Origin of the sequence: Roseobacter sp. FCG-D35 (assembly GCF_033436665.1) — a bacterium.
Classification (GTDB): domain Bacteria; phylum Pseudomonadota; class Alphaproteobacteria; order Rhodobacterales; family Rhodobacteraceae; genus JAWQFO01.
Genome location: NZ_JAWQFO010000010.1, coordinates 15,001 through 70,524 on the forward strand (window position 1 = coordinate 15,001; position 55,524 = coordinate 70,524).

Annotated in this window: 54 protein-coding genes and 1 tRNA gene (2 of these 55 cut by a window edge); 28 read left to right on the top strand and 27 right to left on the bottom strand. The window is 65.9% G+C overall.

The genetic code is table 11. The annotated features are described in order from the left end of the window. Window positions 1–550, bottom strand: the 5' portion of a protein-coding gene (msrP, locus tag R5H30_RS18925) for a protein-methionine-sulfoxide reductase catalytic subunit MsrP (RefSeq protein WP_318330191.1). The gene continues 359 nt to the left of window position 1, outside the view; only the first 550 of its 909 coding nucleotides appear in the window; it begins with the start codon at window positions 548–550; its stop codon lies beyond the left edge, outside the window. Window positions 551–827: 277 nt separating this feature from the next. Here msrP and R5H30_RS18930 point away from each other — a divergent pair, with 277 nt between their 5' ends. Together R5H30_RS18930 and R5H30_RS18935 are read left to right on the top strand one after the other, a co-directional pair. Next, window positions 828–1,310, top strand: a complete 483-nt coding sequence (locus tag R5H30_RS18930; RefSeq protein WP_318330193.1) for a fasciclin domain-containing protein — start codon at window positions 828–830, stop codon at window positions 1,308–1,310. Between the two features lie 182 nt (window positions 1,311–1,492). Then, window positions 1,493–2,221 carry a VPLPA-CTERM sorting domain-containing protein gene (locus tag R5H30_RS18935; protein WP_318330194.1) on the top strand — a complete coding sequence of 243 codons (729 nt, stop codon included), beginning with the start codon at window positions 1,493–1,495 and terminating at the stop codon, window positions 2,219–2,221. An 89-nt stretch (window positions 2,222–2,310) separates the two neighbouring features. On the opposite strand, the gene clpB is transcribed toward R5H30_RS18935, so the two are convergent. Then, window positions 2,311–4,929: an ATP-dependent chaperone ClpB gene (gene clpB, locus R5H30_RS18940; RefSeq protein ID WP_318330195.1), complete on the bottom strand. Its 2,619-nt coding sequence runs from the start codon at window positions 4,927–4,929 to the stop codon at window positions 2,311–2,313. Between the two features lie 585 nt (window positions 4,930–5,514). On the opposite strand from clpB, the gene pyrF reads away from it, so the two are divergent. Next, complete coding sequence (pyrF, locus tag R5H30_RS18945; protein ID WP_318330196.1) at window positions 5,515–6,231, top strand: orotidine-5'-phosphate decarboxylase; 717 nt, start codon at window positions 5,515–5,517, stop codon at window positions 6,229–6,231. Between the two features lie 213 nt (window positions 6,232–6,444). Here the strand turns inward: pyrF and R5H30_RS18950 are convergent, their stop codons facing one another. Further along, window positions 6,445–6,909, bottom strand: coding sequence for an NUDIX hydrolase (locus R5H30_RS18950; protein WP_318330197.1), 465 nt, complete (start codon window positions 6,907–6,909; stop codon window positions 6,445–6,447). Window positions 6,910–6,937: 28 nt separating this feature from the next. On the opposite strand from R5H30_RS18950, the gene R5H30_RS18955 reads away from it, so the two are divergent. Further along, window positions 6,938–8,191, top strand: a complete 1,254-nt coding sequence (locus R5H30_RS18955) for a DNA polymerase IV (protein ID WP_318330198.1) — start codon at window positions 6,938–6,940, stop codon at window positions 8,189–8,191. A 4-nt stretch (window positions 8,192–8,195) separates the two neighbouring features. On the opposite strand, the gene R5H30_RS18960 is transcribed toward R5H30_RS18955, so the two are convergent. After that, the gene (locus tag R5H30_RS18960; protein ID WP_318330199.1) at window positions 8,196–9,056 is read right to left on the bottom strand and encodes an N-formylglutamate amidohydrolase; all 861 of its coding nucleotides are present in this window, start codon (window positions 9,054–9,056) and stop codon (window positions 8,196–8,198) included. A gap of 152 nt (window positions 9,057–9,208) precedes the next feature. On the opposite strand from R5H30_RS18960, the gene R5H30_RS18965 reads away from it, so the two are divergent. The 6 genes from R5H30_RS18965 (at window position 9,209) to yghX (ending at window position 13,089) form a co-directional block, all read left to right on the top strand. Continuing rightward, window positions 9,209–9,283 (top strand) — tRNA-Val (locus R5H30_RS18965). Between the two features lie 84 nt (window positions 9,284–9,367). Next, window positions 9,368–9,493, top strand: a complete 126-nt coding sequence (gene ykgO / locus R5H30_RS18970; RefSeq protein ID WP_005850168.1) for a type B 50S ribosomal protein L36 — start codon at window positions 9,368–9,370, stop codon at window positions 9,491–9,493. 171 nt (window positions 9,494–9,664) lie between these two features. Then, a complete protein-coding gene (locus R5H30_RS18975; RefSeq protein ID WP_318330200.1) occupies window positions 9,665–9,907 on the top strand; it encodes a hypothetical protein in 243 nt (80 codons plus the stop codon). A gap of 95 nt (window positions 9,908–10,002) precedes the next feature. Beyond that, the gene (yghU, locus tag R5H30_RS18980) at window positions 10,003–10,899 is read left to right on the top strand and encodes a glutathione-dependent disulfide-bond oxidoreductase (RefSeq protein ID WP_318330201.1); all 897 of its coding nucleotides are present in this window, start codon (window positions 10,003–10,005) and stop codon (window positions 10,897–10,899) included. A gap of 165 nt (window positions 10,900–11,064) precedes the next feature. Beyond that, complete coding sequence (locus tag R5H30_RS18985; protein WP_318330202.1) at window positions 11,065–12,078, top strand: Fe(3+) ABC transporter substrate-binding protein; 1,014 nt, start codon at window positions 11,065–11,067, stop codon at window positions 12,076–12,078. A gap of 111 nt (window positions 12,079–12,189) precedes the next feature. Continuing rightward, window positions 12,190–13,089: a YghX family hydrolase gene (yghX, locus tag R5H30_RS18990; RefSeq protein WP_318330203.1), complete on the top strand. Its 900-nt coding sequence runs from the start codon at window positions 12,190–12,192 to the stop codon at window positions 13,087–13,089. 15 nt (window positions 13,090–13,104) lie between these two features. On the opposite strand, the gene R5H30_RS18995 is transcribed toward yghX, so the two are convergent. Continuing rightward, the gene (locus R5H30_RS18995) at window positions 13,105–14,784 is read right to left on the bottom strand and encodes an ABC transporter permease (protein WP_318330204.1); all 1,680 of its coding nucleotides are present in this window, start codon (window positions 14,782–14,784) and stop codon (window positions 13,105–13,107) included. An 89-nt stretch (window positions 14,785–14,873) separates the two neighbouring features. On the opposite strand from R5H30_RS18995, the gene R5H30_RS19000 reads away from it, so the two are divergent. Continuing rightward, window positions 14,874–15,626 (top strand): MauE/DoxX family redox-associated membrane protein, encoded by a 753-nt coding sequence (locus R5H30_RS19000; RefSeq protein ID WP_318330205.1) that lies wholly within the window; start codon window positions 14,874–14,876, stop codon window positions 15,624–15,626. Here R5H30_RS19000 and R5H30_RS19005 read toward each other — a convergent pair. From R5H30_RS19005 to R5H30_RS19045, 9 genes are all read right to left on the bottom strand, one after another. Next, the gene (locus R5H30_RS19005; protein WP_318330206.1) at window positions 15,623–16,843 is read right to left on the bottom strand and encodes a phenylacetate--CoA ligase family protein; all 1,221 of its coding nucleotides are present in this window, start codon (window positions 16,841–16,843) and stop codon (window positions 15,623–15,625) included. The genes R5H30_RS19000 and R5H30_RS19005 overlap by 4 nt on opposite strands. Before the next feature lie 26 nt (window positions 16,844–16,869). After that, window positions 16,870–17,706: an ABC transporter ATP-binding protein gene (locus R5H30_RS19010; RefSeq protein WP_318330207.1), complete on the bottom strand. Its 837-nt coding sequence runs from the start codon at window positions 17,704–17,706 to the stop codon at window positions 16,870–16,872. Between the two features lie 88 nt (window positions 17,707–17,794). Further along, window positions 17,795–19,075 carry an ABC transporter substrate-binding protein gene (locus tag R5H30_RS19015; RefSeq protein WP_318330208.1) on the bottom strand — a complete coding sequence of 427 codons (1,281 nt, stop codon included), beginning with the start codon at window positions 19,073–19,075 and terminating at the stop codon, window positions 17,795–17,797. 95 nt (window positions 19,076–19,170) lie between these two features. Further along, window positions 19,171–19,299 (bottom strand): hypothetical protein, encoded by a 129-nt coding sequence (locus R5H30_RS19020; RefSeq protein WP_412105153.1) that lies wholly within the window; start codon window positions 19,297–19,299, stop codon window positions 19,171–19,173. Then, window positions 19,278–20,354, bottom strand: coding sequence for a branched-chain amino acid ABC transporter permease (locus R5H30_RS19025; protein WP_318330209.1), 1,077 nt, complete (start codon window positions 20,352–20,354; stop codon window positions 19,278–19,280). Before R5H30_RS19025 ends, R5H30_RS19020 begins: the two co-directional genes overlap by 22 nt. A 4-nt stretch (window positions 20,355–20,358) precedes the next feature. Then, complete coding sequence (locus R5H30_RS19030) at window positions 20,359–20,595, bottom strand: hypothetical protein (protein WP_318330210.1); 237 nt, start codon at window positions 20,593–20,595, stop codon at window positions 20,359–20,361. Continuing rightward, on the bottom strand, window positions 20,595–20,969 hold the full coding sequence (locus R5H30_RS19035; RefSeq protein ID WP_318330211.1) for a VOC family protein: 375 nt from the start codon (window positions 20,967–20,969) through the stop codon (window positions 20,595–20,597). Before R5H30_RS19035 ends, R5H30_RS19030 begins: the two co-directional genes overlap by 1 nt. After that, window positions 20,969–21,958, bottom strand: a complete 990-nt coding sequence (locus R5H30_RS19040) for a branched-chain amino acid ABC transporter permease (protein WP_318330212.1) — start codon at window positions 21,956–21,958, stop codon at window positions 20,969–20,971. The genes R5H30_RS19035 and R5H30_RS19040 overlap by 1 nt, the downstream gene beginning before the upstream one ends. A gap of 27 nt (window positions 21,959–21,985) precedes the next feature. Then, on the bottom strand, window positions 21,986–22,744 hold the full coding sequence (locus R5H30_RS19045; protein WP_412105155.1) for an ABC transporter ATP-binding protein: 759 nt from the start codon (window positions 22,742–22,744) through the stop codon (window positions 21,986–21,988). Between the two features lie 163 nt (window positions 22,745–22,907). Between R5H30_RS19045 and R5H30_RS19050 the strand changes: the two genes are divergently transcribed. Further along, on the top strand, window positions 22,908–23,096 hold the full coding sequence (locus R5H30_RS19050) for a hypothetical protein (RefSeq protein ID WP_318330214.1): 189 nt from the start codon (window positions 22,908–22,910) through the stop codon (window positions 23,094–23,096). On the opposite strand, the gene R5H30_RS19055 is transcribed toward R5H30_RS19050, so the two are convergent. Further along, a complete protein-coding gene (locus tag R5H30_RS19055) occupies window positions 23,075–25,045 on the bottom strand; it encodes an AMP-binding protein (protein ID WP_318330216.1) in 1,971 nt (656 codons plus the stop codon). The two genes, R5H30_RS19050 and R5H30_RS19055, sit on opposite strands and share 22 nt — an antisense overlap. 266 nt (window positions 25,046–25,311) lie before the next feature. Here R5H30_RS19055 and R5H30_RS19060 point away from each other — a divergent pair, with 266 nt between their 5' ends. The 3 genes from R5H30_RS19060 to R5H30_RS19070 are packed head-to-tail and all read left to right on the top strand — an operon-like array spanning window position 25,312 to window position 28,387. Next, on the top strand, window positions 25,312–27,222 hold the full coding sequence (locus R5H30_RS19060; protein ID WP_318330218.1) for a PAS-domain containing protein: 1,911 nt from the start codon (window positions 25,312–25,314) through the stop codon (window positions 27,220–27,222). Next, on the top strand, window positions 27,219–27,920 hold the full coding sequence (locus tag R5H30_RS19065) for a response regulator transcription factor (protein WP_318330219.1): 702 nt from the start codon (window positions 27,219–27,221) through the stop codon (window positions 27,918–27,920). Before R5H30_RS19060 ends, R5H30_RS19065 begins: the two co-directional genes overlap by 4 nt. Further along, window positions 27,917–28,387, top strand: a complete 471-nt coding sequence (locus tag R5H30_RS19070; RefSeq protein ID WP_318330220.1) for a GNAT family N-acetyltransferase — start codon at window positions 27,917–27,919, stop codon at window positions 28,385–28,387. Before R5H30_RS19065 ends, R5H30_RS19070 begins: the two co-directional genes overlap by 4 nt. 17 nt (window positions 28,388–28,404) lie before the next feature. On the opposite strand, the gene R5H30_RS19075 is transcribed toward R5H30_RS19070, so the two are convergent. From R5H30_RS19075 to fdhF, 3 genes are all read right to left on the bottom strand, one after another. Next, window positions 28,405–29,601 carry a Zn-dependent hydrolase gene (locus R5H30_RS19075; protein WP_318330221.1) on the bottom strand — a complete coding sequence of 399 codons (1,197 nt, stop codon included), beginning with the start codon at window positions 29,599–29,601 and terminating at the stop codon, window positions 28,405–28,407. Between the two features lie 51 nt (window positions 29,602–29,652). Continuing rightward, a complete protein-coding gene (locus R5H30_RS19080; protein ID WP_318330223.1) occupies window positions 29,653–30,282 on the bottom strand; it encodes a LysE family translocator in 630 nt (209 codons plus the stop codon). A 69-nt stretch (window positions 30,283–30,351) separates the two neighbouring features. Then, window positions 30,352–33,123 carry a formate dehydrogenase subunit alpha gene (fdhF, locus tag R5H30_RS19085; protein WP_318330225.1) on the bottom strand — a complete coding sequence of 924 codons (2,772 nt, stop codon included), beginning with the start codon at window positions 33,121–33,123 and terminating at the stop codon, window positions 30,352–30,354. Window positions 33,124–33,339: 216 nt separating this feature from the next. Here fdhF and R5H30_RS19090 point away from each other — a divergent pair, with 216 nt between their 5' ends. From R5H30_RS19090 to R5H30_RS19100, 3 genes are read left to right on the top strand one after another with little or no spacing between them, the layout of a single operon-like run. Further along, window positions 33,340–33,993 (top strand): histidine phosphatase family protein, encoded by a 654-nt coding sequence (locus R5H30_RS19090; protein ID WP_318330227.1) that lies wholly within the window; start codon window positions 33,340–33,342, stop codon window positions 33,991–33,993. A gap of 11 nt (window positions 33,994–34,004) precedes the next feature. Continuing rightward, the gene (locus tag R5H30_RS19095; RefSeq protein ID WP_318330228.1) at window positions 34,005–34,622 is read left to right on the top strand and encodes a glutathione S-transferase family protein; all 618 of its coding nucleotides are present in this window, start codon (window positions 34,005–34,007) and stop codon (window positions 34,620–34,622) included. Beyond that, entirely contained in the window at window positions 34,619–35,677 is a 1,059-nt protein-coding gene (locus R5H30_RS19100) for a saccharopine dehydrogenase (RefSeq protein ID WP_318330229.1), read from the top strand. Before R5H30_RS19095 ends, R5H30_RS19100 begins: the two co-directional genes overlap by 4 nt. A 72-nt stretch (window positions 35,678–35,749) precedes the next feature. On the opposite strand, the gene R5H30_RS19105 is transcribed toward R5H30_RS19100, so the two are convergent. From R5H30_RS19105 to R5H30_RS19120, 4 genes are read right to left on the bottom strand one after another with little or no spacing between them, the layout of a single operon-like run. Further along, complete coding sequence (locus R5H30_RS19105; RefSeq protein ID WP_318330231.1) at window positions 35,750–36,481, bottom strand: SDR family NAD(P)-dependent oxidoreductase; 732 nt, start codon at window positions 36,479–36,481, stop codon at window positions 35,750–35,752. Beyond that, window positions 36,478–37,683: an MFS transporter gene (locus tag R5H30_RS19110; protein WP_412105154.1), complete on the bottom strand. Its 1,206-nt coding sequence runs from the start codon at window positions 37,681–37,683 to the stop codon at window positions 36,478–36,480. Before R5H30_RS19110 ends, R5H30_RS19105 begins: the two co-directional genes overlap by 4 nt. Continuing rightward, window positions 37,680–38,438 carry a DUF1365 domain-containing protein gene (locus R5H30_RS19115; protein WP_318330232.1) on the bottom strand — a complete coding sequence of 253 codons (759 nt, stop codon included), beginning with the start codon at window positions 38,436–38,438 and terminating at the stop codon, window positions 37,680–37,682. The genes R5H30_RS19110 and R5H30_RS19115 overlap by 4 nt, the downstream gene beginning before the upstream one ends. Beyond that, window positions 38,435–39,760, bottom strand: coding sequence for an NAD(P)/FAD-dependent oxidoreductase (locus R5H30_RS19120; RefSeq protein ID WP_318330234.1), 1,326 nt, complete (start codon window positions 39,758–39,760; stop codon window positions 38,435–38,437). The genes R5H30_RS19115 and R5H30_RS19120 overlap by 4 nt, the downstream gene beginning before the upstream one ends. 250 nt (window positions 39,761–40,010) lie before the next feature. Here R5H30_RS19120 and R5H30_RS19125 point away from each other — a divergent pair, with 250 nt between their 5' ends. From R5H30_RS19125 to R5H30_RS19150, 6 genes are all read left to right on the top strand, one after another. After that, window positions 40,011–40,532: a sigma-70 family RNA polymerase sigma factor gene (locus R5H30_RS19125; protein ID WP_318330325.1), complete on the top strand. Its 522-nt coding sequence runs from the start codon at window positions 40,011–40,013 to the stop codon at window positions 40,530–40,532. A 16-nt stretch (window positions 40,533–40,548) separates the two neighbouring features. Further along, complete coding sequence (locus R5H30_RS19130) at window positions 40,549–41,205, top strand: ChrR family anti-sigma-E factor (RefSeq protein ID WP_318330235.1); 657 nt, start codon at window positions 40,549–40,551, stop codon at window positions 41,203–41,205. A 157-nt stretch (window positions 41,206–41,362) separates the two neighbouring features. After that, window positions 41,363–41,959 (top strand): L,D-transpeptidase, encoded by a 597-nt coding sequence (locus R5H30_RS19135; RefSeq protein ID WP_318330236.1) that lies wholly within the window; start codon window positions 41,363–41,365, stop codon window positions 41,957–41,959. Between the two features lie 94 nt (window positions 41,960–42,053). After that, on the top strand, window positions 42,054–42,953 hold the full coding sequence (locus R5H30_RS19140; RefSeq protein ID WP_318330237.1) for an NAD-dependent epimerase/dehydratase family protein: 900 nt from the start codon (window positions 42,054–42,056) through the stop codon (window positions 42,951–42,953). Between the two features lie 71 nt (window positions 42,954–43,024). Then, window positions 43,025–43,498 carry a DUF4188 domain-containing protein gene (locus R5H30_RS19145; RefSeq protein ID WP_318330238.1) on the top strand — a complete coding sequence of 158 codons (474 nt, stop codon included), beginning with the start codon at window positions 43,025–43,027 and terminating at the stop codon, window positions 43,496–43,498. 87 nt (window positions 43,499–43,585) lie between these two features. Then, a complete protein-coding gene (locus R5H30_RS19150) occupies window positions 43,586–43,801 on the top strand; it encodes a hypothetical protein (RefSeq protein ID WP_318330239.1) in 216 nt (71 codons plus the stop codon). 5 nt (window positions 43,802–43,806) lie between these two features. Here the strand turns inward: R5H30_RS19150 and R5H30_RS19155 are convergent, their stop codons facing one another. The 3 genes from R5H30_RS19155 to R5H30_RS19165 form a co-directional block, all read right to left on the bottom strand. Next, window positions 43,807–45,042, bottom strand: a complete 1,236-nt coding sequence (locus tag R5H30_RS19155; protein WP_318330240.1) for a DNA recombination protein RmuC — start codon at window positions 45,040–45,042, stop codon at window positions 43,807–43,809. Next, complete coding sequence (gene mutL / locus R5H30_RS19160) at window positions 45,039–46,865, bottom strand: DNA mismatch repair endonuclease MutL (protein ID WP_318330241.1); 1,827 nt, start codon at window positions 46,863–46,865, stop codon at window positions 45,039–45,041. The genes R5H30_RS19155 and mutL overlap by 4 nt, the downstream gene beginning before the upstream one ends. Window positions 46,866–46,941: 76 nt before the next feature. Continuing rightward, window positions 46,942–48,600: an NAD+ synthase gene (locus R5H30_RS19165; protein WP_318330242.1), complete on the bottom strand. Its 1,659-nt coding sequence runs from the start codon at window positions 48,598–48,600 to the stop codon at window positions 46,942–46,944. A 204-nt stretch (window positions 48,601–48,804) separates the two neighbouring features. Between R5H30_RS19165 and R5H30_RS19170 the strand changes: the two genes are divergently transcribed. Then, entirely contained in the window at window positions 48,805–50,208 is a 1,404-nt protein-coding gene (locus R5H30_RS19170) for an MORN repeat-containing protein (protein WP_318330243.1), read from the top strand. Between the two features lie 91 nt (window positions 50,209–50,299). Beyond that, the gene (locus tag R5H30_RS19175; RefSeq protein ID WP_318330245.1) at window positions 50,300–51,058 is read left to right on the top strand and encodes a gamma-glutamylcyclotransferase; all 759 of its coding nucleotides are present in this window, start codon (window positions 50,300–50,302) and stop codon (window positions 51,056–51,058) included. A 2-nt stretch (window positions 51,059–51,060) separates the two neighbouring features. On the opposite strand, the gene R5H30_RS19180 is transcribed toward R5H30_RS19175, so the two are convergent. Next, on the bottom strand, window positions 51,061–52,587 hold the full coding sequence (locus R5H30_RS19180) for a cryptochrome/photolyase family protein (protein WP_318330246.1): 1,527 nt from the start codon (window positions 52,585–52,587) through the stop codon (window positions 51,061–51,063). After that, window positions 52,584–53,249 (bottom strand): SDR family NAD(P)-dependent oxidoreductase, encoded by a 666-nt coding sequence (locus R5H30_RS19185; protein WP_318330247.1) that lies wholly within the window; start codon window positions 53,247–53,249, stop codon window positions 52,584–52,586. The genes R5H30_RS19180 and R5H30_RS19185 overlap by 4 nt, the downstream gene beginning before the upstream one ends. 281 nt (window positions 53,250–53,530) lie before the next feature. Between R5H30_RS19185 and R5H30_RS19190 the strand changes: the two genes are divergently transcribed. Both R5H30_RS19190 and R5H30_RS19195 read left to right on the top strand, forming a co-directional pair. Further along, window positions 53,531–55,099 (top strand): 2-isopropylmalate synthase, encoded by a 1,569-nt coding sequence (locus tag R5H30_RS19190; RefSeq protein WP_318330248.1) that lies wholly within the window; start codon window positions 53,531–53,533, stop codon window positions 55,097–55,099. Window positions 55,100–55,285: 186 nt separating this feature from the next. Next, window positions 55,286–55,524, top strand: the 5' end (the start) of a protein-coding gene (locus R5H30_RS19195) for a rod shape-determining protein (protein WP_318330249.1). It continues 808 nt past the right edge of the window; the window shows 239 of its 1,047 coding nt (coding positions 1–239); the start codon lies at window positions 55,286–55,288; its stop codon lies beyond the right edge, outside the window.

The following is a 55,524-nucleotide window of genomic DNA, read 5'->3' on the forward strand; positions in this document are numbered from 1 at the left end:
TCGCTTCATCGAGGCGAAGACCCTCGACATAGGGCCATTCCAGAACCGGGTAGCGCACGCCGGGCATCTCCTCGGGTCGGTAGAGCGTTTCGAAGGCGACGTAGCGCGCCGCCGACTGCACCCCGGCAAGCTCGAGCAGGTCGGCAAGTTCGAACCCATTCCACGGCACGACCATCGACCAGGCCTCGACGCAGCGCAGGCGGTAGATGCGTTCTTCGACAGTCATCTTTGCCATGATGTCTTCGAACGCGTAGTCCGCCGGACGGTCCACCAATCCGTCGATCTTCACCGTCCATGGTTCGGTGGTCATCTGCCCCGCGTATTTCTGCGGATCGCGCTTGTCGGTGCCGAACTCATAAAAATTGTTGTACTCGGTGATGTCTTCCCACGGGTTCGGCTCGAGCCCTTCGGGCATGGCGCGCGCATGGCCTCCGATACCCGCCAGCCCCGCTCCTGCAACGGCACCCGCGATCAGTTTGCGCCTGTTCAGATATACGCTCTCCGGTGTCGCGTCGCGCTCGCGCAATCTGTTCTTCCAGCGGTTGGCCATGTCACGCTCCCTTCCTTGCTGCGCAAAACGTAAGACTGGCAGCCCCGACGGCAAAACGCTTTCGGGTCACGTTTGCGGCAGGGTGCTGAAATCATCGCGCACGCCTCACATGAATTCACGACCAATTCACTGGAAACCCGCGGGGCCGCACGCTTAGCGCGCGACCGTCCCTCATCAATGACCCAATTGCGGTTTTCGGCAGTGAACCGACCGCGCCACAGCGCCGTAAGAAGCACGATGCCAAACGAGCATCCCTATCCAACCAAAGGAGATACCGATGCTGAGACGCACTTTCATGAGCCTCGCCGCCGCAACTTCCATCACCGCTGGTGCCGCCTACGCCCAAGACAGCAAGGATGTCGTTGATACCGCGGTCGACGCAGGCAGCTTCACGACGCTCGTCGCCGCGGTCGAGGCCGCCGGGCTGGTCGAGACGCTGAAGGGCGAAGGCCCGTTCACGGTGTTCGCACCCACTGACGAAGCCTTTGCCGCGCTGCCCGAGGGCACCGTCGACACATTGCTCCAGCCCGAGAACAAGGACCAGCTCGTGTCGATCCTCACCTACCACGTCGTTCCGGGCAAGGTCATGTCGACCGACCTCAGCGACGGCATGGCCGCCACTACCGTTCAGGGCGGCGATCTGAACGTCGATCTGAGCGATGGCGTGAAGATCAACGATGCCACGGTCACCCAGCCGGACATCGAAGCCTCGAACGGCGTGATCCACGTGGTCGACACCGTCATCCTCCCCGAAGGCTGATCAACCACATCATTTAGCGGCCCGACCCCGCGGTCGGGCCGTTTTTCTTTTCGCCTGATATCAGGCGCTTGGCCGTTAATTGTCGCCAAATCGACAACAGAGCCTGTCCAACACGAAACTTACCCAACGTCAGCCCGTGACTCCTCCAGCCTCATTTCAGGGGCAGCAACGGGAGAGTAACGATGAAGACATCAATTTCCGCGCTCGCGACGATTGTAGCGCTGGGCGCCGCGCCCGCGATGGCCGCACATCTTGATTACTACACTGCCGACCTTGCCGCGCTCAACGGATCCGGCGTTTCCGGCACCGTATTTCTTACTTACGACGGTCCGGAAGATGACGGTTTGCGCAAGCTTACAGTGCAGGTCGCTGCACGTGGGTTGGAACCCGGTGCCCACGCTGCCCACATTCACGGGTTCCCGATCGCAGACCGAGAAGCCAGCGTAGCACCTACGGACGACGTGTTCATGCCCAACGTGGCCGGCCCCGGTAACGACGGCGACGGGTTCACTGAACTTCTCGAGGGCGCTGATTTTTACGGCGGGATCCTCGAGACACTGACGGGCCTGACGGCGGATGGTGCCGGACGTGTATTCTACAGCACGATCTTCGACGTCACTGCTGGCGGCGAGCTGGACGATGATGTGTTCTCGCTCGACAATCGCGAGATTGTCCTGCACGGCATGACTGTCGATGTGGCGCCCGACGGGCCCGGAGGGGTCGACGGCTTCACGCCGGCACCTGCCAACTTCAACGCCTTTTTGCCAATCGCGACCGCCAAGTTCGAGCGCGCCACGCTGGACGACCGGCCGGACATGACCCCGGTGCCGCTGCCGGCGGCTGGGTGGTTCCTGATCATGGGCATGGGCGGCCTCGGCGCGATGCGCCGGTTCGGTCGCAAGACTGCCTGACCAGACACCACAAGGCAGAGCCAGGCAGGCAAGAAAAGACCCCGCCGGAGCGATCCGGCGGGGTCAATCGTTAACGAAAACACCAAGTATCAGTGAAGGACCGCATCGTCCGGTTTCGGACGGTTCGTAGCCGCAACGCGGTCGCCGATGATCAGCCCGTCGCTTCCGGCCTGAACTGTTACCGTGTCGCCGTCCGCGACGTCACCGGCGAGGATCATCTCCGCCAGCGGGTCCTGCAACGCACGCTGGATCACCCGCTTGAGTGGCCGCGCCCCGAACACCGGGTCGTACCCCTCGTCGGCCAGCCACTTGCGCGCACCGTCGTCGAGGGTGAGCGTGATCTTCCGCGCCGCGAGGCGTTTGAGCAGCCGGCCAAGCTGGATCGTGACGATCCCATCCATGTCCGCGCGACCCAGCCGGTCGAAGATGATCGTCTCATCGAGACGGTTGAGGAACTCGGGCCGGAAATGCGCCCGGACAGCATCCATGACATGCCGCTTGGCCTCGCCGGCATCCGCACCGTCGGGAAGCTGGCTGAGCGCCTGCGCCCCGAGATTCGAGGTCAGCACGATCAGCGTCTGCTTGAAATCGACCGTCCGGCCCTGACCATCGGTCAGAACACCGTCGTCGAGCACCTGCAGCAGCACGTTGAACACGTCCGGGTGCGCCTTCTCGACCTCGTCGAACAGCACGACCTGGTAGGGCCTGCGCCGGACAGCCTCGGTCAGAACGCCGCCTTCGTCGTAGCCGACATAACCCGGAGGCGCCCCGATCAGGCGGGCGACAGCGTGCTTCTCCATGAACTCAGACATGTCGATGCGGACCATCGCGCTGTCGTCGTCGAACAGGAACTCGGCAACCGCCTTGGTCAGCTCGGTCTTGCCGACACCGGTCGGCCCGAGGAACAGGAATGACCCCAGCGGGCGGTTCTCGTCATTGAGCCCGGCCCGCGCCCGACGCACGGCGTTGGAAACCGCACGCACGGCGGCATCCTGACCAATCACCCGGCTGTGCAGCTTGTCTTCCATCTGCAGCAGCTTGTCGCGCTCGCCCTCGAGCATCTTGCCGGCCGGGATCCCGGTCCAGCGCTCGACCACGCTTGCGATCTGCTCAGGCCGCACGGCCTCCTCGACCATGACGTCGGCGTCTTCGGCGTCCTCGGCCGCCTGGAGCTGCTTCTCGAGCTGCGGAATCACGCCGTAGGACAGCTCGCCCGCCTTGGCGAGGTTGCCCTCGCGCTTGGCGATCTCGAGCTCCGCCCGGGCATGGTCCAGCCGTTCCTTGAGGTCGCGCGCACCAGCCAGCCGATCGCGTTCGGCCTGCCATTGCGCGGTCAGCTCGGCACTGCGCTCCTGAAGTTCGGACAATTCCTTTTCCAGCGTTTCGAGCCGGTCCTTGCTCGCCCGGTCGTCCTCGAGCCGCAGCGCCTCGGCCTCGATCTGCATCTGCAGGATCTGCCGGTCGAGCGCGTCGAGTTCCTCGGGCTTGCTGTCGACTTCCATGCGCAGGCGCGATGCCGCCTCGTCCACGAGGTCGATCGCCTTGTCCGGCAGGAAGCGGTCGGTGATGTAGCGGTGGCTGAGCGTCGCAGCCGACACCAGGGCCGAGTCCGAGATACGCACACCGTGGTGCAGCTCGTACTTTTCCTTGATCCCGCGCAAAATCGACACGGTATCCTCGACCGTCGGCTCCTGCACGAAAACCGGCTGGAACCTCCGTGCCAGTGCTGCGTCCTTTTCGACGTACTTGCGGTACTCGTCGAGCGTCGTGGCACCGATACAGTGCAACTCTCCCCGCGCCAGAGCAGGCTTGATCAGGTTGGCCGCATCCATCGCGCCATCCGCCTTTCCGGCCCCGACCAGCGTGTGCATCTCGTCGATGAACAAGACGATCTCGCCGGCGGCATCGGTGACCTCGTTCAGGACCGCCTTGAGCCGCTCTTCGAACTCGCCACGGTATTTCGCACCGGCGATCAGCGCACCCATGTCGAGCGCCAGGAGCTTCTTGTTGCGCAGCGATTCCGGGACGTCGCCGTTGACGATCCGCAGCGCAAGCCCTTCGGCGATTGCAGTCTTGCCGACCCCGGGCTCGCCGATCAGAACCGGGTTGTTCTTGGTCCGGCGCGACAGCACCTGCATCGAGCGGCGAATTTCCTCGTCGCGCCCGATGATCGGGTCGATCTTGCCCTCGCGTGCCGCCTCGGTGAGATCGCGCGCGTACTTTTTCAGCGCGTCGTACCCCTCCTCGGCACTTGCGGTGTCCGCGGTGCGGCCCTTGCGCACCTCGTTGATGGCCCCGTTCAGCCCCTGTGCTGTCACCCTGCCCGCATCCAGCGCATCCTTCGCGCCCGAGCGGACCATGCACAGCGCCATCAGCACCCGCTCGACCGGCACAAAGCTGTCGCCGGCCTTCTTGGCCAGCGCCTCGGCCTCGGCGAGAACCTTCTGTGTCGTGTTGTCGAGGTACACCTGCGCGGCATCCCCGGTGACTTTCGGCATCTTCGCCAGCGCCACCTCGAGGGCCTGCACGACCTGTGCAGGCTGCCCGCCGGCGGCTGAGATCAGGTTGCTTGCCAGCCCCTGCTCGTCGTCCATCAATGCCTTGAGAAGATGTTCGGGTGCGAGCCTCTGATGGCTTTCCCGGATCGCAATCGTCTGCGCCGCCTGGATGAATCCGCGCGAGCGCTCCGTGAACTTGTTCAAGTCCATGGTCGTCTCCTTTTCCAAAGCGCCCGTTATTGCTGCGCCCGACTTGGCGGCGCGACAGCTGGTGGGCCTCGGGGAAAGATTTGGGCACTGCGCCGGTACCGTTCAAGCCTCGGGCCTCGGCGAATGCCGGATTTTCGGGCGAAGTTTACGGGATCGGGTGGCATGTCCCGGTTTTTCGCACTTGCAGCATTGCCGTCCTGCACCGCGTGATGTTCTGTATTCCCCAGGCAGGTTCGGCGCGCGGGGCGTTCGGTCGCGACCTGTCATGTTGTCGTAGCATTCCGGCTCTAGGTCCGGACTTGGCTACCCGGGACCGGAACGGTGACAAGTCCGGCCCAATGTAAAGATTCGGCACGGTTCGCCGAACGTACGTTTACCAGTCTTCAGGTTCACGTTCACTGCAAGTTCTTGGCCGGGCCGGCACCACCGACCCTCCCCCGGTGACCGGGCCCGGCATCTTGCGGAAAACCGCGCGACACCGTTGCCCCACGAGATCCCCAAAGCTCAGATGCGCCCGACGGCATGGACACCGCAAGGCCCTTCGACTAGTCAGGTCGGAACGCGAACCCCGGGGAAGATGTCCGAATGGCCGATGACCGCCTGATCGTTGCGCTCGACGTTCCGGACGCGCTGTCCGGTCACGAGCTTGCCAAGAGCCTCGGTGACGCGGTCGGCTTCTACAAGATCGGTCTCGGCATGCTGACAGGCGGCGGGCTGGCCCTGGCCAACGAGCTCAAGCAGGAGCACGGCAAGCGCATCTTCCTCGACATGAAGCTCTTCGACATCTCCGCCACCATCGAGGCGGCGGTCCGGGGGCTGGCGCAGTTCGACCTCGATTTCCTCACCGTGCATGGTGATCCGCATGTCGTTGATGCCGCGAAACAGGGCGCGGCCGGGTCCGACCTCAAGATCCTCGCCGTGACGGTGCTGACGTCGCTCGACCGCTCGGACCTCGACGATTGCCTGCTGCGCGATGGCAGTGTTGCGGATCTTGTCGTGGAACGCGCCGGGCGGGCCTTCGAAGCCGGCGCTGACGGGGTCATCGCCTCGCCGCAGGAGGCAACGCGGATCCGCGCGCTTCCGAACTCCGCCGGACGGCTGATCGTGACGCCCGGCGTGCGGCCCGGCGGCAGCGATCCCGGAGACCAGAAACGCACGGCGACGCCGGCCGTCGCGCTGTCCAGTGGCGCGGATCACATCGTCGTCGGCAGGCCGATCTGGAAATCGCCTAATCCGCAGGCAGCAGCGGAAGCCATCCTCGCGGAACTCCCGTCGCCCGGGCGGAAAACCTCAAGCAACTGATTCCTTGGTTGTTTTGCCGGTTATCCACATCTCGGCAAAGGTCAAGACACCGACTTTAGTCATAGCCGACTGTGGCACCCAAGGCACAAAACGCGCAATCCGGCCCTTGCGGCGCTTTCCCGGCTAGGGCGCTTCTCCCGCAGGTGGTAAGTTGACCCTAGGTGATACTCCCCAACGGACCGCGTCTTCCTGAGGTTCGTTACCTCCCCCCGCTTAAAGCAGCGGGGGGTTTTTCGGTGGAGGTCGCGAGTCCACGTAGGCCCGCAGGCGATCCTGAAACTGCGGCACCGCGCGCGGATGTTCCAGGAAAGATCGTTCGTCCATCAGCCTCCATCCCTGACCCTCGTCTCCGAAGCTGACCTTTCGGGCGGCGCTGATGGGCAGTCCGGCCACGAAAAACCATTTGCGCTTGGCACCCTCGCGGAACGACCGGCCCCAGACCAGCGCCTCGATCGGCACGTCCAGACCCAGTTCCTCTCGGGTTTCACGCAGCGCGCAGGCGACCGGGCTTTCATCGCCTTCGCGCCCGCCGCCCGGCAGGTCCCAATGTCCGGGAAACGGGATCGTCTCGACCATGTCGCGCAGGATCACGACGAGGCGCGGGCCGAGGTAGAGCGCCAGTTTGGCCCCGTCGAACGGCATGTTCATTTCCTCGGCGCTGGCATAGAATCGGGACATGGCGCGACACTAGCCGATTTTCCTGACCATGCCCGCCCTTTGCCGAGACTGCCTGAAAGAGTTCGACGCGCCGCGCCGCTGCCCCGGCTGCGGCAGCCCGCGCGTGGTCAGACACCCCGAGCTTTTCGCGCTCGCCATCGCCCACATGGATTGCGATGCCTTCTACGCCTCCGTGGAAAAGCGTGACGACCCGAGCCTCGAAGGCAAGCCCGTCATCATCGGCGGTGGGCGCCGGGGCGTGGTCTCGACGGCGTGCTACATCGCCCGGATCCGCGGCGTGCGCTCGGCCATGCCGATGTTCAAGGCGCTCAAACTCTGCCCCGAGGCGGTCGTCGTCAGGCCGCGGTTCGATGCCTATGTCGAGGCCTCGCGGGCCATACGCGCGATGATGGATGAACTGACCCCGGTGGTGGAACCGCTCTCTCTCGACGAGGCGTTCATGGACCTCACGGGGACCGAGCGTCTGCACGGCGCGCCGCCCGCCGTCATGCTGGCGCGCCTGACGCGCCGCATGAAGACCGAACTGGGCCTGACCGGCTCGATCGGGCTCAGCCACAACAAGTTTCTTGCCAAGGTCGCCTCGGATCTCGACAAGCCGCGCGGGTTCTCGGTGATCGGCGCGGCCGAGACCGCCGATTTCCTGCGCGACCGGCCCGTGCGGCTGATCTGGGGAGTGGGCGAGGCCGCGCAGGCGGCGCTCGACAAGGCCGGCATCCGCACCTTCGCCGACCTTCTGCGCTGGGACCGCGAGGATCTCGCCGCCCGGTTCGGGTCGATGGGCGACCGGCTGTGGCATCTGGCGCGTGGGCAGGACCGGCGCCGGGTCTCGGCCAACGCGCCGATGAAAAGCGTGTCGAACGAAACCACCTTCGGCGAGGACACCTCGGATCCCGACATCCTCGACGGTCACCTCTGGCGCATGGCAGAGAAGGTCTCGGACCGCGCCAAGGCCAAGGGGCTTGCGGGGCGCGTGGTGACACTCAAGCTGAAGCGATCGGACTTTTCCCTGATCACGCGGCGTGTGTCGCTGCGCGATGCGACACAGCTTGCCGACACGATCTACCGCACCGCGCGGGGGCTCTTCGACCAGGTCGGCGATGCCGGACCCTACCGCCTGCTCGGCTGCGGCATTTCCGACCTGCGCAGCGCCGACGAGGCGGACCTGTCCGGAGACCTGCTGGATCCGGGTGCAACACGGCGTGGCGCCGCCGAGCGCGCAACCGACCGGATTCGCGACCGTTTCGGCCCCGATGCCATCCTGAAGGGGCGCGCGCTTCGGTGAGCTGTCATTCGGCGGCGAGTGGAACCCGCCCCTGGCCGATCTGGGCGATCTCGGCAATGGCCCCGCGCAGGGCATCGCGCACGGCCTGGAAATTCTCGGACGGCCGCACCCGGCGCTCGTCCATGTAGAGCGACCGGTCGATCTCGACCTGCACCGCGTGCTGACCGCGCGACGGCCGACCGTAGGCCTGGGTGATGTAGGCCCCGGCGAAAGGCGCGTTGCGGGTCACCGTGAAGCCCGCCGCGATCAGCGCGGCCTCGACCCGGTCGACGACCTCGCCACCGGCAGCGGCGCCGAACCGGTCGCCCAGCACGACGTCCGGCCGGCGCAGGCCCGAGCGCGCGACCCCGTCCATCGCCTCATGCGGCATCGAGTGGCAGTCGATCAGGACCGCCTGCCCGTGATGCTGAAGCGCCCGGCCCAGCAGACTGTGCAGCATCACGTGATAGGGTTTCCAGTAGGTGTCGATCCGATACTGCGCCTCGCCGAGGCTCATCTTGCCGCGATAGATCGCGCGCCCATTGGCGACGACGCGGGGAATCACCCCCAAACCGGAGGCGACCCGCGGATTGTGGCCTTGCCGCATGACGCCCTGGATCACCGAAGGATCGAGCTCGTCCGGAGACCGGTTGAGATCGACGAAAGCGCGCGGCGCGCCCGCCAGAAGCAGCGGCGCCCCGAAAACCGGCGCGCAGTCGAACAGGACATCGACATAAGCATCTTCGGAGGACCGCACCGAATGGGCGTCAAGGACCGTCTCGCTAAGGAATGTGCGCGGGTAGTCGCGCCCCGAATGCGGCGAGGCGAAGACCACGCAGGAACGCGGGTCTTCCGGGTAATGGACGTCATACGCGGGCTTCGGCATCGCAACTCCTCACTGCGCGAGAATAGACCGATAATTTGCCATGCCGAAAGGCCTTGATCCCCCCGTCGACTCCTTTTATAGACCCGGCACCGGCGCGGAACCTTCGCGCCCCATTTTTGTTTGGGGCTCCGAAATCCACGCAACGACATAGTGGGTGATTAGCTCAGCGGTAGAGCACTTCGTTGACATCGAAGGGGTCACTGGTTCGATCCCAGTATCGCCCACCACGTTCTGATTGGCCTGGTATGGATGAGCCTCCAGGTCACCCGCAACCCCGGCGCTGGCCCGCGCCACGGCATAGGAGACTGACCATGAAGGTCCGCAATTCGCTCCGCTCGCTCAAGAACCGGCACCGCGACTGCCGGGTTGTGCGTCGCAAAGGCCGCGTCTACGTGATCAACAAGACGCAACGGCGCTTCAAGGCCCGCCAGGGCTGAGCCTGCAAGTCATCGACAGAGTTCAAGGCCGCCCCTTCCGGGGCGGCCTTTTTCTTTGGCGCTCCTGCCATGGGGCCGGGTGAGCGTTTGCCATCACGTGCCGGACATGCATTATCGGCCCTCGACAAGATGCGTCGCGCAAGGGACGCCGAGCAGGGAGAACGGGCAGACATGGGCAGGCTCATCCTATTCGTCACGGGTGCGTGCGTTCTTTCGGGCTGCAGCCTCGATCCGAAAGCCTGGGAGACGGCCCCGGTGACGGTGCAGACCGCACAGGGTCCGGTGGTCTGCCAGCTTTACTCCGAGAACATCCAGACCTGGGACCGGGCGATCAGCCGGCCCGAGACCATGTCCGTCGAACAGGGCGACGCGATCTGCCTCGCAGAGGGACGCCGCCGCGACGCCGCTGGCTGATCCGCGGACCAGTGCCCGCCATTTTCCGCTTTCACTTGTTTCGCGGACACGACAGCTTAGGTCGAACCCGAATTCAGCAGAAAAGCGAGTGTTCCATGACCGACGAACCAAAACCGTCCCTTCCAGAAGGCTACACCCCGCCCAAGGTCTGGACATGGGACCGTGAGAGCGGCGGCCAGTTCGCCAGCATCAACCGGCCCATTGCCGGCGCGACCCACGACAAGGAGCTGCCTGTCGGCAAACACCCGCTGCAGCTTTACTCGCTGGCGACGCCGAATGGCGTGAAGGTCACTGTAATGCTCGAGGAACTGCTGGCGGCCGGTGTGTCGGATGCCGAGTATGACGCCTGGCTGATCAAGATTGGGGACGGCGACCAGTTCGGCAGCGGCTTCGTCGAGGCAAATCCGAACTCGAAGATCCCGGCGCTGGTCGACCGGTCCGGCGACACGCCGCAGCGTGTCTTCGAATCGGGCGCGATCCTGCTTTACCTCGCCGAGAAGTTCGGGAAGTTCCTGCCGACTGTCCCCGCCCAGCGGACCGAGGCGCTGTCCTGGCTCTTCTGGCAGATGGGATCCGCGCCCTATCTCGGCGGCGGCTTCGGGCATTTCTACGCCTATGCCCCGATCAACATCGAATACGCCATCGACCGCTTCGCGATGGAAACCAAGCGCCAGCTCGACGTGCTCGACCGGCACCTGAAGGACAACGAGTTCATGTCCGGCGAATACAGCATCGCGGATATGGCGATCTGGCCGTGGTACGGGCAGTTGTCGCTGGGCCGCAACTACGGCGCAGGGGAATTCCTCGACGTCGACACCTACGCAAACGTGCAGCGCTGGGCCCGCGCCATCGACGCGCGCGCGCCTGTACAGCGCGGGCGTATGGTGAACCGGACTCACGGCGAGCCCGAGCTTCAACTGCATGAGCGCCACGACGCATCGGATTTCGAGACCAGGACGCAGGACAAGATCGCGCCGAAAGAAGACGCCTGAGGACGATTGACCGCCGAGGTCAGGGCCGCCCCGCATCCGGTGATGCAGGGCGGCCTTTCTTTTTTCTGATTTATTTTGTCGGGAATGCCTTGCGCGCCTTGGCACCATATGTAACTGATCTTTTCAGTCGGGAATTACCCGGAAACGACGAAAAGGATGTATCCCATGACCTTCAAACGCTCGGGCCTGTCTGTACTGGCCCTGCTTGTCGCGACGCCGGCCTTGGCAAACGGCGAGGTGAACCTCTACTCGTCACGCCACTACGACACCGACGAGCGGCTGTATTCGGACTTCACCGAAGCGACCGGCATCACGGTGAACCGCATCGAGGGCGACGCCGACGAATTGATCGCGCGGATGCAGGCCGAGGGCGCGAACAGCCCCGCCGACGTTCTTCTGACCGTCGACACCTCGCGGCTGGCGCGGGCAAAAGACGCCGGCGTGCTCCAGTCCGTCGACAGCGAAGTGCTGGAATCGCGTGTGCCATCGAACCTGCAGGACGCCGAGAACCAGTGGTTCGGCCTGTCGCAGCGCAGCCGGATCATCTTCTACGACAAGGCCGGGCTGGATAACCCGCCGCAGACCTACGAGGATCTCGCCGATCCGGCCTACAAGGGCCAGATCTGCATCCGGTCCTCGACCAACACCTACAACCAGACCCTTTTGGCCGCCATCGTCACACACCTCGGCGAAGACGCCGCGACGGACTGGGCGAAAGGCGTGGTCGACAACATGGCGCGCGACCCGCAGGGCGGCGACACCGACCAGCTGCGTGCGCTGGTCTCGGGTGAATGCGACATTGCCGTGTCGAACACCTACTATTTCGCCCGCGCCCTCGCCGGGCCGGTCGACGGCGTCAGCGAAGGCATCGAGCAGATCGGCTGGGTCTTCCCGAACCAGGAAACGACCGGCGCGCACATGAACCTTTCGGGCGGCGGCGTGGCGGCAAATGCGCCGAACCGCGACAACGCGATTGCCTTCCTCGAGTATCTCGCCTCGGACAGCGCGCAGAAGTATTTCGCGGCTGGCAACAACGAATACCCCGTCGTTGCCAGCGTCGAGACCACCGAAGCCGTCAACAAGCTCGGCGCCTTTGAGGCCGACACTGTCGATCTTTCGGAAGTCGCCAAGAACATTCCCGTGGCGCAGAAGATCTTCAACGAGGTTGGCTGGGAATAATTTCTCTCCCAGCATCGTGAACCGGTCCCCGCGACCGATCGGGTCAGGCCGCATCGACACGAATCGTCGGGCGGCCTACTCTTTTTCCGGATCATGGCAACGGAGGCTGCAATGTCCGGAACTCAGCGCAAAACCGCACGCGACTTTCACCCCAGGCTGCTCGAGATCTTCGACGGCTACGTTCACGGCACGATCTCGAAACGTCAGTTCCTCAGCCAGGCCGGGCAGTATGCAGCGGCGGGGGTGACCGGTGCCATGCTGCTCGAACAGCTCAAGCCGAATTACGCCCTCGCCCAGCAGGTCGATCCGGACGATCCCGACATCGAGACGATGCAGGTCAGCTACGAAAGCCCGGAAGGGCATGGCACCATCAACGGGCTGATGGCGCGCCCGGCCGGCGCGGAAGCGCCGCTGCCGGCCGTACTCGTGATCCATGAGAACCGCGGCCTGAATCCCTACATCGAGGATGTCGTGCGGCGCTGCGCCAAGGCGGGCTACCTCGCGCTGGGGCCCGACGGGCTGAGCCCGCTCGGCGGCTATCCCGGGACCGACGAGGAGGGCCGCGAGATGCAGCGCAGTCTCGACGGTGCCAAGCTGTTGGCGGATTTCTTCGCCGGGTACGAACACCTGCGCGATCACGAGGGGTCGACCGGAAAGGTCGGCGCGGTGGGCTTCTGCTATGGCGGCGGCGTCTGCAACGCGCTTGCCGTGGCCTATTCCGATCTGTCGGCGTCCGTGCCCTTCTACGGACGCCAGGCCGATGCCGAGGACGTGCCGGCAATCGAGGCGCCGTTGTTGCTGCATTACGCGGAACTCGACGAGCGCATCAACGCCGGCTGGCCGGACTACCAGACAGCGCTGGACGCCAACGGCAAGGAATACACCGCCCACATCTACGAAGGCGCGAACCACGGTTTTCACAACGACACGACGCCGCGCTATGACCCGGAGGCCGCGCAGCTGGCCTGGGATCGCACGCTGGCCTTCTTCGCCGAACACCTGAGCGGCTAGGCGATCAACCGCAAACTAAGTCTGCCGGCCGACCTGCCGGCAAATCAGGATGACCGGCAGCAGCCCCATCGCCACGATGACGAGACTCGGCACCGCCGCCCCATCGAGCCGTTCGTCCGAGGCCAGGCGATAGGCCTGCACCGCCAGCGTGTCGAAGTTGAACGGGCGCATGATCAGGGTGGCCGGAAGTTCCTTCATCACGTCCACGAAAACGATCAGCAGCGCGGTCAGCAGGCTCGGAGCGAGAATCGGCAGGTGTACCCGGCGCAGCGTCCCGACCGGTCCTTGCCCCAGCGAGCGTGCGGCGGCGTCCATGTTGGCCGCGACCATCGACTGGCCGCCCTCGTATGCGCCAAGCGCGGCGGCGAGAAAGCGCACCATGTAGGCCAGCACCAGCAGCCAGATCGAGCCCGTGACCAGAAGCCCGGTGCGGATGCCGAACCGGGCCTGCATCCAGGCGTCGAGTGCGTTGTCGAAGGCGGCGAAAGGCACGATGAGCCCGACGGCGATCACCCCGCCCGGAACAGCATACCCCAGCCGCGCGATGTAGGCAGCGCCGCGCGCCGGCTGGCCGGGGCGCAGCCGGCGGTAGAAGCCGACACAGATCGCCGCCGCCAGCGTCACCGCCGCCGCGACCGAGGCCAGCGTGAGCGAGTTGGTGATGAACCCCAGGTAGCGCGGGCTGAGCAGGTCTTGTTGCGAACCGATTCCCATCGAGAACAGCACGACGATCGGCACCAGCGCACCAAAGACCACCGGCACGCTGCACAGGAAAATCGCGAGACCTGCCGCCGGCCCGTGCAGCCGCGCAGGGTCCATGCGCTGCTGCCGCCGGGACGCGTCGTGGTACTGCGCCCGCCCGCGCTGGGCCCGTTCGAGGAAGGCCAGCAGCAGTGCGAAGCTGAGCAGGCAGAGCGCCAGCTGCGCGGCACCCGCCCGGTCGGCCATCGCGAACCAGCTTGTGTAGATGCCTGTGGCGAAGGTCTGGACACCGAAATAGGCCACGGTGCCGAAATCCGCGATGGTCTCCATCACCGTCAGCAGCACGCCCGCGGCGATTGCGGGTCGCGCCAGCGGCAGGCTGACCCGGAAAAACGCGCGCCATGCGCTCGAGCCAAGCGCGCGCGCGGCAAGGAAGGTCGTGGCGCTTTGTTGCAGGAAGGCCGCGCGCGCCAGCAGGTAGACATAAGGGTAAAGTACCAGCACCAGCATCGTCGCGGCCCCGCCGAGCGACCGGATCTCGGGGAACCAGTAGTCGCGCGGCCCCCAGCCGGTCACGTCCCGAAGCGTGCTCTGCACGATGCCCGGATGGTCGAGCACCGAGGTATAGGCATAGGCCAGCACGTAGGCCGGGAAGGCGAGCGGCAGGACCAGTGCGACCTCGAACAGCTTCACGCCGGGAAAGCGCGTCATCGTCACCAGCCAGGCCGCGCCAACACCGATGGCGAAGGTGCCCAGAGACACCAGCCCGACAAGCGCTGCCGTGGTGGCGGTGTAGCGCGGCAGGACCGTCTGGGCGAGGTGGGTGACGGTGTCGGTCCCGCCCAGCACCGCCGCCAGCGCCACGGCCAGCATCGGCAGAGCGCAGGCCGCGGCCACGAGGCAGGCCAGCATGCCGACGGCCCATGCGCCGTCCTTGCGGCGCAGGCCCGGTCTGCCGGGCCCGAGAGACAGTGTATCGACGCGGTCGGTCATGCCTCTTTCTCCACGGTTTTTGTCGGATATTCCAGAGGCGATGAAACGGGTTGTCACACCTATGCGTTGACCCGGCAGGAGGACGCGCGATGGCGGACGCACAAGGCAAGACGGCGAAACTCTACCGGATGGTGATGGAGGACCACCTCTGCCCCTACGGGCTGAAGACCAAGGACCTGCTGGAGCGGCAGGGCTACGCGGTCGAGGACCACAAGCTGACGACGCGGACCGAAACCGACGCCTTCAAGAAAGAGCACGGGGTCAAGACCACGCCACAGGTCTTCACCGAAAGCCGCCGGATCGGCGGGCTGGAGGATCTGCGCAGGCATCTGGGCCAGACCGTGCGGGAGGATTCGGAGACCACCTACATGCCGGTCATCGCGCTCTTCGGCATGGCGTTCGCGATGGCACTTGCGGTCGCAATTCTGGTGACCGGTTCGCTTTTCACCTGGCGCGTCGTGGAATGGTTCATCGCCATTTCCATGTGTCTCCTGGCGCTGCAGAAGCTCAAGGACGTCGAAAGCTTCTCGACCATGTTCCTGAACTACGACCTGCTGGCCCGGCGATGGGTGCGCTACGGGTATGTCTATCCCTTCGCGGAAGGCATCGCCGGTGTGCTGATGCTGGCCGGCATCCTGATCTGGCTCGCCGCCCCGCTGGCGCTCGTCATCGGAGCCATCGGCGCAGTTTCGGTCTTCAAGGCGGTCTACATCGACAAACGCGAGCTCAAATGCGCCTGCGTCGGCGGCGACAGCAACGTGCCGCTCGGGTTCGTCTCGCTGACCGAGAACCTGATGATGGTGGGCATGGCGCTCTGGATGCTGGCGCGCATGGCCGTCTAGTCGTAGCTGCGCTGATCCTCGATCACGAGTCCATCCTTGGGCAGGCTGCCCGGCGGCACGATCTCGACCGCGCCTTTCAGCTTCAGTGTCGCGACGACGCTCGCGGCATAGGCATCGGCATCGCCGCCGGGGCTTTCCATCTGCACCGTCATCGCGTCCTGCTCGCCCTGACGCGTAGCGATGACCCGGGCCTTGGCGACCTCATCGTGGCGCGCGACAAGGGCCGCGACCTGTTCGGGGCGCACGAACATGCCCTTGATCTTGGTGGTCTGGTCGGCGCGGCCCATCCAGCCCTTGATGCGCATGTTGGTGCGTCCACAGGGGCTGGCCCCGGACAACACGGCGCTGAGGTCGCCGGTCGCAAAGCGGATCAGCGGATAGTCCGGGTTCAGCGTCGTCACGACCACCTCGCCGACCTCGCCTTCGGCCACCGGATCGCCGGTCCCCGGTGTCACGATCTCGACGATCACGCCCTCGTCGACGATCATGCCCTCCAGCGCGCCGCTCTCGTAAGCGATGTTGCCGAGGTCCGCCGTGGCGTAGCATTGCAGACAGGTGATGCCGCGCTCGGCGTAATGCTGGCGCAGCGACGGGAACAGCGCCCCGCCGCCGACCGCTGCCTTGGTGATGGCCAGGGTCACGCCCATCTCGTCGGCCTTGTCGAGGATTATCTTCAGATAATCCGGCGTACCGGCATAGGCGGTCGTTCCGACATCGCGTGCCGCGGTCACCTGCAGCTCTGTCTGGCCGGTCCCGGCCGGCAGCACTGCGGCACCGACGGCCCTTGCGCCGCTCTCGAAGATCATGCCGGCAGGCGTCAGGTGATAGCCAAAGCAGTTCTGCACGATGTCGCCCTTGCCGATGCCGCAGGCGTGCAGGAAGCGGCCCATGCGCCACCAGTCGGGATCGTTGCTGGAGGGCTCGTAGATCGGGCCGGGCGACTGGAAGACGTGGCTGAACTCGGTCGCGGGTTTCGTCGTGAACCCCCCGAAAGGCGCGTGGGCCGCCTGCGCCTTGCCCAGGTCGGACTTGCGCAGCACCGGCAGCCTCGCCAGCGCCGCGCGATCCCTGATCGCCGCCGCCTCTACGCCGTCCAGCGCGCCGGCATATCCCGGCAAGGCTTTCGCCCGCGCGACCTGTTCCGGCAGCGCCGTGGCGATGGCATCCGCCCGCGCGTCGTCACTGCGCGTTTCCAGCGCATCGAAATATCCGCTCACGTCACGATCTCCTCGCCCTGTATCGCCTAGCTGAGCCAGCGCTTGCGGCGCCGGTAGCTGCGCACGTCGCGGAAGGACTTCCGTCCTTCGTCCGACATGCCGAGATAGAATTCCTTCACGTCCTGATTCTCGCGCAGTTCCGCGGCCGGACCGTCCATGACGACCCGGCCCGACTCGAGAATGTAGCCGTAATGCGCAAAGCGCAGCGCCACGTTGGTGTTCTGCTCGGCCAGAAGGAAGGTCACGCCTTCGTTCTCGTTGACCGATTTCACTATCTCGAAGATCTGTTCGACCAGTTGCGGCGCCAGCCCCATCGACGGCTCGTCCAGAAGGATCGTCTCGGGGCGGGACATCAGCGCGCGCCCGATGGCGCACATTTGCTGCTCGCCGCCCGAGGTATAGCCCGCCTGGCTCTTGCGGCGCTCCTTGAGACGAGGGAAATACTCGTAGACCATCTCGAGATCGGCCTGGATCGCGGCGTTGCCATCGCCGCGCGTGTAAGCGCCGGTCAAAAGGTTCTCTTCGACCGTCAGGTGCTCGAAGCAGTGCCGCCCTTCCATGACCTGCACCACGCCGCGCTTCACGGTCTCCGCCGGATCGGCATGGTTCAGGCTGTCGCCGCGATAGCGGATCGCGCCCTTGGTGATCTCGCCGCGTTCCGAGGCGAGAAGCCCCGAGATCGCCTTGAGCGTCGTGGTCTTGCCCGCGCCATTCCCGCCGAGCAGGGCGGTGATCCCGCCTTTCGGAACCTTGAGGCTCACGCCTTTCAGAACGAGGATGACGTGGTTGTAGATCACCTCGATGTTGCTCACTTCGAGCAGGGTGTCGCTTGTCACGTCGTCGGTCTTGGCAGCGTCCAGCATCGCGTCTCTTTCCCGAAGATCACCGCCCGGACCGGCCCGGGCGGCGCTGGTTTCAAAGCCCCGGCCGCAGTTGCGGCCGGGCAAGGGCTCAGCAGCCCGGTTCGATGCCGCTTTCGGATGCGAAGGCCGCCGCGTCCTCGTCGATCAGCGGCTCGATGACCTCCTGGTCGGACTGGAAGAACTCGGTGATCATCTTCCACTCGTCGGCGGCCGCATCCCACTGCGCCACGGCACCGTAACCGTCACCGCCGTGGTTCTCGCAGCTGACCGAGAAGGTCGGACCGAAGTTCGGCAGGCCGAGGGCGGCCATCTTCTCTTCGGTGATCTCCAGCGCCTCCATGCCGTCACGCATCTGCGCCGGTGTCAGCGCCTGGGTGCCGTGGATCTCCTGCGCGGTCCGCGCCGCCTCGGCGGCCAGCATCGCCGCGTACATGCCGCGATTGTAAAGCGCGGTGCCAAGCTGATCGCCCGCACCCGCCGCCTTGCCGGCATCAACGACGTATTGCTTGAGATCGTCGTAGATCGGGTAATCGTCGCCGAGGTTGTGGAAGGTCAGCGCCTTGTAGCCGTCGGCCGCCTCACCCGCCGGGCGCACGTCGTTCTCCGACCCGGACCACCAGATGCCGATGAAGTTCTCCATCGGGAAGCGGATGTTCGCGGCTTCCTGCACGGCGACCTGGTTCATCACGCCCCAGCCGTACATGATCACGTAGTCCGGACGCTCGCGCCGGATCTGCAGCCACTGCGACTTCTGCTCCTGGCCGGGATGGTCGATCGGCAGCAGGCTGAGTTCGTAGCCATGCTTCTCGGACAGTTCCTCGAGCGTGCGGATCGGCTCCTTGCCATAGGCGGAATTGTGATAGACCAGCGCCACCTTCTTGCCGCTGAGATCATCGCCGTTGATGTCGAGCAGGTGCGAGATCGCCACCGACGCGCCGTCCCAGTAATTGGCCGGGTAGTTGAACACGTTGCGGAACACCGAGCCGTCCTTGGCCGAGGTGCGCCCGTAGCCCATCGTGTGCATCGGAATGCCGTCCGCAGTCACTTTCGGGATCAGCTGATAGGTGATGCCGGTCGAGAGCGGCTGGTAGACCAGCGAGCCTTCGCCCTTGGTCGCCTCGTAGCACTCGACTCCCTTCTCGGTGTTGTAGCCGGTTTCGCACTCGACCACGCGCACCGGCTCGCCGCCGATGCCGCCGTCGCGCTCGTTGAGCAGGGTGAAGTAGTCCTCATAGCCGTCGGCGAAGGGAATGCCGTTCGCGGCATAGGGGCCGGTGCGGTAGCTGAGCGAGGGGAACACGAGTTCCGCCATCGCAGGGCTGCCAGCCATCAGCGCTGTAACGGCGACTGTCGTAAGCTTCGTCTTCATCGGTGGTACCTCCCTTGGTTCTTGTCCGATGCCGCCGGGTGGCCCGGCGTGGTTGTCGCGGGCGGCATGTGTGCCGCGCGGGGTTCGCGACCGCCCTAGTAGGGGAACGGCCACAGTCTGAGTTTCTCCTTGGCAACGCGCCACAGCTGCGCCAGCCCGTGCGGTTCTGCGATCAGGAAAAGCACGATCAGCCCGCCGACGATCACCAGCTGCAGGTGCGCCACGATGNTTTCTCCTTGGCAACGCGCCACAGCTGCGCCAGCCCGTGCGGTTCTGCGATCAGGAAAAGCACGATCAGCCCGCCGACGATCACCAGCTGCAGGTGCGCCACGATGTCTGTGGCCCAGCCCAGCATGTCGACGCCGATGACCTTGAGCGCGACAGGAAGCACGACGAGGAAGGCCGCCCCGGCGAAGCTGCCGAAGATCGAGCCGAGCCCGCCGATGATGATCATGAAGAGCACCAGGAACGACTTGGTGATCCCGAAGACCTCGCCGACCTCGACCGCGCCGAGGTAGACCGCGAAGAACAGCGCCCCCGAAATGCCCACGAAGAAGGACGAGACGGCGAAGGCCGTCAGCTTCGAGCGCAGCGGGTTCACACCGATGATCTCGGCGGCGATATCCATGTCACGGATCGCCATCCATTGCCGGCCCATGGCGCCACGGGTCAGGTTCCGCGCGACGATGGCCGAAAAAACGGTGAAGATCAGGCAGAAGAGATAGGCCGCCCATGCCTCGGTGTTGGGGCCGGTAATCAGGATGCCGAAGGTGTCGCGCTCAGGCGCGTTGATCTGGCCGGAAGCCGAGTAGTTGTAGAACCACGGCACGCGATTGAAGAGCCAGACCAGGAAGAATTGCGCGGCCAGCGTCGCCACGGCGAGGTAGAACCCCTTGATGCGCAGGCTTGGCAGACCAAAAAGCACCCCGACGACGGCCGTGATCCCTCCGGCCAGCAGCACGTGGATGAACATGCTGACGTCCGGAAAGGCCGTCATCAGCTTGTAGCAGGCATAGGCCCCCACGGCCATGAAGCCCCCCGTGCCCAGCGAGACCTGCCCGCAATAGCCCACGAGGATGTTCAACCCGATCGCGGCGATCGAGTAGATCAGGAAGGGCACGAGGATCGAGTTAGCCCAGTAGTCGTTGATCAGAAACGGCACCACGAAGATCGCCACGAACAGCACCGCGTAATAGCGGTAGCGGTCGAAGCGGATCGGGAAAGTCTGCCCGTCCTGCTGGTAGCTGGTGTGGAAATCGCCTGCCTCGCGGTAGAGCATTCTCTCAGGTCTCCTCGAACGTCGGTTCGGCGCGGTTCGGGCGCTTGGCGTAGCCGCTTTGTTCCGAATATTTCACCAGCCGCAGGTAGGCGAAAAGCCCCAGCGCGGCGCCCAGGGCGGCCAGGATCGTCGCCGTCACCACCTGTCCGCGCTCGCTTACGTCGGCGCTGAGCGCGAGGTAGCCGAAGGCCCAGAAGCCCGACCAGGCCACGACGTTCAGGATCGCCATGAACTGCCGCATCAGACGAACTCCTTCGCGTCGCCGGGAAAGTCGTCACCCTGCGGCCCCACGAGGCAGAACCGGTGGCCGGTCGGCGCTTCCATCACGATCCAGGTCTTGACCCGCGCGATCTCCCTGGCGCCCAGCGCCTTGAGCCGTTCGCACTCGGCATCCCTGTCGTCGGTCTCGATGTCGAGATGTACACGCGGTTCGTGATCGACCGCCTGCAACAGCACCTTGGGATATCCGGCATGATCGTCGAAGGCGGCGTACTTGCCCTCCGCGTCGACCTCGCCCTCCATGCCAAGCATGTCCGACCAGAAGCGCACGGCGTCGCTCAGATCCTCTGTCTTGCAGTCGATGCAAACCACGCCGATGCGGGACTTGTGCGTCATCACACCCTCTCGATGATCTTTTCGCCGAAAAGTCCCTGCGGACGGAAGACGAGGAACAGCAGCGCCAGCATGTAGGCAAACCAGTTCTCTGTCGCGCCGCCGAGGAAAGGCGCGCCGATCAGGAACTCGAAGAGCTTCTCGCCCACGCCGATGATCAGCCCGCCGACGATGGCGCCCGGGATCGAGGTGAAGCCGCCCAGCATCAGCACCGGCAACGCCTTGAGCGCGATCAGCGACAGCGAGAACTGCACGCCCGACTTAGCGCCCCACATGGTGCCGGCGACCAGCGCCACGAAACCGGCGAGCGACCAGACGAGGATCCAGATGAAGTTGAGCGACACGCCGACCGAGAGTGCGGCCTGGTGATCATCGGCCACGGCGCGCATCGCCCGGCCCTGCTTGGTGAATTGCGCGAACAGTACCAGCCCGATCACGAGAACCGCCGCTACCACCGAGGCCACGATGTCGAGATTGTCGATGAAGAACCCGTAGCCGAAAGCCTCGAAGGTGATCTGGTCGATAGTCTCGTTGATGCCCTGCGGCAGGCCCACATCCAGCGTTTTGATATCCGACCCCCACATCAGGTCGCCGACGCCTTCGAGGAAATAGGCAAGGCCGATGGTGGCCATGAAAAGGATGATCGGCTCCTGCCCGACGAGGTGCCGGAAAACGAAGCGCTGCACCGCCCAGGCCAGTACAACCATCACCGCGATGGTCAGCACGATCGACACGAAGGCGGGGACATGCCAGCCGAAGTGATGCACGTCCGTGCCGAAAACGGCGTTGATCAGGTGCGCGAAGGGCACCTGCCCGTCCATGATCCCCACCAGCGTCAGCGCGGCGAAGAGCGCCATCACCCCTTGGGCATAGTTGAAGATGCCGCTGGCCTTGTAGATCAGCACGAAACCAAGGGCCACGAGCGCATAAAGCACGCCGGCCATCAGCCCGTTGATGAAGACCTCGATGGTGAAAAGAAGCTGGTCGGACATCACGCGGGTCCTCCGGTCGTTGCGGGCTCAGTCATGCGACACCCCGAGATAGGCGTCGATGACGTCCGGGTTCGCGCGCACCTCGTCGGGCGTGCCGTCGCCGATCTTCTTGCCGTAGTCCATCACCACGACCCGGTCGCTGAGATCCATCACCACACCCATGTCGTGCTCGATCAGCGCGATCGTGGTGCCGAACTCGTCGTTCACGTCGAGCACGAAGCGGCACATGTCCTCCTTCTCCTCAACGTTCATCCCGGCCATCGGTTCGTCCAGCAGCAGGATCGTGGGCTCCGCGGCCAGCGCCCGGGCCAGTTCGACGCGCTTCTTGAGCCCATAGGGCAGGCGCGCCACCGGCGTCTTGCGGATCGCCTGGATCTCGAGGAAGTCGATGATGCGCTCGGCCACCTCGCGGTTTGCGACCTCTTCGCGCTCGGCCGCGCCTTTCCAGAGCGCCTGGTTGAACAGCCCGGTCTTCATGTGGGTCAGACGCCCGGTCATCACGTTGTCGAGCACACTCATGCCCTCGAAAAGCGCGATGTTCTGGAACGTGCGCGCGATGCCCTGCCGCGCGACCTGGTAGGGCTTCATCGGCGGGCGCACCGCGCCGCGATACCAGACCTCGCCTTCCTGCGGGATGTAGAAGCCAGAAATCACGTTCAGCATCGACGATTTGCCGGCGCCGTTCGGTCCGATGATGGCGCGGATCTCGCCTTCGCGGATGTCGAAGGAGATGTCCTTGATCGCCTCGACGCCACCGAAACGCAGGGTGATGTTTTTCATCTCCATCACAACGCCGCCGATCCTGCGGCCGTCCTCGGTCGTCGTGACCGTGTCCGAAGAATCAAGCACGCGCCACCTCCCTGCCTTCTGCGCCCGCACGTCCTGATTGCGGGAAATTAACCCTTCTGTGCGCAGACTTGTGCCCAGGAGCAGCAGAAGGAGCCATGCAATGTTCATGGATATCGAGCGCAGCTACCTCGTTGCGCGGGCCCGCGACTGCAAGCGGCGCGGCCTCACCCAGATCGAAGCCTACGACACCATCCAGGCCGACCTGCGCGGCTTCAGCGCCAGCGAACGAATCCGCTGCGCGGTTGCGGCGGTATTTCGGTGCGGGGGTCATTCGGCTGCCATCTTCTGAGTGGCGGGCCAGGTCTTGGCCTCGCGGATCTCCAGCGTGGCCGAGATCGAGCCCTTGCGCCCGTCCTCGTAGGTCACTTCCGTGACCGTGTGCACCGAGTTCGAGCCGTCATAGAGCGCACGGATGATGTCGTCGTACTTGTCGCCGATGATGTTGCGCCGGACCTTGCGGGTCCGGGTCAGTTCGCCGTCGTCGGCGTCGAGTTCCTTGTGCAGCACCACGAAGCGATGCACCTGGCAGCCCGATAGCATCTCGTCCTCGGCCACGCTCCGGTTCACTTCCTCGACATGGCTCTGGATCATGTCCATGACCTTCGGATGCCGCGCGAGCTCCTGGTAGGAGGCGTAGCCGATGTTGTTGCGCTCGGCCCAGTTGCCGACAGCCATCAGGTCAATGTTGATGAAGGCCGTACACTCGCTCCGCCCGTTCCCGAACACCACCGCCTCGAGAATATTGGGGAAGAATTTAAGCTTGTTCTCGACATATTTCGGCGCGAAGAGCGAGCCGTCCGCCATCTGGCCCACGTCCTTGGCCCGGTCGATGATCCGCAGATGCCCGGTGTCCTCTTCGATGAAGCCCGCGTCGCCGGTCGCGACCCAGCCTTCGGCATCCTTGGTCGAGGCGGTGCTTTCGGGGTTCTTGTAGTACTCCACGAAAACGCCGGGCGAGCGGTAGTAGACCTCGCCGCTATCGCCGATCTTCAGCTCGACCCCGGGACAGCAAACGCCGACCGTGTCCGAGCGTACCTCGCCGTCGGGCTGGGCGGTGATGAACACCGTCGCCTCGGTCTGTCCGTAGAGCTGCTTGAGGTTGATGCCGAGCGAGCGGTAGAAATCGAAGATCTCCGGTCCGATCGCCTCGCCCGCAGTATAGCCGACGCGCACCCGCGAGAAGCCCAGCGTGTTCTTGAGCGGGCCGTAGATCGCAAGCTCGCCGAGGCGGTACTTGATGCGGTCCCACAGCCCAACAGGTTTGCCGTCGAGCAGGCGCGGCCCGACCTCGCGCGCATGGGCCATGAAGTGATCGAAGAGCCAGCGCTTGAGCTTGCCTGAATCCTCCATCCGGATCATCACGTTGGTCAGCTGGTTCTCGAACACCCGCGGCGGCGCGAAATAGTAGGTCGGCCCGATCTCGCGCAGGTCGGTCATCATCGTCTCTGCGCTTTCGGGGCAGTTGGTGCAGAAACCCGTCCACATCGCCTGACCGACCGAGAAGATGAAATCGCCCACCCAGGCCATCGGCAGATAGGCGAGGATGTCGTCGCTCTGCCGCAGCCCGTCGAATTCCGAGGATGATTTCGCCGTCTCGATCACGTTGCGGTTGCTCAGCACAACGCCCTTGGGCTTGCCGGTGGTGCCGGAGGTGTAGAGCATGACGCAGGTGTCGTCGTAGCTCAGCTTTTCCTGACGCCGCTCGAGTTCGGGACGCAATTCCTTTCGCTTGTCGCGCCCGCGGGCCTGAATGTCGGCGTAGGAGTCGAGCTTGGAGTGATCGTATTTCCGCAGCCCGCGCGTATCGAGGTAGATCATCCGCTCGAAGTCCGGCAGTTCGCCCTGCACCTCGATGACCTTATCGACCTGTTCCTGGTCGCCGGCGATCACGAAGCGCGCGCCGCAATGGTTCAGCACGTAAGCCATCTCTTCGGCGACCGAGTCCTGGTAGAGCGGCACCGGCACCGCGCCGCACATCTGTGCCGAGACCATCGCCCAGTAGAGCTTGGGTCGATTGCGCCCGATGATCGCGACGAAATCGCCCTCGGCGAGCCCGAGATCGAGCATGCCGAGCGCCAGAGCCTCGACTTCTTCGGCGGTTTCGGCCCAGCTCCAGCTTTGCCAGATGCCGAATTCCTTTTCGCGATAGGCCGGCGCGTCCGCGAATTCCTTCGCGTTGCGGTGCAGAAGCGCCGGAATGGACTGCGGTCCTCCGGCGCGCGCTTGCGTCGTGCTCACGTGTCGTCCTCCCAGACCCGGCCAGCGCCGGGCAACGCGGCCGGTCTCACTCCCGCCGACCGTCGTCGCGTAACATTCTTGCTTTTACAGTCGCTGGCAAGTTTTTCCCAATATTTTCGGAATCCTTTCGAATTGTTACCGGCCGCCGGATCGGCCGATGACCCGACGTCCACCCGTCCCCGCCGCGCGCGTCCGTCCGGCCGAGGCGACCCAGCGATTGGCCTGCCCGGAAAGCTTTGCTAGCCATAGGGGAAAGGAGACATGGCGTGCCGCACAGCCCGTTGCAAATCCGGACGCTGACCACAGCCGGGCTCAACCTGATCGCCCAGGCGCTGTCGATCTACGATTCCGATCTCAAGCTCGCGGTCTGCAATGCCCCGTTCCAGCACATGTTCGACCTGCCCGATCACCTGGTGACGCCGGGGGCCACCTTCGAGGACACGATCCGCCACCTCGTGACCGCCGGAGAATACGGGCCGGTCGCGGATATCGAGGCATTCGTGACCGAGCGCGTCGAACAGGCGCTGGCCTTCGTGCCGCACTACATGGAACGCACCCGCGCCAACGGGCGCACGATCTCGGTCGAGGGCTCGCCGCTGCCGCAGCGCGGCTGGGTGACGGTCTACACCGACATCACCCGCTCGAAGCAGCAGGAGGCTTTGTTGCGCGCCCGCTCCGAGGAGCTGTCGGACCAGCTGGTGGCCTATTCCGAAGAGCTGTCCTCGACCAACCGCGAACTTGCAGCAATGAACACCGCGCTTGCGGAGGCCAAGCGCGAACTGACCGAGATCGAGGCGCGCACCCGGCTGACCACCGAGATGATGCCGGCCCATATCGCCCATGTCGACGACGGCGGGCACTACACCTACTCGAACCGGCGCCTCAGCACCATGTTTCCCGGGCGCGATACCGAGATCCTCGGGCGGCATATCGGCGAGGTGCTGGGACCGCGCGCCTTCGAACGGATCGCGCCGAAGCTGCAGCAGGCCTACGACGGCACCGCATCGGTCTTCGAGTTCGGAGACGAGGCCAGCGCGCGGCGCATCCGCGCGGCCTTCACCCCGGACGGGCGTGGCGGCGTCTATATCCTCAGCATGGACGTCACCGAGGAAACCCAGGCGCGCGCCGCGCTGCAACAGACCCGGCGCCGAGCGCTGGCCGCGCAGATGACCTCGGGGCTGGCGCATGACTTCTCGAACCTTTTGACCATCATCCTCGGCCTGCAATCGAACCTGAAACGTCTTGACGGGCTGCCCGCCGAGGCGCCTGCGCTGATCGAGGCGACGCTGGCGGCGGCGCGGCGCGGCGGCGGTCTTTTGGAAAGCATTGCCGACGTCACCGCGCGGCGCACCCTGCGCCCCGGCGCGACAGACCTGCACGCGCTGCTGGAGGATCTGCGCACGCTCGCCGCGCCGACGCTGCCCACGGAGATCCGGCTGAACGTGATCTGCGATGCTCCCGACCGGCCGATGCTGCTCGATGCCGGGATGGTGCAGGACAGCCTTCTGAACCTGATCCTGAACGCGCGCGATGCCTGTGGAACGCACGGAACGATCACGATCCGCTGCCGCGCGCTCCACGAGACCTGGATCGAGTGGGTGGTCAGCGACACCGGGCCCGGATTTTCACCGCGCGCGCTGGAACGGGCCTTCGATCCCTTCTTCACCACCAAGGGCGCCGAGGGCACCGGCATGGGATTGCCGATGGTCTGGGACATGACCAAGCTCGCCGGCGGTGACCTGCGGCTGTCCAATACCGAAGACGGGGCGCAGGTGGTGCTGCGGCTGCCCTACCGTCCCGCCGTCGCCGCGCCCACTGGGCTGGTTCTGCTGGTCGAGGATCGCGAGGACCTGCGCGAGATCTACCGCGACATGCTGACCGGCCTCGGGCATTCGGTGGTCGAAGCGGTCTCGGCCGACGAGGCTACGGCCCTTCTGGCCGACGTGCCCGACATCAGCCTGATCTTGTCGGACATCCAGCTCGAGGGCGAGGCAACGGGGATCGACCTTGCCGCGCGGGTCGCGGGATCGAATACCGCGATCGTGCTGATGACCTCGCTGCCCGCAGACGACGCGCTGAGCGTGCAGGCGCGCGCCCGCGCGCCGGTCCTGCAGAAACCGTTTACCGCCGAAGACCTCGCCGCTTTAACCGGCGTGTTGACGGAGGCGGCGCAATGACGACGCCACTGGTCAGCATCCTCGACGACGAACCGGCGATCCGACGCATGCTGGCGGATGCGCTGGAAGAGGCCGGTTTCCGCACCCAGAGCTTCGCCCGCGCCCGCGAGTTCGAGGCCTCGCTGGCACAGGTCACGCCGGACGTCTGTCTTGTCGACCTTTCGCTGCCGGACACGGACGGGCTGGCGCTGGTCCACCGGCTGGCGTTGGAGCGCGGGGCGATCGTGATCATCATCTCGGGTCGCGCGCAGGTTCAGGACCGGGTGACCGGGCTCGAACTCGGCGCGGACGACTACATCATCAAGCCCTTCGAGCCGGCCGAGGTGGTCGCCCGCATCCGCGCCCGGTTGCGCGGCGCGCGCAGTGCGCCGCAGGCCGGACGGACGGCGGCCTTCGCCGGCTGGACCGCGCATTTCGACCGCTACGTTCTGGCCGATGCGAGCGGCGCGGAGGTCGTGTTCTCGCATGCCGAGGGCGAAATCCTGCGGCTGTTCCTGGAAAGCCCCAAGCGCCTGCTGAGCCGCGCACAGATGCAGGAGAGCCTCGGCGGGGCTGCGAGCGAAAGCTTCGACCGGGCCATCGACGTACGCATCTCGCGCCTGCGCACGAAGCTGCGCGAGGACCCGAAGAACCCGCAACTGATCAAGACGATCTACGGTGCGGGCTACATCTTTCTCGGCGACGTGAGGTGGCAATGACCGGCCCCGTGCGCCACAGCTTCGACGACCCGCAACTGGCCGACATCCTGTCGCTATTGCATGACGCCTTCGCCTACATGGACGGCAGGATCGATCCGCCGTCCTCACTGCAGCGCCTGACCCTCGAGGACGTCCGCGCGCATTGCGAGACGGGCGAGGTCTGGAGCATCGGCTCGCCGCCAAAGGCCTGCATGTTCCTCAGTCCCCGGCCCGACGCGCTCTACCTCGGAAAGCTTGCGGTGGCGCCGGAGCACCAGGGCAAGGGCCTTGCGCGGCAGTTGGTCGATTGCGCCGAGGCGCGGTGCGTGGACCTCGGGCTGCAAAGGCTCGAACTCAAGACGCGCGTCGAACTGGTCGCGAACCATCTCGCCTTTACACGGATGGGCTTCGTGGTCACCGGGCGGACGGCGCATCCGGGCTACGACCGTCCGACCTCACTGACCTTCACCAAGCTTGTCACGCGGTAATGCGGATACCGTAGCGTTCAGCGGCGCAGACGTTGCACCGCCGCGTCGAGCACTTTCAGCCCCGCGACAAGGTCCTCCTCGCGCGTATCTTCCGCGAAGGCATGGCTGATCCCGTCGATGGACGGCACGAACAACATGGCGACAGGCATCAGGCGCGAAACGTTCGTGGCGTCATGCAGCGCGCCCGAGGGCATCCTGCGCCAGCGCGCCGGCGCCACCTCTTCGGCCCCGGTCTCCAGCGCGCCGCGCAGGCGGGCATCCATTTCGACCGGCTCGAGGCCCAGCATCGGCCCGAACGACAGGGTCATGCCGCGCGCGTCGGCGACCTCGGCGGCGGTGTCGCGGATGATCTCTTCCATGCGCTTCAGCCGGTCACCGTCGGCGTCGCGCCACTGCATCGAGAACACGGCCCGGCCCGGCACGATCGAGGACGCGTTGGGATGCAGCGAGACATGTCCGATCGTCCAGACCGTGCGCGGCGTCACCACGTTGCGGAATCGCTCCTCGATCGACGCATTGAACGCGGCGAGCGCCTGGAAGGCGTCGCGGCGCAGGTGCATCGGCGTGGTGCCGGCGTGGTTCTGCTGGCCCTCGAACGTGACCTTCATGTCGCGAATGCCGACGATGTCGGTGACGACCCCGATCCGCTCGCCGGTCGTGTCGAGGTGCGGCCCCTGCTCGATGTGCATCTCGATGAAACCGCCGAATTGCGCAGGATCGACAGGACCGGTGACCATCGTATCCATCGCCTGTCGCGCGTCGCCCAGCGCGATGCCGGCGTGATCGGTCAGCGCATCGGCCTTGTCCTGTTCGATGTTGCCGGCCCAGACCGCGCTGCCCGTCGTCACGCCCCAGCGCCCTTCCTCGTCCTGGAACGAGACGCAGGAGACCGGTGGTCCGCCCGTCTCTTTGGCGGCGCGAGCCAGTTCCAGACCGGCGATCACGCCCAGCGCCCCGTCGAGCCAGCCGCCCTCGGGTTGGCTGTCGGAATGCGAGCCGACCAGAAGCGATCCCGCACCGGCAAGGCCGAAGACATTGCCCATCGGGTCGACCTCGACACGCAGCCCGGCCTCGGTCATGCGGGACGCCAGCCACTGGCGCGCTCCGACGTCGGCGTCGCCGTAAGCGGGGCGCACCACGCCCTTCCCGACACCTGCGGCGCCGAAGGATCGCAGTTTGTGAAAGTCGGCGAGAAACCTGTCGGGATCTGTCATGGCCGCAGACTAGGGCAAAGCCCGCGCCGCCGGAACCCGCCAGCGCCGCGTTCAGCGCGCGGGCTCGGGATCCTTCAGCGCCAGGAGCCCGGCCGCCGCGATCATCAGCCCGCCGCAGACCCGGTTCACGACCGCCCGCGACCGGGTGCCGATCAGACCGGCCGCACGACGACCCAGCCAGCCCCAGCCCAGCAGGATCGCGCCGTCGACCGCCAGATAGGTTGCGCCGAGGATCAGTAGTTGCGGCAGCAGCGGCAGGGCAGGGTCGATGAACTGCGGGAAGAGCGCGCCGAAGAACACCACCGCGAACGGGTTGGCGAGCGAGGTGACGAAGCCCTGCCGGAACAGACGTAGCCGCGTCCCGGCGACGCCGGCACCGGTGCGCATCTCGGGCTCCGCACGCAGCATCAGGCTCAGGCCGATCCAGGCAAGGTAGGCAACACCGGCCCACTTGATGACGGCGAAGGCCTGCGCCGACGTCGCGATCACCGCCGCGAGCCCGAAGGCGGCGGCGGTCATTTGTAGCGCGTTGGCCGAGAGGTCACCCGCCACGGTCCAGAGGCTGCGGCGCAACCCGTGCCGGATCGCGTTCGACACGATCAGCAATTGGCTGGTGTCGGGCGGCGTGGCGAAGAACACCGCCACCGCCGCGAGGTAGATCAGGTAGGTTTCAAGCGGCATCGGCCCTCCCTGGCGGCAAATGTGCAAGACGATACTTGCACAAGCCTGCTGCCGTACCCTGTCAGCGGATCACTCCGCGGCTTGTGCCGGTTCCGCGCCCGCCTTTTCGACCCTTACGGCCGAGAACTTGAACTCGGGGATCTTGCCGTACGGGTCGATCGCCGGATTGGTCAGGATGTTGGCCGCGGCCTCGACGAAGGCAAAGGGCAGGAAGACCATGTCCGGCGATACCGCCCGGTCGGCCCGGGCCATGATCGAGATCGTGCCGCGCTTGGTCGTCAGCCGGACGTGCTCGCCCGGTGCGACGCCAAGCTTCCGCAGCGTCGACGGGTGCAGCGAGCAGTTGGCCTCGGGCTCGAGCCCGTCGAGCACGCTGGCGCGCCGGGTCATCGAGCCGGTATGCCAGTGTTCGAGCTGCCGCCCGGTGGTCAGGATCATCGGGTAGTCGGCATCCGGCACGTCGTCGGGCGGAATGATCGACGCAGGCGTGAACCGCGCCCGCCCCTCGGGCCGCGGGAACCCGTCACCGAAGACGATCGCCTGGCCCGGATCTTCGGGCGACAGCGACGGGTAGGTGACCGCGCCCTCGCGCTCGAGCCGCTCCCAGGTGATGTTGTTGAGGCTCTTCATGTTGCGCTTCATCTCGGAGAAGACATCCGCGGGGCTGTCGTAGTCCCAGCCGAGCCCGAGCCGCTTGGCGAGTTCAACCTCGATCCACCAGTCCTCCTTTGCCTCGCCCGGTGGCGGCACGGCGGGCCGGCCCATCTGCACCTGCCGGTTGGTGTTGGTCACGGTCCCGGACTTCTCGGCAAAGGCCGAGGCCGGCAGGATCACGTCGGCGTAATTCGCCGTCTCGGTGATGAAGATGTCTTGCACGACGAGGTGATCGAGCTTGGCCAGCGCGTCGCGGGCGTGTTCGACGTCAGGGTCCGACATTGCCGGGTTCTCACCGAGGATGTACATCGCCTTGATATCGTCGGCGTGCACGGCATCCATGATCTCGGTCACCGTCAGCCCCTTCTGGTCCGAGAAATCCCCAGAGCCCCAGACCTCGGTGAAGGCCGAGCGCACGCCGTCGTCCGTCACCGGCTGGTAGTCCGGCAGGAACATCGGGATCAGCCCGGCGTCGGATGCGCCCTGCACGTTGTTCTGACCGCGCAAAGGATGCAGGCCGGTGCCCGGACGGCCGACCTGCCCGGTCATCAGCGCCAGCGAGATCAGACAGCGCGAGTTGTCGGTGCCGTGGATGTGCTGCGAGATGCCCATGCCCCAGAAAATCATCGCCGCCTTCGCCCCGGCGAAGGTGCGCGCCACGTCGCGAAGCACCTCCGAGTCGACGCCGCAGATGGCAGCCATCTTCTCCGGCGGAAACTGCGCCAGATGCGCCTTCTCGGCCGCCCAGTTCTCGGTATAGGCCTCGATGTACTGCTGGTCGTAGAGCCCTTCTTCGACGATCACGTTCATGATCGCGTTCAGCATCGACACGTCCGCGCCGGGCCGGAACTGCAGCATGTGGCTGGCGAACCGCCGCAACCCGACGCCGCGCGGGTCCATCACAATCAGCTTGCCGCCGCGCTTGGCGAACTGCTTGAAGTAGGTCGCAGCCACGGGATGGTTCTCGACCGGGTTGGCGCCGATCACGATCGCCACGTCTGCATTCTCGATCTCGTTGAAGGTCGCGGTGACCGCGCCCGAGCCGACGTTCTCCATCAGCGCCGCCACCGAGGAGGCGTGGCAAAGCCGCGTGCAGTGATCGACGTTGTTGTGGCCGAACCCCTGCCGGATCATCTTCTGGAAGAGATAGGCCTCTTCGTTGGTGCATTTTGCCGACCCGAAGCCCGCGACCTCGCGCCCGCGCCCCTTGAGCCCGGCGGCGGCGAAATCCAGCGCCTCGTCCCAGCTCGCCTCGCGGAAATGGCTTGACCAGTCGGCGGGATCGACGTTGAGCCCTTTCGGCGGGGCATCCTCGCGCCGGATCAGCGGCTTGGTCAGGCGGTGCGGGTGGTGGATGTAGTCGAACCCGAACCGCCCCTTGACGCACAGACGCCCCTCGTTTGCCGGGCCGTCGATGCCGTCCACGTACTTGATGCGATCGCCCTTGACCTTCAGCGAGACCTGGCAGCCCACGCCGCAGAACGGGCAGACGCTTTTGGCGGCGCGGTCGTAATCCTCCGCATCGCCCCGCTGTTCCGCGTCGAGCACGGTTGCCGGCATCAGCGCGCCCGTCGGGCAGGCCTGGACGCATTCGCCGCAGGCCACGCAGGTCGAGGCGCCCATCGGATCGTCGATATCGAACACCGGAAAGGCGTCGTGGCCACGCCCCGCCATGCCGATCACGTCGTTCACCTGAACCTCGCGGCAGGCCCGGACACACAGGTTGCACTGGATGCAGGCGTCCAGGTTCACGCGCATCGCGACGTGGCTGTCGTCGAGCAGGGGAACGCGATCCGCTTCGAGCTTCGGCAGACGGCTTTCGCGCACCCCGCTTTTTTCTGCCATGTCCCACAGGTGGCTCGACCGGTCATGCGCCTTGGCCTGCTCGGGCTGATCGGCAACCAGCATCTCGATCACCATCCGGCGCGCCGACTTCGCCCGCGCCGAGGCGGTCTTGACCACCATGCCGTCTTTCGGCTCGCGGATACACGAGGCCGCAAGTGTGCGTTCGCCGTCGATCTCGACCATGCAGGCGCGGCAGTTGCCGTCCGGCCGATAACCCGGCGCCGGCTTGTGACAAAGATGCGGGATCACCAGCCCGCGCCCGTGCGCGACCTCCCAGATCGTCATGCCCGGTTCCGCGACGACTTCCTCGCCGTCGAGCGTGAAGGTGATCCCGTCACTCATGTCGCGTGCTCCTGCGTCTTCCGTCATGACTCTATACCGGCAGGCCGAAAGGCCAAGCAGGCCCAAAGTCGACATCCCGCGCCGAAATCCCGGCACGCGGGTTTCCCATCGGTCACCCGGCGACGCGTTTGATCCGCACGGCGCCGATTTCGCGCCCCGCTCTTTCCAGCCGTGCGCCGCTCGCCTAACAAGGCGGAGCAGTACCGGGGCCGCAGCATGAGCCACATCACCCTCGTCCGTCACGGACAGGCCAATTCCACCGCCCGCGACGAGGCGGGCTATGACCAGCTGAGCCCGCTCGGCCGGCAGCAGTCGGCCTGGCTCGGCGGCCATCTCGACGCCCACCGCCAACTGCACACCCGGCTCTATACCGGCACCCTGCGCCGGCATGTCGAGACCGCCGACGCGATGGCCACCGACCTCGACCCTGTGCGCGATTCGCGGCTCAATGAACTCGAATACTTCACCCTCGCCCGCGCCATGCAGGACGAGCACGGGCTTGCCATCCCCTCTGACCGCGAGGGCTTTGTCACCCACCTGCCGCAGGTCTTCGCGGCCTGGCACGAGAACCGGATCGCCGCAGCCCCGGAAACCTTCGCGGCCTTCGAGACCCGGATCCGCGACGTGCTGGACGATATAGCCGCGGGCGATGGTCCTGCGCTGGTCGTCACCTCCGGCGGGCTCATTGCCTTCGCCATGCGCCAGATCCTGCGGCTCGACATTCCGGCCACGGCAGCGATGGCGCTGGCGATCTTCAACACCTCGCTGCACCGGCTGTTTCCCATCGGCGGCACCCTCGCTCCGGTGCTCTTCAACGCCATCCCGCATCTCGAACCGCCCGACCGGCATCACGCCCAGACCCACCTCTGAGGAGAACGGCCATGCGCCTCTACTGCGCCCCGAAAACCATATCCGTCGCCGTCTACATCGCCCTGCACGAAGCCGGCCTCACATTCGACGTGACAACTCTCGACTTCGGCGCCGGTGAACAGACGCAGGCGCCCTATCTCGAGATCAACCCCAAGGGCCGGGTGCCGACGCTCGAGCTTGCCGATGGCCAGCGCCTCACCGAGACCGGCGCCATCCTCGAACTGGTCGCCGCTCTGGCACCGGACGCCGGGCTGATGCCCGAGGACGCGCTCGCCGCGGCGCGGGTGCGCTCGGTCATGTACTACCTGGCCTCGACCGCGCATGTGAACCACGCGCATGCCCGCCGCGGCGCGCGCTGGGCCGACCGTCCCGAGAGCCACGCGGACATGGCTGCCAAGGTGCCGCAGACCATGACCCAAAGCGCGCGCTTCATCGAGGCGCATTGCCTCGGTGGCGACCCGCTCGGCGGCGAGACGCCTTGTGTGGCCGACTTCTACGCCTTCATGATCTGCAGCTGGATGGAAGGCGACGGGGTCGCGATCGACGACTTCCCCGGGATCACGGCTTTCCTCGAACGGATGCGCGCGCGTCCCTCGGTCCGGGCGGCATACGACGCGGGGTTGCTGTGAGCGTGCACCTCTGGCTGCGCGCCGAGCAGCGCCCGAACGAGACGCGCACGCCGCTAACCCCGGACGGTGCCGCCGCGCTGATCGCCGAAGGGTTCCGCGTCAGCGTCGAACGCGCCCGAACCCGTATCATCCCCGACGCCGGCTACGCCGAGGCCGGATGCGACATGGTCCCCGAGAATGGCTGGCCCGACGCCCCGCGCGACGCGGTGATCCTCGGCCTCAAGGAACTGCCCGACGACGGCACGCCGCTGCCGCACACCCACGTCATGTTCGGGCATGCCTACAAGGACCAGCCCGCCGGGCGCCGCCTTCTAAAGCGCTTCCGCGCCGGCGGCGGCACGCTGATCGACCTGGAATATCTCACCGACGACGCCGGGCGCCGGGTCGCCGCCTTCGGCTATTGGGCCGGCTACGCAGGCGCCGCCGTGGCGCTGAAATGCTGGACGGCGCAGGTCCGCGGCGGGTCCTGTGGCGCCCTCCAATCCTGGCCCGACGCCGAACATCTGCGTGCCGATCTAGCCGCCGAACTCGACGCGACAGGCACCCCGCGCCCCGACGCGCTTACCATTGGCGCACTGGGCCGCGTCGGTACCGGGGTGAGTGATCTTTGCCGTGCGCTCGACGTTCCGGTCATCGGGTGGGACATGGCCGAGACCGCCCGCGGTGCGCCCTTTCCCGAAGTGCTCGACCACGCGCTTTTCTTCAACTGCATTCTCGCGCAGCCCGGCACGCCTGTCTTCGTGCCTGCCGACACCGGCGCACGGGATCGCAGACTGCGGGTGATCGCGGACATCGCCTGCGATCCCGACAGCGACTTCTCCCCGATCCGGGTCTACGACCGCGCGACGGACTGGCACACCCCGGCCCTGCGCGTGCATGACACGCCCCCGCTCGACGTGACCGCCATCGACAACCTGCCCTCGCTTCTGCCGCTCGAAAGCTCGCAGGATTACGCCGCGCAACTGTTGCCGACGCTCGCGCGGCTCGCCGACCCGGACGATCCGGTGCTGGCGCGCGCGAAAAAGACTTTCCGCGACCATCTCGCTCGGCTTTGAACCGACCTGCCCCTCTCTGGTTCGAAAATATCCCCGCCGGAGGCATGAAGGTCTTCGGCGAACCCGCCTGGATCACGAGAATATGCGGAAGTAAAGCCAGTCGGGCAGGAATTGCGAGACGCGAAACACCAGCGAAAATGCCCAGGGAAAGCTCTTCTTGAAGCGCCGGCTTTCCATGTGATCCAGCATCTCGCCCGCCGCCGCCTCCGGCTCCATGATAAACGGCATCTTGAAATCGTTCTTGTCGGTCAGGCGGGTGCGGATGAAGCCGGGATTGACCACCTGGACCCGCACGCCGGTCGCGCGCAGATCCGCGTGCATGCATTCGGCCAGCGACATGATCCCGGCCTTCGACGCGGTATAGCCGATCGAGCCCGGCAAACCGCGAAATCCGGTCAGGCTCGAGGTCAGCACGATATGGCCAGCGTCGCGCGCCACCATATCGGGCATCACCTCTCCCAGCACCCGGACCGCGCCGGTGAAATTCACGTCGGCCATCGCGGTTGCCTGTCCCGCGTTCCACTCCGTCGCCGGGAACGGCCAGTAGACGCCCGCCAGCCAGACCAGCCCGTCGACCCGGCCAACGGCTTCGGCGGCTTCCGCCACGCTTTCGTCGTCCGAGACATCGATGACCTGCACCTGGGCCGGGCCAGGCAACTCGGCCGCCAGCGCCTCGAGGCTCTCCTTCGAGCGCGCCGACAACACCAGCTCGGCGCCCTTGGCGCTCATCCGGCGCGCCAGGGCCGCGCCCAGCCCCTCGCTCGCCCCCACAAGCCAGTAACGCTTTCCCGTCCAGTCACTCATGCGGTGGCCTCCCTTGGCGACAGCAACAACAATCCCAGTGCGACCGCCTTGAGCAGACAGGGCACCCCGGCGTAAAGCAGCGTCAGCAGCGCGAGCGCGGCATCGGGGTTGTCGCCGGACCCGCTGTCGAAGCCGGCGCTTCCCAGAAGCGGCAGCAAAACCCCGGCCGCCAGTGCCAGCGTCAGCTTCGACACGAAGGACCAGAGCCCGAACCCTTCCGCCGCCGAGGGCGAGATCCGGGCCATGCGGGCCGCGAACATCGCCGGCAGCAGTGTCAGGTCCGCGCCCAGCGCCGCGCCCGAGACCAGGCAGACCGCGGCGAAGACCGGCCAGTCGCCGGGACCCAGCGTCAGCGTCACGGCGAAGGCGGCGATGGCCAGCAGCATCGCCCCGCCCAGCGTCGCGCGGGCACCGTACCGTTCGGCCAGCGCCCCCCAGCCGGGCGCGGCGAGCGCCGCGGCGAGAAAGAAGGCCAACAGCAGCGGTCCTTCGAGGCCCGGCGCCTCGAGCCGGCTCTGCACGAAGAACAGGAACAGCGTCGAGGTCACCGCCACAGGGGCCGCGTTGACCAGTGCGATCAGCAGCAGGTGGCGCGCCGGGCCGTCGCCCAGCACGGCGCGCAGCCCGATCGACGGCGCCGTGGTCTCGGTCGTGACCCATTCGCCGCGCATCGCGAGCCAGGCACAGACCGCCAGCAGCGCGAAGGCGACGGCATACCCGGCGTAACCCAGCACCAGCGGGGCAACGGAGGCGACGCAGATCCCGACCAGCGCCCCGGTCTCGCGCCAGCGCGCGAGGCGCAGGTGCCCGTCCCCGGCGCGCACGACGCCCTGGGCGTAGAAGTTGATCGTCAGGAAGCTGAAGGCCGAGAAGACGACGGTCAGCGAGATCGCGAACCAGACCAGCGGCGCGAGCGCCGGAGGCAGCGCGAAAAGCGCGACCATGCCCACCGCGATCACGGCACAGGCGAGCGCGACGGCGCTGCCGCGGGACGGGCGCAGATGCTCGGACAGCCGTCCCAGCAGCGGGTCCTGGACCACGTCGATCAGGCGCAGGCCGGCCAGAACGGCGCCGAGCGCAGCGAGTGAGACGCCGTACTCGTCGGCATAGACCTTGGGGGCGTGAATGTAGATCGGCAGACCCGCTGCCGAGAGCATGGCGGCGAAAAGCGCGTAGGACGGGTAGCGCGGCGCGTCATTCACCGGCTGACCTCTTCGGCCGGCGGGGTCGGTTGCGCCCGGAAGCGCGCGCCTTTCCACCAGAGCTTGAGCGCCTGCCAATGGATCAGCGCCAGCACACGCCGCGACCCGAACGGCCGGCGCAGCATCGCCCGCAACAGCCCAGCGTTGCTCAGCGGCGACCGCTGTCCGGTCAGGGTTGCGACCAGCCCGCCTTCGGCACGGTCGTAACCAATCCAGATCCCGATGCGGTCGGGTGCGAGGTTGAAGCGGAAGGCGTATTCACCCGCCACGGGCTGAAACGGCGAGACGTGCAGGATCTTGCGGGCGCGGAGCGTGTGCTCGGACGCGATCGGCGACAGGTCGGGGTGTGTGCAGAGGTAGCAGTGACGATCGCCGTAGGTATTCGTGACCTCCGCGATGCTCGCGATCAGCGCCCCGTCCGCACGCCGGCAGAACCAGAAGCTGACCGGGTTGAAGACGTGACCGAGAACACGCGGCTGCGCCAGCAACTCGATCTTCGCGATGCCGGCGATCTGGTACCGCTTTAGCACTTCGCGGACCCAAGCCGCCCCGCGCCCGGCGCCGGGAGCACCGCCGTGGTCGCTGTCCCAAAGCGCGGCGAGCGCCCGGCGGTTGCGTCCGAAGAGGGCCGGACCCGAGGCCTCTGCCTCGGCGTCGAGGAGAACATAGTCGACGCCGTAACGGAACGCGTTGCGCACCGCGCCGCGCCGCCCGTGGAAAGTCTGCCCCGCGATATGTTCGACAGTTGCCGTCATGCCGCCGCCAGCGACACCTGCCGCTGCCGCATCCGCTCGACCACGTCGACGGCGCTGGACAGCCCGTCCTCGTGGAAGCCGTGCTTCATCCAGGCGCCGCAGAACCACGTGTTGTCGGTCCCGTTGTTCCGCTGCAGCTCCTGCTGGGCCGCCAACGCCTCGAGCGTGTACACCGGATGGCGCAGTGTCACCTGGTCGTAGATCAGCTCTTCGCGGATCGGCCGGCGGGAATTCAGCGTGACGAAATGCGGATCGTCCTGCGGGATCGGCTGGAGCGAGTTCATCCAGTAGGTCAGATCGATCTCGTCGGATCTGGCGTTGCGATCCTCGGTGTAGACCCAGCTTGCCCAGGTCTTGCGCCGGCGCGGCATCAGGCTTTCGTCGGCGTGCAGCACGATCTCGTTCGGCTGGTAGGCAATGGTCCCGAGACTCGCGCGTTCCTGAGCGGAAGCGTCCGCCAGAAGCCGCAGCGTGTCGTCGGAATGGGTCGCGAAGATCACGTCGTCGAATACTTCCGAAACGCCCCCGTGCGCGCGGATCGTGACCTTGCCGTGCTGGCGCCTTACCTCCTGCACCGGGGTCTTCAGCCGGATGCCAACGCCCCGCGACCGCAGGGACGCCTCGAGCCGCGAGACATACTGCGCCGAGCCGCCCTGCACCGTGTACCACTGGTGCTGACCGTAGGTGTTCAGTAGGGCATGGTTTTCGAAGAACTGGATCATCGCATGGGCCGGAAACTCCATGATCCGCTCTTTCGGGGTCGACCAGATCGCGCCGGACAAGGGCAGCAGGTAGTAGTCGCGGAACCAGGTCCCGGTGCCCATCTTGCCGAGGAACTCGCCGATGTTCAGGCTGCGGTCGCTGGCCCGGCGCAGGGCATGCCGGTTGAAATGGAAGATGTCGCGCACCATCCGCAGGAACTGCGGCACGACGGTGTTGCGCCGGGTGGCGAAAAGCGCGTCGAGCGAATGCAGCGCGTATTCCATGCGCCCGCCGTCGATGGAGGCGCCGAAGCTCATGTTCGATTTCACCACCGGAACGCCGAGCGTGTCAAAGAGCTCGGCAAGATGCGGATAGTTGGCGTAGTTGAAAACGATGAAGCCGGTATCGACCGGCTGGTCCCCGTTGCGCCCGGCGATCACGGTTCTCGCATGACCACCGAGGCGGTGCTCGGCCTCGAACAGCACCACCTCGGCCTCGTCGGCAAGCATGTGCGCGGCACCCATGCCGGAAATGCCACCGCCGATCACGGCGATCCGCCGGCGCGGACCGGACGGCTGCAGTGCGGCGATGGAGCTTGCGGTCGGGGCTTCGAAAGGCATGTCGTTTGTTTCCACTCTTTACGGAATTTCATGTAGATACGGGACAGGTGTTGAAATGGATGCAACGCGGACGCAAAAATCTGATCCGACCCCGCGAGGATGACGTAAACGATGCATGTTCAGCGGTGTCGAGCCATTTACGCCCTACGACGTGGGCAATCTTCCGGAGGCTCTCCGGTCGGTCGGTGCGTCGGAACGAGTTGAAGCGGATCGAAAACGCGTGAGCGCAGAAGACGGAACTGACAGGCATATGTGGGTGGCGCAGATGACGCTGGTCCGCGATTTCCGCGACCGCGCGGCCTTCGCGGAGCTTTTTGGGCATTTCGCGCCGCGGGTGAAAGGGTTCCTGATCAAGTCCGGCACCAACGCCGATGTCGCCGAGGACTGTACGCAGGACGTGATGGCGACGGTCTGGCGCAAGGCGCATCTCTTCGATCCCTCGCGGGCATCCGTGGCGACGTGGATTTTCACCATCGCCCGGAACCGCAGGATCGACTTGATCCGCCGGCAAAGACGGCCCGAGCCCGAGGATCTGACCTGGGGACCGGAAGAGGAGCCTGACCAGCATGACGTGCTGGCGCTCCAGCAGGAAAGCGAGTTGCTGGGTGCTGCGGTGGCGAAACTGCCGAAGGCTCAGCGGGAACTGATCGAGAAGGCGTATTTCGGGGACCTGACCCACAGTGAAATCGCCGCGGAAACGGGTCTGCCACTGGGCACGATCAAGTCGAGGATACGGCTGGCGCTGGACCGCTTGCGCCATGCGATGAAATGAGAAGTGACGAATTACAATGACAGAAATCATCAAACATCACCTTAGCGACGCGTTGCTTATGGCCTATTCGGCCGGCAACCTGCCCGAAGCGTTTGACCTTGCCGTCGCAACGCACATTTCACTCTGCGACGAGTGCCGCGCCAAGGCAGAGAGTTTCGATGCCGTCGGCGGCGCGCTGTTGGAAGAAGCGGATGCATCCGCCGAATCCCTGGGCGCGGTCAGCCTCGATGCGACCTTCGCCCGCATCGACGCCCAGCCGCAGGACCGCGTGGCGCCGCGCCGCAATCCGAATGGCGTGTTCCCCGCCCCGCTGCATGACTACGTCGGCGGCGATCTCGAGGCCGTGCGCTGGCGGTCCGTCGGGATGGGCGTGCGACAGGCGATTTTGACCACCGGCGACCGCGCGACGGCGCGACTGCTCTATATCCCGGCCGGTCTCGCGATGCCCGATCACGGCCACCGCGGGATGGAGCTGACGATGGTTCTGCAGGGCGCGTTCCAGGACGAGGACGATTACTTCGCGCGCGGCGACGTCGAAATCGCGGATTCGGACGTGCAGCACACGCCGGTTGCCGATGTACACGAGGACTGCATTTGTCTCGCCGTCACGGACGCTCCGCTGAGGTTCACCAGTTTTATGCCCCGGATCGCGCAGAAATTCCTGCGGATCTGACTCGAAATGGCTTGAAACAGGCCAAATCGAACGCCAGATACGCCTGACTTTCGCCGCAAGTGGATCGCATACTCGCGACTCACGCATGATTTACTGGCACTTCAGGCGCACGCGTGCTGTTACCTAGCCCATCGCGCAAGCAAGAGGGGATTGAACCATGACCGATTGGACACGTCGCAAATTCGCCGCGGCCGCGCTGGCGACTCCCTTCCTCGTCCGGCCGGCTGCTGCACAGATTCTCGATCCCGCGTTCGAGGAGGACCTCGCGCAGGAACGCCGCGAGACCGGCGCGGTGCGCCGCAACATCTCGAGCTTCCGCACCCAGCGCTGGCAGGACCACTTCGATCGTCTTGGGCGCTCGACGATCGTCTGCGATACCGAATCGCGGTGTCTGCATTACTGGAGCGCGGACGGATCGGACTACCGCATCTATCCGACTTCGGTCCCGCGCACCAACGAACTGACCAAGCGCGGCTACACGGAGGTCGTGCGCAAGCGGGTCGGTCCCGACTGGACGCCGACGCAATCGATGCTCGAAGCCGACCCGACGCTCAGCTACATGCCCCCGGGCCCCGGCAATCCGCTCGGAACCCACGCCATGTACCTCAGCTGGCCCGCCTACCTGATCCACGGCACCCACGACACGCGCAAGATCGGACGCCGGTCCTCCTCGGGCTGCATCGGGCTTTACAACGAGAAGATCGAAGAGCTCTACGGCCTTTGCCCGGTCGGTACGCAGGTTCGCATCATCTGATCCGGTCAACCGGTTGAAACGAAACAGACCCCGGGGTTCATCTCCCGGGGTTTTTGCTGCTAGGTCTGCGCCAGACGCCACCAAGGAGCAGACCATGCGGATTCTCTTCACCGGCGGCACCGGCAAGGCCGGCCGCCACGTGATCCCCTACCTGATCGAACAAGGCCACCGCGTTCTCAACGTCGACCTGCAGCCGCTCGATCTGCCCGGCGTCGAAAACCGCATCGTCGACATCACCGATCCCGGTCAGGTCTACGACACCATGTCCTCGCTTGTCGGGTTCGACGAGCTCGACCCCGGAACCGGCGTGCCGAAGTTCGATGCCGTGGTGCATTTCGCCGCCGTCGCGCGCATCCTCATCACCTCGGACGGCGAGTGCTTTCGCGTCAACACCATCGGCACCTACAATGTCATCGACGCCGCCGTCCGCTTCGGAGTGCGCAAGATCATCTTCGCCTCGTCCGAAACCGCCTACGGCGTCTGTTTCGCGGACGGCGTCCGCAAGCCCGTGTACCTGCCCATCGACGAAGATCACCCGACGGTTCCCGAAGACAGCTACGCCATGTCGAAAGTCTGCAACGAGGCGACCGCCCGCGGCTTCCAGCGCCGCTCGGGCTTCGACATCTACGGGCTGCGCCTCAACAACGTGATCGCGCCGGATGAATACACCACGGATTTCCCGGCCTATATGGAAAACCCGGACCTGCGCCGCCGCAGCACGTTCTCCTACATAGACGTGCGCGACCTCGGCCAGCTGGTGCAGAAATGCCTCGAGACGGACGGACTCGGCTACGAGGTTTTCAACGTCTCGAACGACGATCACTCGGTGAGCCTCACGACACCGGAACTGCTCGAGCGCTACTATGCCGACGTGCCGGTCAGACGCGACGTCGGAACGCACGAGACGCTGTTCTCAAGCGCCAAGGCCAAGCAGATGCTCGGGTACCAGCCGCAGCATTCCTGGCGCGACCACCTCGACGATCCGCGCGGCTGACCTCGGACCGGCTTTGCGCGAATCGACGCGCGTGCCACAGTCCTGCGGCTTGTGTGCAGGGAGACTAGGGCATGTCCGGAGTGATCGCCGACCGAATGACCGCCCGGATCGAGGGCGATTTCGTCGTCTTCCTGATCGGCGTGCGGATCAACAAGCCCTGGAAGATCGGCGCATGGCTGCCGACGGTCCGGGCAATGCCGCGCATGCTGGCGGAGTTGCAGCGCCTGCCGGCGGAGCAGACCGGCTTTCTCGGCCATACTGGCCTGGCGCGGGCGGGCATCGTGCAATACTGGCGCAGCTTCGCGCATCTCGAAGCCTACGCGCGCGCCGACGACCGTCATCACTTTCCGGCCTGGGTCGACTTCAACAGGCGGCTGAAGGACCGGCGCGGCGACGTCGGGATCTGGCACGAGACCTATCTGGTCAAGGCCGGGCAATACGAAACGCTCTACTCCGGCATGCCGCCGCACGGGCTGGGATGTGCCGCCGAACTGGTGCCGGCCACCGGAGGTCGGGCAGAGGCACGCGGCCGTCTGCAGGCTTGAAACCCGCCAGCAGAAAGATCGCGCAAATTCGCCACAAAATCGACACTGCGAGGCGGTACCCGATCTGCACCAGGGGAGCCTTGCACCATGAAGCGATATTCGCCGGAACGGATCCGAACCGTCATTGTCCCGCCGCAGATCTTCGGGACCCACCGCGCGTTGTTCCACGTCCTGCGCGAGCTTGACCGGCCCGTGGCAGCCGTCGCGCGCCCGCGCCCGTCCGCGCCTGTCGCCAAGGCCATGAACGCTGTCCGGGACTACGTGCGGATCGAGGCCGACGAGTTCGTCTTCGCGACGGCCTGAGCCTGTCAGCCCTTCGGCTTGGCCAGCGGCACCACCTGTCCGCCATCCTCGGCCAGTTCCTCGAAATCGAAATTGTCGAGCCGTGCGGCCCTTTTGCCGGCGCGTTCCGCCGCCGTGGTGATGCCGTCGAGATCGGCCCGGGCCTGGCCGAAGTGCGTGTTGAGCTTGCCGACGCGCTCTACCACGATTTCCACGTCGCGGTGAAGCTGGTGCAGCGTCTTGCGGATCGCTCCGGCCTGCTCGCGCATCCGCGCATCCTTGAGGATCGCCCGCATGGTGTGCAGCGTCGCCATGCAGGTCGTCGGCGACACGATCCAGACACGCGCGTTGAAGCCTTCGCGCACGAGTTCCGGGAAATTGGCGTGCAACTCGGCATAGACCGCCTCTGACGGCAGAAACAGGATCGCCCCATCCGCCGTCTCGCCTTCGAGGATATAGCGATCGCCGATCGCCTTGATGTGAGCGCGCACCGCCACCCGCAGCGCCTGCGCCGCCTCGCGCAGCGCTCGGTCGTTGTCGGCCCGGCGCAGCGCCTCGTAGGCTTCCAGCGGGAACTTGCTGTCGATTACGATGGGGCCGGGTGGATTGGGCAGGTGGATCAGGCAATCGGCGCGCTTGCCGTTCGACAGCGTCGCCTGCAGCGCGTAGCTGTCCTTGGGCAACGCCTTGGACACGATGTCGTGCAGCTGGATTTCCCCGAAGGCCCCGCGCGTCTGCTTGTTGCTGAGGATGTCCTGCAGCGACAGCACGTCACCCGACAGCTTGGTGATGTTGTCCTGCGCCTTGTCGATCGCCGCCAGGCGTTCCTGCAATTGCGTCAACGAGGTTGCGGTCTGCTTCGACGACCCGCTGAGCGTCTCGTTCATGCGCTCCTGCATTTCGGCCAGCGCCCGGGCCGAGCGCATCGCGTTCTCGGCCAGCCGGTCCTGCATCTGCTGCTGCACCGAAGCCAACCGCGTCTCCATCGTCTGGATCACCTGGGTCTGCGCATTGGCCTGTGTGTCCGAGACGGTCTGCAGCCCACCGCGCAACTGCTCCTGGCCTGCCCCCAACTGCTGCACCGACTGCCCGAGATAATGGATCTGGCGCGCAAGCGGCGCGGCCATCGCGGCACTGGCCCCGGCCCGGCGTACGGCAAGGATCAGCAGCACGAGGATCAGCACCAGCACCGCCGCACCGGCGAGCAGCGCCAACACGCGCGGGTCGTCGAAGGCATAACTCTGTCCGGCGATCTCGATCATCTGCGTCCGAACAGCCGTTCGATGTCGGCAAGCTTGAGTTCGACGTAGGTGGGTCGGCCGTGGTTGCATTGCCCGGAATGCGGCGTCGCCTCCATCTCGCGCAAAAGCGCGTTCATCTCCTCGGCGCGCATCCGACGGCCCGAGCGGATCGAGCCGTGGCAGGCGACGCGGCTGAGGATCGCCTCGACACGCGCCTGCACAGCATTGCTCTGGCCCGCGTCGGCCAGTTCGTCGAGCACGTCGAGCAGTAGCGCCCGCGCATCCACCTGGCCGAGAAGTGCAGGCGTTTCGCGAACAGCCACGGCAGCGCTGCCGAAGGCCTCGATCACCAGCCCGAACCGCGCCAGATCGTCGGCGGTCGCCAGAAGGCGGGCACAGTCCGACGCGGAAAGCTCGACGATTTCCGGGATCAGCAGCGCCTGCGAGGTCACCCCGTTCTCCGCCATCTGGCGTTTCAGCTTCTCGTAGACCAGCCGTTCATGGGCGGCATGCTGGTCGACGATCACCATGCCGTCCGCAGTCTGGGCGAGGATGTAGTTCTCGTGCACCTGACCGCGCGCGGTGCCCAGCGGGTAATCCGCCGGGGTTTCGTCCTCGACGACTTCCGGCGTCTCCTCGATCCGTCCCCAGACCTGCGCGGTTTCGGCAAAGCCCGGCGCCGAGGGTGCGGGCATCGGGCCGGGGCGCGGGCGGTCCATCTGGTAGACGCGCCCCACCTCGGGCTGCGGCTGTATCGCGCCCAGCGTCGCCGTGGAGACCGTGGTCGAGGCCCGGTGCCCGGCCTCGGCCAGGGCGTGCCGCAGGGCCGAGACGATCAGACCCCGCGCAAGACCGGGATCGCGGAACCGGACCTCGGATTTCGCCGGATGCACGTTCACGTCGACAAGGCGCGGGTCGCACTCCACGAAGAGCGCCGCCGCCGGGTGCCGATCACGGCTCAGAAAGTCGAAATAGGCGGCGCGCAGCGCCCCGGTCAGCAGCTTGTCGCGCACCGGGCGGCCGTTGACGAAGAGAAACTGCGCCACCGCAGCGCCCCGCGAATAGGTCGGCAGAGCGGCGTAGCCCTTCAGCCGCAGCCCCTCGCGCACCGCGTCTATGGGCAGGGCGTTCTCGGCGAACTCCCGTCCGAGAATGCGGCCGAGGCGCGCCTGCAGCGCGTCAAAAAGTTCGCCCTGCTCTGCCTCGGTGCGCAGGATCTCGCGCGGCGCACCGGTGCCCGAGGCGTCTCGCAGCACAAAACTCACGTAAGGCTCGGCCATGGCGAGGCGCCGGATCACGTCGGCGATGGCCTGCGCCTCGGCCCGGTCGGTGCGCAGGAACTTGAGCCTCGCCGGCGTGGCGTAGAAGAGATCGCGCAAGGTGACCGTGGTGCCGCCGTTGAGCGCCGCCGGGCGCGTGCCGCGCGTCTGCCCGCCCTCGACCGTCATTTCGACACCGGCAGAGCCCGGTGCGCGGCTGGCGATGGTCAGACGTCCTACCGCCCCGAGCGAGGGCAGCGCCTCGCCGCGAAAGCCGAAGGTGTGGATGTCGAGCAGGTCGGACCCGTCGATCTTCGAGGTCGCGTGCCGGGCAAGGGCGAGCGGCAACTCCTCGGCCGACATGCCGCAGCCGTCATCGGCCACCCGGATCAGCGTCTTGCCGCCGTCGGCATAGTCGACCGTGATCCGACGTGCCCCGGCGTCGAGCGCGTTTTCCACCAGCTCCTTGACCGCCGAGGCCGGGCGTTCGACGACCTCGCCCGCCGCGATGCGGTTGATCGCCGCCTCGTCGAGTTGCCGGATCACCGGCCGATCTTCGCCTATGTTGGGGTTTGCGCCGTCCATGCCGCAACACCTAGCATGGCGCGACACGATTCTGAAACAGCTTTCCGATCAGCGACCTGTCCGCTTGATGCCGGTTTCAGTCCCGGTCGCGCCAGTGATTGACGATGGGATAGCGCCGGTCCAGCCAGAAGGCGCCGCTGGTCAGGCGCGCGCCGGGCGCGGCCTGGAAGCGCTTGTACTCGCTGACGTAGACGAGATGTTCGACCTTCTGCGCCGTCTTCTCGTCGAACCCCGCGGCCACGCAATCGGCCACCGAGCCGGCCTTGTCGACGAGGATTTCGAGCATCGCGTCGAGGTCGGGGTAATCGGGCAGGCTGTCGCTGTCCTTCTGGTCGTCGCGCAACTCAGCCGAGGGCGGCTTGGTGATCACCCGGTCGGGGATCACCTCTCCGTCAGGCCCATTCATCCAGTCGCGATGGTTCGCGTTGCGCCATCGGCAGGTCTCGAAGACGCGGGTCTTGTAGAGATCCTTGATCGGGTTGTAGCCGCCCGACATGTCGCCGTAGATCGTAGCATAACCCACCGCGACCTCGGACTTGTTGCCGGTGGTCAGAAGCATCTCGCCGAACTTGTTCGACAGCGCCATCAGCAAAAGGCTGCGCAAGCGGGACTGGATGTTCTCTTCGGTCAGGTCCGGCGCCTGCCCCTCGAAAAGCGGCGCCAGCGTTTCGGTGACCGCCGCGCGGGCTTTCGAAATCGGCACGTAGTCGTAGTGGCAGCCCAGCGCCTTGGCGACGCTCTCGGCATCCTCGAGCGAATGCTCGGACGTGTACTCCGACGGCAGCATGACGCAGCGCACGTTCCCGGGGCCCAGCGCATCGGCCGCAATCGCCGCCACCAGCGCGCTGTCGACCCCGCCCGAGAGCCCCAGCAGTGCCTTCTTGAACCCGGTTTTTCGGAAATAATCCCGCGTCGCCTGCACCATGACGCGGTAATCCTGCTCCCATGCGTCGCCCTGGTGCGCCTTCTCGCCTTCGACGATGCGCCAGCCCTCGGACGTGCGCTCCAGGTCGACATGGGCGATGCATTCGTCGAAGCCGGGCAGTTGCACAGCCAGCTTGCCGCCCGGGTTCAGCCCGAAACTCGCGCCGTCGAAGACCTGGTCGTCCTGGCCGCCGACCATGTTGAGATAGATCAGCGGCAGGCCGGTCTCGATCACGCGTGCGACCATGTGATTGATCCGCACGTCGTACTTGTGCCGGTGGTAGGGCGAGCCGTTCGGGACCAGCAGGAACTCGGCCCCGGTCTCGGCCAGCGTCTCGGCCACGTCCTCGTACCAGGCGTCCTCGCAGATCGGCGAACCGATCCGGGTGTTCCCGACGGCATAAGGCCCGCCCAGCGGTCCGGCGTCGTAGATCCGCACCTCGTCGAAGACATCCTCGTTCGGCAGGTGATGCTTGAGCACCTGGCTCGCGATCCGCCCGCCCTTGAGGATCAGGTAGGCATTGTAAAGCTTGGTGCCTTCGACCCAGGGACTGCCGATTGCCATCGGTGGCCCGTCGGCGCAGTCGCGGGCAAGCTGCTCGATCCGGCGCGCAACGTCGAGCTGGAACGACCGGCGCATCACGAGGTCCTGGATCTGGTAGCCGGTGATGAACATCTCGGGCAGCGCGACGAGATCGGCACCCGCCGTGCGCCCAGCCTCCCAGGCCTTCAGCGCGAGCGCCGCGTTGCCGGCCAGATCGCCCACGGTCGGGTTCAGCTGTCCGAGGGTGATGCGGAAGCGGTCTGCCATCTGCGCGCCTTCTGTCTCTGCACCGGGGTGATGTAACAGATCGGGCCGCGGTGAAAAGCCCAAGCCGCCCTGCGGGCCCGAAAGGCGTTGCCCCGGCGGGACGCAAGCCTTAACCTTACGCGCAGGCCCGAGAGCCTGCGCGGTGTTACCGCGACAGCCAAGACCCAGTCACCAGACTCCCAGTCGACCGAATACAGGCCCGAGATGACGCTTACCCGCAAAAGCCTTTGCCTGATCAGCTTCACCGTCGCGCTTCTGCCGGTGACCGCATCCGCGCAGGACGGCCAGATCCTGACCAAGCAATACGACGACGGAGGAGTCTACGAAGGCACCTTCAAGGGCGGCGTGCAGCACGGGCTCGGGACCTACAAGCTGCCCAGCGGCTACGAGTACACCGGCGAATGGGTCGACGGCGAGATCAAGGGCGACGGGACCGCGCATTTCCCGGACGGGTCGATCTACGAAGGCACCTTCGCCAAGGGCAAGCCCGACGGGTTCGGCAAGATCACCTTCGCCGACGGCGGCACTTACGAGGGCGACTGGACGGCGGGCGAGATCACCGGTCAGGGCATCGCGTCCTACGCCAACGGGGTGCGCTATGAGGGCGCGTTCCGCAACGCCAAGTACCACGGCAAGGGCACGATGAGCGTGCCGGGCGGCTACGAGTACAAGGGCGACTGGGTCGACGGCGTCGAAAACGGCGTCGGCGTGATCACCTATCCCGACGGCACGGTCTACGATGGCGAGGTGGTCGCAGGTAAACGCTCGGGTCAGGGCAAGCTCACGATGCCCGACGGGCTGGTCTACACCGGCCAGTGGGCCGAGGGCCAGATCGACGGGAGCGGAACGCTCACCCAGCCCAACGGCGACGTCTACGAAGGCCAGCTTTCTGCGGGCAAGCGCGAAGGCACCGGCAAGGTGACCTATGCCAACGGCGACGTCTACGAGGGTACCTTCAGCAACGACCGGCGCCACGGCGAGGGCACCTTCACCTCGACCGACGGCTACGTCTACACCGGCGCCTGGGTCAAGGGCGAGCGCGAGGGCCTGGGCAAGGTCACCTATCCCGACGGGTCGGTCTACGAGGGCGACTTCAAGGCAGGTCTCGCGGACGGCGCGGGGCTGATCACCTATCCCGACGGCTCGACCTACGAGGGCGACTGGAAGAGCGGAGTGATCGACGGCCAGGGCAAGGCGACCTACGCCAACGGGGTGACCTACGAAGGCGGGTTCCGGAATGCGCGCAACCACGGCAAGGGGGTCATGACCTTCGCCAACGGCTACCGCTACGAGGGCGACTGGATCGACGGCCAGCGGCAGGGCCAGGGGACCGCCACCTTCGCCGACGGCACCGTCTACGAGGGCGGCTTCGAGAACGGAAAGCGTCACGGCAAGGGCAAGATCACCATGGCTTCGGGCTTTTCTTACGAAGGCGACTGGGCGGAGGGTGACTTCGAAGGCGAGGGGGTTGCGACCTATGCCAACGGGGATGTCTACGAAGGCAGCTTCAAGGCCGGCAAGCGCCAGGGCAGCGGCACGATGCGCTACGCCACAGGCGAGGAAAAGACCGGGACCTGGGACAACGGCGCCCTGAAGCAGGACGGTTGATCCGCGCGGCGTTTTCCGATCCGGAAAACGGGCCGGAATTTTGCAAAATTCCGGGGCCGGCCCGGCGCGACCGATCGAGCAAGACACGGCCATGATCACGGGACCTTCCGGCATCGACGCCAACCCGGACCCCTTCGCCCGGCATCCGGAGTTGCGCGACCGCATCGCCGATCCGCTCACCTCCTATTTCCGCAGCTTCAAGGTCGAGGACCTCGTGCGCGAACTCAGTGTCCGCGGCATGCGCCCCGATATGATCGACCCGGAGGATGTGCGTGAAGCCTCGCGCACAGTTGCGCTTCGGGACCGTTCCGGGCAGGACCTCTGGGTGTTCGCCTACGGCTCGCTGATGTGGGATCCCGCGCTGCGCTTTGCCGAGGTGCGCCGCGCCTTCGCGCCGGAACACGAGCGGCGCTTCATCTTCGTCGACGTCTCGGGCTGGCGCGGCACGCCGGAAAGTCCCGGCGTCATGGCTGCACTCGACCGCGGCGCGGGGTGCGAGGGGCTTGCCTTCCGGATTGCCGCGGACCTCGTCGAGGAGGAATCGCACCACCTCTGGCGCCGCGAGAAACTCGGTCCGGTCTACACGGCGGCGCATATCGAGATCTTCATCGACGGCGCGCCGGTATCGGCGCTCACCTTCCTGGCCGATTATGCCGCGGATGCGATCCACCCCGACCTCGGCTACGCCGACCAGGTTCGCTACGCCGCGAACGGGGCGGGCTACTACGGCAGCAGCTTCGACTACGTCGAGAACATCTCCCGCCAATTCGAGGCGCTCGGCATCGAGGACGCGCATGTCTCGGCGCTTTTGCGTGATGCGCGCGCCTGCCGGGACCGGCAGCCGGAATAGAGTCAGACCGTCTCGCCCGCGTCGAGGCGGTCGAGAAACGCACGGGCCTCGCGCAACACGGTCCGTTTGCGTTCGTCGTCCATCCGGTCCCAGTTGCGATAGATGTTGGCCATGCGTCCGTTCGGCTCGAACCGGTCGCGGTGCCGGTCAAGGAAATGCCAATAGAGAAGGTTGAACGGGCAGGCATCCTCGCCGGTCTTGTCCCCGACCTTGTAGGCGCAGGATTTGCAGTAGTCCGACATGCGCGAGATGTAAGCGCCGCTGCTCACGTAGGGCTTCGACGCGATCACCCCGCCGTCGGCGAACTGGCTCATGCCGACGGTGTTGGGGCTTTCGACCCACTCGTAGGCGTCCGCATAGACCTCGAGATACCATTCGTGCACCTGCCCGGGGTCGGCCCCGATCAGCAGCGCGAAATTGCCGGTGACCATCAGCCGTTGGATGTGATGCGCGTAGGCCTCTTCCTTCGTCTGCCGCACCGCCTGTTCCAGACAGCGCATCCGCGTCTCACCGCCCCAGTAGAGCGCCGGCAGGTCGCGATCGTGGCCGAGCCCGTTGCGCTTGGGGTAGTCGGGTCCTTCGAGAAAGTAGATGCCGCGGACGTATTCGCGCCAGCCGATAATCTGCCGGATGAAGCCTTCGGCGGCGTTGATCGGCACGTCCCCGTCCTTCCAGGCCTTTTCCGCGCGTTCGCAGACCTCTAGCGGATCGAGCAGCCCGAGGTTGAGGTAAGGCGAGATGACCGCGTGGTAAAGCCAGCGGTGATCGTCGAGCATCGCGTCCTGGTAGTCGCCGAAACGCGGCAGCGCGTGTTCGATGAAATGCCGAAGCACCGCCAGCGCTTGCCGCCGTGTGGTGGCGAAGCCGAAGGGCCGCAGGTCACCGAAGTTGTCACCGAAACGCGCCTCCACGAGGTCCAGCACCGCCGAGACCTCTTCGTCGGGCTCGAAGACCGGCGGGCCGTCGTGGTCGATGGATTTCGGCGGCGGCTTGCGGTTGTCCTTGTCGAAGTTCCATTCCCCGCCCGCCGGTTCGTCGCCCTCCATCATCAGCCCGGTCTTGCGACGTATCTCGCGATAGAAATATTCCATCCGCAGCGCCTTGCGCCCCTTGGCCCAGCGTTCGAATTCCGCGTGCGAGGCGATGAAACGATCGTCGGACAGGACCTCGGTCTTGATCGGAGCATAGCGCAGCTTGTCGATCAGCCGCCATTCGCCGGGTTCGGTGGCCAGAACGCTCTCGGCACCGGTTTCCCCGGCGCGGCGCAGCAGCTCTCCGACAATCGACCCGGCGTTCGTGGTATCGTCGAGCTCGGTGTAGCGCACGTCCCAACCGTCATCGCGCAGCGTTGCTGCGAACTTGCGCATGGCGGCAAAGACCAGCGCGATCTTCTTGGGATGGTGGCGAACGTACTCGGCCTCTTCCTCGACCTCGGCCATCACGACGACATCTGCGTCCTTGCGCGCCTCGCGCAGCGCGCTGAGCGACTTGGTCAGCTGGTCGCCGAGCACCAGCACGAGCCGGCTCACCACGGCACCGCCTTGCCAGCCCAGTCGAAGAACCCGCCGCTGTCGTCGGATGTCAGCCCGTCGATGACGCCAAGCAGGTTCTCGGCCGCTTCCTCGGGCGCCACGGACGGATGTCGGCCCAAGTATTTGCGCGTGAACTCCGTGGCGACGGTGCCAGGATGCAGCGCGACGCAGACCGCCTCGCCATGGCTGCGCGCCAGTTCGATCGCCGCGGTATGGACCACCTGGTTCACCGCCGCCTTGGCGCTGCGGTAGCTGATCCAGCCGCCGATCCGGTTGTCTTCAATGGACCCGACTCGCGCCGACAGCACCGCAAAGACCGAACGCCCCTCGCGCGGCAGCAGGTCCGGCGCGTGGCGCAAAACCAGCGCCGGACCCACGGCGTTGAGCGCGAACTGGTCGAGCATCGCCTTCGCCTTGATCGCCTTGATGGTCTTTTCCGGCTCGGCGCCGTCGATCTCGAGCGCACCGGTCGCCAAGAGAACCAGGTCGAACGGCCCGGAGATCTCTCCGACGATCCGGTCGACCGAGGCCTCGTCCGTCAGGTCGAGCCCGTCGCCGGACCGCGAAAGTCCGGTCACGTCATCGCCTCGCGCCGTGCAGGCGTCCGCGACGGCAGCGCCGATGCCGCCCGAGGCGCCGATGATTAGTACCCTTGCCATCCCGAGCCAACTAGCGGCAGGCGCCACCGCTTCAATGGCATTGCGCCCCGCCCCGCCCTGCGCCCGCAAAAACAGCCTTCCCATTTCATCCCGCGCCGCTATAAAGTGGCCCCATGACCGAGGCCGCACACATCAAGACCCTGCCCTGCACGTCCCGTGCGGCCCTCCTGCGCGCCCCGCTGCTGCTAATCCGCCTCTGAGCGTGCCATCCCGGCGCGCCCGCTCAGAGGATTGCGCCGCGCGCCACGGATGAAAACAGCAGCCATCGGAAAGACATCACCATGACCGACAAGAGCCAACAGGACCGCGTCCTGATCTTCGACACCACCCTTCGTGACGGCGAACAGTCGCCCGGGGCCACGATGACCCACGCCGAGAAGCTTGAAATCGCCGCACTGCTCGACGAGATGGGCGTCGACATTATCGAGGCGGGCTTTCCCATCGCCTCGGAGGGCGATTTCAAGGCCGTCTCCGAAATCGCGCGCCAGACGCAAGACGCCGTGATCTGCGGTCTCGCCCGGGCGCAGCTGCCCGACATCGACCGCTGCTGGGAGGCGGTCAAACATGCGAAGAAACCACGCATCCATACCTTCATCGGCACCTCGCCACTGCACCGGGCGATCCCGAACCTCGACCAGGACCAGATGGCCGAGCGGATCCACGAAACCGTGACCCATGCCCGCAATCTCTGCGACAACGTGCAATGGTCGCCGATGGACGCCACGCGCACGGAAGAGGATTACCTTTGCCGCGTGGTCGAGATCGCGATCAAGGCAGGCGCCACCACGATCAACATTCCCGACACGGTGGGCTACACCGCCCCGCGCGAAAGCGCCGACCTGATCCGGATGCTGATCGAGAAGGTGCCCGGCGCGGACGAGATCGTCTTCGCCACGCATTGTCACAACGATCTCGGCATGGCGACGGCGAACTCGCTGGCGGCGGTCGAGGCCGGCGCGCGCCAGATCGAATGCACGATCAACGGCCTCGGCGAACGGGCCGGCAACACGGCGCTCGAAGAGGTGGTGATGGCGCTCAAGGTGCGCAACGACATCATGCCGTTCCGCACGGAGGTCGATTCCACCAAGATCATGAACATCTCGCGCCGCGTCGCGGCGGTCTCGGGTTTCCCGGTGCAGTTCAACAAGGCCATCGTCGGCAAGAACGCCTTTGCCCACGAAAGCGGCATCCACCAGGACGGGATGCTGAAAAACGCCGAGACCTTCGAGATCATGCGCCCCGAGGACGTGGGTCTTTCGGCGACGAACCTCGTGATGGGCAAGCACTCGGGCCGGGCCGCCCTGCGCGCCAAGCTCAACGAGCTTGGCTTCGAGCTGGGCGACAACCAGCTCAAGGACGTGTTCGTGCGGTTCAAGGAACTCGCCGACCGCAAGAAGGAAGTCTACGACGACGACCTCATCGCGCTGATGCGCACGGCGACCGACCCCGAAAGCGACAAGCTGAAGCTGAAGTCTCTCAAGGTGGTTTGCGGCACCGAAGGCCCGCAGCAGGCCGACATCGTCATGGAGATCGACGGCGCCGAGCAATCGGCGAGCAAGACCGGCGATGGCCCCGTCGATGCCGCGTTCAATGCGGTCAAGGCGCTGGTTCCGCACGAGGCACGTCTGCAGCTCTACCAGGTGAGTGCGGTGACCGAAGGCACGGACGCGCAGGCCACGGTGTCGGTCCGGCTCGAGGAGGACGGGCGCATCGTCACCGGCCAGTCGGCCAACACCGACACCGTCGTCGCCTCGACGCTGGCCTACATCCACGCGCTCAACCGTCTTCTGATGCGGCGCGAGAAGACAGGCTCGGACCGGCGCGAGATCAGCTACAAGGACGTCGGCTGAACGCTGACGTAGAGCGACGCAACGCTGCGACGCATGGCGACGAACGTTGCGGCGTCATGGCAAATTGGCGCTGATCCCGGGGCATTGTCCCCTTTTCCCTTCGTCATGGGATGCCTATAAGAACCGGACGTGCCCGCGACTGCAGAGTCGCGGGCCGTTCATAATGACGCAAAGGCCCTTCTCCGCATGTCCCTCTTCGACAACATCCGTGGTCTGTTCTCTTCCGACATGGCCATCGACCTCGGCACCGCCAACACGCTTGTCTACGTGAAGGGCCGGGGCATCGTGCTGTCAGAGCCGTCGGTGGTCGCCTACCACGTCAAGGACGGCGTCAAGAAGGTGCTGGCCGTGGGCGAAGATGCCAAGCTGATGCTGGGCCGCACGCCGGGCTCGATCGAGGCGATCCGGCCGATGCGCGAGGGCGT

Excerpts from the sequence above, each read along its gene's own strand:
- R5H30_RS18930 (WP_318330193.1), top strand. The coding sequence starts at position 828 with ATGCTGAGACGCACTTTCATGAGCCTCGCCGCCGCAACTTCCATCACC.
- R5H30_RS18935 (WP_318330194.1), top strand. The coding sequence starts at position 1,493 with ATGAAGACATCAATTTCCGCGCTCGCGACGATTGTAGCGCTGGGCGCC.
- clpB (WP_318330195.1), bottom strand. The coding sequence starts at position 4,929 with ATGGACTTGAACAAGTTCACGGAGCGCTCGCGCGGATTCATCCAGGCG.
- pyrF (WP_318330196.1), top strand. The coding sequence starts at position 5,515 with ATGGCCGATGACCGCCTGATCGTTGCGCTCGACGTTCCGGACGCGCTG.
- R5H30_RS18950 (WP_318330197.1), bottom strand. The coding sequence starts at position 6,909 with ATGTCCCGATTCTATGCCAGCGCCGAGGAAATGAACATGCCGTTCGAC.
- R5H30_RS18955 (WP_318330198.1), top strand. The coding sequence starts at position 6,938 with ATGCCCGCCCTTTGCCGAGACTGCCTGAAAGAGTTCGACGCGCCGCGC.
- R5H30_RS18960 (WP_318330199.1), bottom strand. The coding sequence starts at position 9,056 with ATGCCGAAGCCCGCGTATGACGTCCATTACCCGGAAGACCCGCGTTCC.
- ykgO (WP_005850168.1), top strand. The coding sequence starts at position 9,368 with ATGAAGGTCCGCAATTCGCTCCGCTCGCTCAAGAACCGGCACCGCGAC.
- R5H30_RS18975 (WP_318330200.1), top strand. The coding sequence starts at position 9,665 with ATGGGCAGGCTCATCCTATTCGTCACGGGTGCGTGCGTTCTTTCGGGC.
- yghU (WP_318330201.1), top strand. The coding sequence starts at position 10,003 with ATGACCGACGAACCAAAACCGTCCCTTCCAGAAGGCTACACCCCGCCC.
- R5H30_RS18985 (WP_318330202.1), top strand. The coding sequence starts at position 11,065 with ATGACCTTCAAACGCTCGGGCCTGTCTGTACTGGCCCTGCTTGTCGCG.
- yghX (WP_318330203.1), top strand. The coding sequence starts at position 12,190 with ATGTCCGGAACTCAGCGCAAAACCGCACGCGACTTTCACCCCAGGCTG.
- R5H30_RS18995 (WP_318330204.1), bottom strand. The coding sequence starts at position 14,784 with ATGACCGACCGCGTCGATACACTGTCTCTCGGGCCCGGCAGACCGGGC.
- R5H30_RS19000 (WP_318330205.1), top strand. The coding sequence starts at position 14,874 with ATGGCGGACGCACAAGGCAAGACGGCGAAACTCTACCGGATGGTGATG.
- R5H30_RS19010 (WP_318330207.1), bottom strand. The coding sequence starts at position 17,706 with ATGCTGGACGCTGCCAAGACCGACGACGTGACAAGCGACACCCTGCTC.
- R5H30_RS19015 (WP_318330208.1), bottom strand. The coding sequence starts at position 19,075 with ATGAAGACGAAGCTTACGACAGTCGCCGTTACAGCGCTGATGGCTGGC.
- R5H30_RS19030 (WP_318330210.1), bottom strand. The coding sequence starts at position 20,595 with ATGCGGCAGTTCATGGCGATCCTGAACGTCGTGGCCTGGTCGGGCTTC.
- R5H30_RS19035 (WP_318330211.1), bottom strand. The coding sequence starts at position 20,969 with ATGACGCACAAGTCCCGCATCGGCGTGGTTTGCATCGACTGCAAGACA.
- R5H30_RS19040 (WP_318330212.1), bottom strand. The coding sequence starts at position 21,958 with ATGTCCGACCAGCTTCTTTTCACCATCGAGGTCTTCATCAACGGGCTG.
- R5H30_RS19045 (WP_412105155.1), bottom strand. The coding sequence starts at position 22,744 with ATGGAGATGAAAAACATCACCCTGCGTTTCGGTGGCGTCGAGGCGATC.
- R5H30_RS19050 (WP_318330214.1), top strand. The coding sequence starts at position 22,908 with ATGTTCATGGATATCGAGCGCAGCTACCTCGTTGCGCGGGCCCGCGAC.
- R5H30_RS19065 (WP_318330219.1), top strand. The coding sequence starts at position 27,219 with ATGACGACGCCACTGGTCAGCATCCTCGACGACGAACCGGCGATCCGA.
- R5H30_RS19070 (WP_318330220.1), top strand. The coding sequence starts at position 27,917 with ATGACCGGCCCCGTGCGCCACAGCTTCGACGACCCGCAACTGGCCGAC.
- R5H30_RS19075 (WP_318330221.1), bottom strand. The coding sequence starts at position 29,601 with ATGACAGATCCCGACAGGTTTCTCGCCGACTTTCACAAACTGCGATCC.
- R5H30_RS19080 (WP_318330223.1), bottom strand. The coding sequence starts at position 30,282 with ATGCCGCTTGAAACCTACCTGATCTACCTCGCGGCGGTGGCGGTGTTC.
- fdhF (WP_318330225.1), bottom strand. The coding sequence starts at position 33,123 with ATGAGTGACGGGATCACCTTCACGCTCGACGGCGAGGAAGTCGTCGCG.
- R5H30_RS19090 (WP_318330227.1), top strand. The coding sequence starts at position 33,340 with ATGAGCCACATCACCCTCGTCCGTCACGGACAGGCCAATTCCACCGCC.
- R5H30_RS19095 (WP_318330228.1), top strand. The coding sequence starts at position 34,005 with ATGCGCCTCTACTGCGCCCCGAAAACCATATCCGTCGCCGTCTACATC.
- R5H30_RS19105 (WP_318330231.1), bottom strand. The coding sequence starts at position 36,481 with ATGAGTGACTGGACGGGAAAGCGTTACTGGCTTGTGGGGGCGAGCGAG.
- R5H30_RS19115 (WP_318330232.1), bottom strand. The coding sequence starts at position 38,438 with ATGACGGCAACTGTCGAACATATCGCGGGGCAGACTTTCCACGGGCGG.
- R5H30_RS19120 (WP_318330234.1), bottom strand. The coding sequence starts at position 39,760 with ATGCCTTTCGAAGCCCCGACCGCAAGCTCCATCGCCGCACTGCAGCCG.
- R5H30_RS19125 (WP_318330325.1), top strand. The coding sequence starts at position 40,011 with ATGTGGGTGGCGCAGATGACGCTGGTCCGCGATTTCCGCGACCGCGCG.
- R5H30_RS19130 (WP_318330235.1), top strand. The coding sequence starts at position 40,549 with ATGACAGAAATCATCAAACATCACCTTAGCGACGCGTTGCTTATGGCC.
- R5H30_RS19135 (WP_318330236.1), top strand. The coding sequence starts at position 41,363 with ATGACCGATTGGACACGTCGCAAATTCGCCGCGGCCGCGCTGGCGACT.
- R5H30_RS19140 (WP_318330237.1), top strand. The coding sequence starts at position 42,054 with ATGCGGATTCTCTTCACCGGCGGCACCGGCAAGGCCGGCCGCCACGTG.
- R5H30_RS19145 (WP_318330238.1), top strand. The coding sequence starts at position 43,025 with ATGTCCGGAGTGATCGCCGACCGAATGACCGCCCGGATCGAGGGCGAT.
- R5H30_RS19150 (WP_318330239.1), top strand. The coding sequence starts at position 43,586 with ATGAAGCGATATTCGCCGGAACGGATCCGAACCGTCATTGTCCCGCCG.
- R5H30_RS19155 (WP_318330240.1), bottom strand. The coding sequence starts at position 45,042 with ATGATCGAGATCGCCGGACAGAGTTATGCCTTCGACGACCCGCGCGTG.
- mutL (WP_318330241.1), bottom strand. The coding sequence starts at position 46,865 with ATGGACGGCGCAAACCCCAACATAGGCGAAGATCGGCCGGTGATCCGG.
- R5H30_RS19165 (WP_318330242.1), bottom strand. The coding sequence starts at position 48,600 with ATGGCAGACCGCTTCCGCATCACCCTCGGACAGCTGAACCCGACCGTG.
- R5H30_RS19170 (WP_318330243.1), top strand. The coding sequence starts at position 48,805 with ATGACGCTTACCCGCAAAAGCCTTTGCCTGATCAGCTTCACCGTCGCG.
- R5H30_RS19175 (WP_318330245.1), top strand. The coding sequence starts at position 50,300 with ATGATCACGGGACCTTCCGGCATCGACGCCAACCCGGACCCCTTCGCC.
- R5H30_RS19185 (WP_318330247.1), bottom strand. The coding sequence starts at position 53,249 with ATGGCAAGGGTACTAATCATCGGCGCCTCGGGCGGCATCGGCGCTGCC.
- R5H30_RS19190 (WP_318330248.1), top strand. The coding sequence starts at position 53,531 with ATGACCGACAAGAGCCAACAGGACCGCGTCCTGATCTTCGACACCACC.